This is a genomic window from Paenibacillus sp. FSL K6-2859, assembly GCF_038008265.1.
Taxonomy (GTDB): Bacteria; Bacillota; Bacilli; order Paenibacillales; family Paenibacillaceae; genus Paenibacillus_AQ; species Paenibacillus_AQ nitricinens.
Map to the genome: position 1 here is coordinate 288,357 of NZ_JBBOYU010000002.1, position 54,736 is coordinate 343,092.

The 54,736-nt window shown below is 40.1% G+C and carries 70 protein-coding genes, 11 pseudogenes and 2 riboswitches (1 of these 83 running past the window's edge); of the genes and pseudogenes, 64 read left to right on the top strand and 17 right to left on the bottom strand.

The genetic code is table 11. The features are described from left to right. Positions 1-101 precede the first annotated feature (101 nt). Positions 102-1,342: pseudogene (locus tag MHB64_RS34000) on the bottom strand (ISL3 family transposase). Between MHB64_RS34000 and MHB64_RS32090 the strand changes: the two are divergent. Beyond that, a complete protein-coding gene (locus MHB64_RS32090; RefSeq protein WP_143812090.1) occupies positions 1,336-1,749 on the top strand; it encodes a hypothetical protein in 414 nt (137 codons plus the stop codon). The pseudogene MHB64_RS34000 and the gene MHB64_RS32090 overlap by 7 nt on opposite strands. Positions 1,750-1,840: 91 nt before the next feature. Here MHB64_RS32090 and MHB64_RS32095 read toward each other — a convergent pair. Then, positions 1,841-3,032 (bottom strand): annotated as a pseudogene (locus tag MHB64_RS32095) (IS256 family transposase). 326 nt (positions 3,033-3,358) lie between these two features. Between MHB64_RS32095 and MHB64_RS32100 the strand changes: the two are divergent. The 10 genes and pseudogenes from MHB64_RS32100 to MHB64_RS32140 all read left to right on the top strand — a co-directional run bounded on the left by MHB64_RS32100 (position 3,359) and on the right by MHB64_RS32140 (position 10,224). Then, on the top strand, positions 3,359-3,946 hold the full coding sequence (locus MHB64_RS32100; protein WP_094868929.1) for a hypothetical protein: 588 nt from the start codon (positions 3,359-3,361) through the stop codon (positions 3,944-3,946). Positions 3,947-4,087: 141 nt separating this feature from the next. Next, positions 4,088-5,442, top strand: a protein-coding gene (locus MHB64_RS32105) for an IS1182 family transposase (RefSeq protein ID WP_256989708.1) whose coding sequence is annotated in 2 segments (ribosomal slippage) — positions 4,088-4,658 and positions 4,658-5,442 — 1,356 coding nt in all. Because the reading frame shifts where the segments join, the coding sequence is not laid out codon by codon here. Positions 5,443-5,637: 195 nt separating this feature from the next. After that, positions 5,638-6,336, top strand: coding sequence for a response regulator transcription factor (locus MHB64_RS32110; protein ID WP_373455871.1), 699 nt, complete (start codon positions 5,638-5,640; stop codon positions 6,334-6,336). A gap of 127 nt (positions 6,337-6,463) precedes the next feature. Then, on the top strand, positions 6,464-7,063 hold the full coding sequence (locus MHB64_RS32115; RefSeq protein WP_094868928.1) for a TVP38/TMEM64 family protein: 600 nt from the start codon (positions 6,464-6,466) through the stop codon (positions 7,061-7,063). Between the two features lie 132 nt (positions 7,064-7,195). Further along, positions 7,196-7,328, top strand: a riboswitch (cyclic di-AMP (ydaO/yuaA leader). Positions 7,329-7,332: 4 nt separating this feature from the next. Then, positions 7,333-7,803, top strand: a complete 471-nt coding sequence (locus MHB64_RS32120) for a C40 family peptidase (protein WP_094874472.1) — start codon at positions 7,333-7,335, stop codon at positions 7,801-7,803. Positions 7,804-8,152: 349 nt separating this feature from the next. Next, complete coding sequence (locus MHB64_RS32125; RefSeq protein WP_419884385.1) at positions 8,153-8,629, top strand: asparagine synthase-related protein; 477 nt, start codon at positions 8,153-8,155, stop codon at positions 8,627-8,629. A 309-nt stretch (positions 8,630-8,938) separates the two neighbouring features. Continuing rightward, positions 8,939-9,133, top strand: a complete 195-nt coding sequence (locus MHB64_RS32130) for a DUF2933 domain-containing protein (RefSeq protein ID WP_094874474.1) — start codon at positions 8,939-8,941, stop codon at positions 9,131-9,133. Positions 9,134-9,337: 204 nt separating this feature from the next. Continuing rightward, positions 9,338-9,421: pseudogene (locus tag MHB64_RS34005) on the top strand (four-helix bundle copper-binding protein); the annotation flags it as partial. A gap of 64 nt (positions 9,422-9,485) precedes the next feature. After that, entirely contained in the window at positions 9,486-9,701 is a 216-nt protein-coding gene (locus tag MHB64_RS34010; RefSeq protein ID WP_445671654.1) for a hypothetical protein, read from the top strand. Positions 9,702-10,050: 349 nt separating this feature from the next. Further along, positions 10,051-10,224 carry a hypothetical protein gene (locus tag MHB64_RS32140; protein WP_179281768.1) on the top strand — a complete coding sequence of 58 codons (174 nt, stop codon included), beginning with the start codon at positions 10,051-10,053 and terminating at the stop codon, positions 10,222-10,224. A 454-nt stretch (positions 10,225-10,678) separates the two neighbouring features. Here the strand turns inward: MHB64_RS32140 and MHB64_RS32145 are convergent, their stop codons facing one another. Continuing rightward, positions 10,679-11,050 carry a hypothetical protein gene (locus MHB64_RS32145; protein WP_094874476.1) on the bottom strand — a complete coding sequence of 124 codons (372 nt, stop codon included), beginning with the start codon at positions 11,048-11,050 and terminating at the stop codon, positions 10,679-10,681. A 241-nt stretch (positions 11,051-11,291) separates the two neighbouring features. Further along, positions 11,292-11,477, bottom strand: a complete 186-nt coding sequence (locus MHB64_RS32150) for a hypothetical protein (RefSeq protein ID WP_094874477.1) — start codon at positions 11,475-11,477, stop codon at positions 11,292-11,294. Between the two features lie 202 nt (positions 11,478-11,679). Between MHB64_RS32150 and MHB64_RS32155 the strand changes: the two genes are divergently transcribed. The 3 genes from MHB64_RS32155 (at position 11,680) to MHB64_RS32165 (ending at position 13,291) form a co-directional block, all read left to right on the top strand. Next, positions 11,680-11,868, top strand: coding sequence for a DUF2933 domain-containing protein (locus tag MHB64_RS32155; protein WP_094874478.1), 189 nt, complete (start codon positions 11,680-11,682; stop codon positions 11,866-11,868). Between the two features lie 299 nt (positions 11,869-12,167). Next, complete coding sequence (locus MHB64_RS32160) at positions 12,168-12,638, top strand: hypothetical protein (protein ID WP_179281769.1); 471 nt, start codon at positions 12,168-12,170, stop codon at positions 12,636-12,638. 398 nt (positions 12,639-13,036) lie between these two features. Then, on the top strand, positions 13,037-13,291 hold the full coding sequence (locus MHB64_RS32165) for a hypothetical protein (RefSeq protein ID WP_143812216.1): 255 nt from the start codon (positions 13,037-13,039) through the stop codon (positions 13,289-13,291). Here MHB64_RS32165 and MHB64_RS32170 read toward each other — a convergent pair. Then, positions 13,266-13,889, bottom strand: a complete 624-nt coding sequence (locus tag MHB64_RS32170; protein WP_094874480.1) for a hypothetical protein — start codon at positions 13,887-13,889, stop codon at positions 13,266-13,268. The genes MHB64_RS32165 and MHB64_RS32170 overlap by 26 nt on opposite strands. Positions 13,890-14,044: 155 nt before the next feature. On the opposite strand from MHB64_RS32170, the gene MHB64_RS32175 reads away from it, so the two are divergent. The 4 genes from MHB64_RS32175 to MHB64_RS32190 all read left to right on the top strand — a co-directional run bounded on the left by MHB64_RS32175 (position 14,045) and on the right by MHB64_RS32190 (position 18,416). Beyond that, a complete protein-coding gene (locus MHB64_RS32175) occupies positions 14,045-15,235 on the top strand; it encodes a cell wall-binding repeat-containing protein (RefSeq protein ID WP_094874481.1) in 1,191 nt (396 codons plus the stop codon). A gap of 229 nt (positions 15,236-15,464) precedes the next feature. Beyond that, positions 15,465-16,259, top strand: coding sequence for a prolipoprotein diacylglyceryl transferase (gene lgt, locus MHB64_RS32180; RefSeq protein WP_094874482.1), 795 nt, complete (start codon positions 15,465-15,467; stop codon positions 16,257-16,259). Positions 16,260-16,294: 35 nt separating this feature from the next. Beyond that, a complete protein-coding gene (locus tag MHB64_RS32185; protein WP_094874483.1) occupies positions 16,295-17,008 on the top strand; it encodes a response regulator transcription factor in 714 nt (237 codons plus the stop codon). Continuing rightward, positions 16,998-18,416 carry a sensor histidine kinase gene (locus tag MHB64_RS32190; RefSeq protein ID WP_094874484.1) on the top strand — a complete coding sequence of 473 codons (1,419 nt, stop codon included), beginning with the start codon at positions 16,998-17,000 and terminating at the stop codon, positions 18,414-18,416. Before MHB64_RS32185 ends, MHB64_RS32190 begins: the two co-directional genes overlap by 11 nt. A 248-nt stretch (positions 18,417-18,664) precedes the next feature. Here the strand turns inward: MHB64_RS32190 and MHB64_RS32195 are convergent. Then, positions 18,665-19,075: pseudogene (locus MHB64_RS32195) on the bottom strand (C40 family peptidase). 428 nt (positions 19,076-19,503) lie between these two features. Here MHB64_RS32195 and MHB64_RS32200 point away from each other — a divergent pair. The 6 genes from MHB64_RS32200 (at position 19,504) to MHB64_RS32225 (ending at position 22,995) form a co-directional block, all read left to right on the top strand. Next, positions 19,504-20,043, top strand: coding sequence for a hypothetical protein (locus MHB64_RS32200; protein WP_143812217.1), 540 nt, complete (start codon positions 19,504-19,506; stop codon positions 20,041-20,043). A gap of 50 nt (positions 20,044-20,093) precedes the next feature. After that, the gene (locus MHB64_RS32205) at positions 20,094-20,384 is read left to right on the top strand and encodes a hypothetical protein (protein WP_094874487.1); all 291 of its coding nucleotides are present in this window, start codon (positions 20,094-20,096) and stop codon (positions 20,382-20,384) included. Between the two features lie 206 nt (positions 20,385-20,590). Further along, complete coding sequence (locus MHB64_RS32210) at positions 20,591-20,803, top strand: DUF2933 domain-containing protein (RefSeq protein WP_094874488.1); 213 nt, start codon at positions 20,591-20,593, stop codon at positions 20,801-20,803. Between the two features lie 296 nt (positions 20,804-21,099). Next, a complete protein-coding gene (locus MHB64_RS32215) occupies positions 21,100-22,209 on the top strand; it encodes a YncE family protein (RefSeq protein ID WP_094874490.1) in 1,110 nt (369 codons plus the stop codon). A gap of 60 nt (positions 22,210-22,269) precedes the next feature. After that, entirely contained in the window at positions 22,270-22,671 is a 402-nt protein-coding gene (locus tag MHB64_RS32220) for a NusG domain II-containing protein (RefSeq protein WP_094874491.1), read from the top strand. A 93-nt stretch (positions 22,672-22,764) separates the two neighbouring features. Further along, positions 22,765-22,995, top strand: coding sequence for a hypothetical protein (locus MHB64_RS32225; RefSeq protein WP_094874492.1), 231 nt, complete (start codon positions 22,765-22,767; stop codon positions 22,993-22,995). Between the two features lie 285 nt (positions 22,996-23,280). Here MHB64_RS32225 and MHB64_RS32230 read toward each other — a convergent pair whose 3' ends face one another. The 3 genes from MHB64_RS32230 to MHB64_RS32240 all read right to left on the bottom strand — a co-directional run bounded on the left by MHB64_RS32230 (position 23,281) and on the right by MHB64_RS32240 (position 24,605). Then, the gene (locus MHB64_RS32230; RefSeq protein ID WP_094874493.1) at positions 23,281-23,850 is read right to left on the bottom strand and encodes a hypothetical protein; all 570 of its coding nucleotides are present in this window, start codon (positions 23,848-23,850) and stop codon (positions 23,281-23,283) included. Then, a complete protein-coding gene (locus MHB64_RS32235) occupies positions 23,828-24,358 on the bottom strand; it encodes a hypothetical protein (RefSeq protein ID WP_094874494.1) in 531 nt (176 codons plus the stop codon). The genes MHB64_RS32230 and MHB64_RS32235 overlap by 23 nt, the downstream gene beginning before the upstream one ends. A gap of 64 nt (positions 24,359-24,422) precedes the next feature. Beyond that, positions 24,423-24,605, bottom strand: coding sequence for a hypothetical protein (locus MHB64_RS32240; RefSeq protein WP_094874495.1), 183 nt, complete (start codon positions 24,603-24,605; stop codon positions 24,423-24,425). A 135-nt stretch (positions 24,606-24,740) separates the two neighbouring features. Here MHB64_RS32240 and MHB64_RS32245 point away from each other — a divergent pair. Next, positions 24,741-25,009 (top strand): annotated as a pseudogene (locus MHB64_RS32245) (heavy metal translocating P-type ATPase); the annotation flags it as partial. Positions 25,010-25,447: 438 nt separating this feature from the next. Next, a pseudogene (locus tag MHB64_RS32250) lies at positions 25,448-25,648 on the top strand (IS5/IS1182 family transposase); the annotation flags it as partial. A gap of 71 nt (positions 25,649-25,719) precedes the next feature. Here the strand turns inward: MHB64_RS32250 and MHB64_RS32255 are convergent. Further along, positions 25,720-25,935, bottom strand: a pseudogene (locus MHB64_RS32255) (YmaF family protein); the annotation flags it as partial. Here MHB64_RS32255 and MHB64_RS32260 point away from each other — a divergent pair. The 15 genes and pseudogenes from MHB64_RS32260 to MHB64_RS32330 form a co-directional block, all read left to right on the top strand. Continuing rightward, positions 25,935-26,330: pseudogene (locus tag MHB64_RS32260) on the top strand (cupin domain-containing protein); the annotation flags it as partial. The pseudogenes MHB64_RS32255 and MHB64_RS32260 overlap by 1 nt on opposite strands. A gap of 279 nt (positions 26,331-26,609) precedes the next feature. After that, positions 26,610-26,873, top strand: a complete 264-nt coding sequence (locus MHB64_RS32265; RefSeq protein WP_094874686.1) for an FAD/FMN-containing dehydrogenase — start codon at positions 26,610-26,612, stop codon at positions 26,871-26,873. A gap of 66 nt (positions 26,874-26,939) precedes the next feature. After that, the gene (locus MHB64_RS32270) at positions 26,940-27,647 is read left to right on the top strand and encodes a response regulator transcription factor (protein ID WP_094874685.1); all 708 of its coding nucleotides are present in this window, start codon (positions 26,940-26,942) and stop codon (positions 27,645-27,647) included. Positions 27,648-27,654: 7 nt separating this feature from the next. Continuing rightward, positions 27,655-28,989 carry a sensor histidine kinase gene (locus tag MHB64_RS32275; RefSeq protein ID WP_341136364.1) on the top strand — a complete coding sequence of 445 codons (1,335 nt, stop codon included), beginning with the start codon at positions 27,655-27,657 and terminating at the stop codon, positions 28,987-28,989. 14 nt (positions 28,990-29,003) lie between these two features. Further along, entirely contained in the window at positions 29,004-29,222 is a 219-nt protein-coding gene (locus MHB64_RS32280) for an SHOCT domain-containing protein (RefSeq protein ID WP_094874683.1), read from the top strand. Positions 29,223-29,508: 286 nt separating this feature from the next. Continuing rightward, entirely contained in the window at positions 29,509-29,691 is a 183-nt protein-coding gene (locus MHB64_RS32285) for a DUF2933 domain-containing protein (RefSeq protein WP_094874681.1), read from the top strand. Between the two features lie 59 nt (positions 29,692-29,750). After that, complete coding sequence (locus tag MHB64_RS32290; RefSeq protein ID WP_094874680.1) at positions 29,751-29,948, top strand: DUF2933 domain-containing protein; 198 nt, start codon at positions 29,751-29,753, stop codon at positions 29,946-29,948. Between the two features lie 164 nt (positions 29,949-30,112). Next, positions 30,113-30,724 carry a response regulator transcription factor gene (locus MHB64_RS32295; RefSeq protein WP_256990066.1) on the top strand — a complete coding sequence of 204 codons (612 nt, stop codon included), beginning with the start codon at positions 30,113-30,115 and terminating at the stop codon, positions 30,722-30,724. Between the two features lie 360 nt (positions 30,725-31,084). Next, entirely contained in the window at positions 31,085-31,393 is a 309-nt protein-coding gene (locus MHB64_RS32300; protein ID WP_143812463.1) for a hypothetical protein, read from the top strand. Between the two features lie 57 nt (positions 31,394-31,450). Beyond that, positions 31,451-32,152 carry a hypothetical protein gene (locus tag MHB64_RS32305; RefSeq protein ID WP_143812229.1) on the top strand — a complete coding sequence of 234 codons (702 nt, stop codon included), beginning with the start codon at positions 31,451-31,453 and terminating at the stop codon, positions 32,150-32,152. Positions 32,153-32,836: 684 nt separating this feature from the next. Further along, positions 32,837-33,163: a response regulator transcription factor gene (locus MHB64_RS32310; RefSeq protein ID WP_341136375.1), complete on the top strand. Its 327-nt coding sequence runs from the start codon at positions 32,837-32,839 to the stop codon at positions 33,161-33,163. Positions 33,164-33,168: 5 nt separating this feature from the next. After that, a complete protein-coding gene (locus MHB64_RS32315) occupies positions 33,169-33,492 on the top strand; it encodes a winged helix-turn-helix domain-containing protein (RefSeq protein ID WP_094874675.1) in 324 nt (107 codons plus the stop codon). Between the two features lie 155 nt (positions 33,493-33,647). Then, entirely contained in the window at positions 33,648-33,857 is a 210-nt protein-coding gene (locus MHB64_RS32320) for a hypothetical protein (RefSeq protein WP_094874674.1), read from the top strand. Positions 33,858-33,887: 30 nt separating this feature from the next. Further along, positions 33,888-34,013, top strand: a complete 126-nt coding sequence (locus MHB64_RS32325) for a hypothetical protein (RefSeq protein WP_341136365.1) — start codon at positions 33,888-33,890, stop codon at positions 34,011-34,013. A gap of 75 nt (positions 34,014-34,088) precedes the next feature. Continuing rightward, a pseudogene (locus MHB64_RS32330) lies at positions 34,089-34,283 on the top strand (hypothetical protein); the annotation flags it as partial. 119 nt (positions 34,284-34,402) lie between these two features. Here MHB64_RS32330 and MHB64_RS32335 read toward each other — a convergent pair. Continuing rightward, complete coding sequence (locus tag MHB64_RS32335; RefSeq protein ID WP_094874673.1) at positions 34,403-34,888, bottom strand: DUF6803 family protein; 486 nt, start codon at positions 34,886-34,888, stop codon at positions 34,403-34,405. Positions 34,889-35,059: 171 nt separating this feature from the next. Between MHB64_RS32335 and MHB64_RS32340 the strand changes: the two genes are divergently transcribed. Beyond that, positions 35,060-35,641: a TVP38/TMEM64 family protein gene (locus tag MHB64_RS32340; RefSeq protein ID WP_094874672.1), complete on the top strand. Its 582-nt coding sequence runs from the start codon at positions 35,060-35,062 to the stop codon at positions 35,639-35,641. 183 nt (positions 35,642-35,824) lie between these two features. Beyond that, positions 35,825-35,956: riboswitch (cyclic di-AMP (ydaO/yuaA leader) on the top strand. A gap of 4 nt (positions 35,957-35,960) precedes the next feature. Then, positions 35,961-36,428 carry a C40 family peptidase gene (locus tag MHB64_RS32345; RefSeq protein ID WP_094874733.1) on the top strand — a complete coding sequence of 156 codons (468 nt, stop codon included), beginning with the start codon at positions 35,961-35,963 and terminating at the stop codon, positions 36,426-36,428. 228 nt (positions 36,429-36,656) lie between these two features. Here MHB64_RS32345 and MHB64_RS32350 read toward each other — a convergent pair whose 3' ends face one another. Beyond that, positions 36,657-36,842, bottom strand: coding sequence for a hypothetical protein (locus tag MHB64_RS32350; protein WP_094874732.1), 186 nt, complete (start codon positions 36,840-36,842; stop codon positions 36,657-36,659). 225 nt (positions 36,843-37,067) lie between these two features. Here MHB64_RS32350 and MHB64_RS32355 point away from each other — a divergent pair, with 225 nt between their 5' ends. Continuing rightward, on the top strand, positions 37,068-37,445 hold the full coding sequence (locus MHB64_RS32355) for an Ig-like domain-containing protein (RefSeq protein ID WP_094874731.1): 378 nt from the start codon (positions 37,068-37,070) through the stop codon (positions 37,443-37,445). A gap of 144 nt (positions 37,446-37,589) precedes the next feature. Next, a complete protein-coding gene (locus MHB64_RS32360; RefSeq protein WP_094874730.1) occupies positions 37,590-38,144 on the top strand; it encodes a CueP family metal-binding protein in 555 nt (184 codons plus the stop codon). A gap of 252 nt (positions 38,145-38,396) precedes the next feature. On the opposite strand, the gene MHB64_RS32365 is transcribed toward MHB64_RS32360, so the two are convergent. Beyond that, positions 38,397-39,353, bottom strand: a complete 957-nt coding sequence (locus MHB64_RS32365) for a ketopantoate reductase family protein (RefSeq protein ID WP_094874729.1) — start codon at positions 39,351-39,353, stop codon at positions 38,397-38,399. Between the two features lie 52 nt (positions 39,354-39,405). Here MHB64_RS32365 and MHB64_RS32370 point away from each other — a divergent pair, with 52 nt between their 5' ends. Continuing rightward, on the top strand, positions 39,406-39,717 hold the full coding sequence (locus MHB64_RS32370) for a MarR family winged helix-turn-helix transcriptional regulator (protein ID WP_094874728.1): 312 nt from the start codon (positions 39,406-39,408) through the stop codon (positions 39,715-39,717). A 797-nt stretch (positions 39,718-40,514) separates the two neighbouring features. Here MHB64_RS32370 and MHB64_RS32375 read toward each other — a convergent pair. Further along, positions 40,515-40,679: a hypothetical protein gene (locus MHB64_RS32375; RefSeq protein ID WP_179281782.1), complete on the bottom strand. Its 165-nt coding sequence runs from the start codon at positions 40,677-40,679 to the stop codon at positions 40,515-40,517. A 155-nt stretch (positions 40,680-40,834) separates the two neighbouring features. On the opposite strand from MHB64_RS32375, the gene MHB64_RS32380 reads away from it, so the two are divergent. Together MHB64_RS32380 and MHB64_RS32385 are read left to right on the top strand one after the other, a co-directional pair. Then, positions 40,835-41,113, top strand: a complete 279-nt coding sequence (locus MHB64_RS32380) for a hypothetical protein (protein WP_143812462.1) — start codon at positions 40,835-40,837, stop codon at positions 41,111-41,113. Between the two features lie 22 nt (positions 41,114-41,135). Beyond that, positions 41,136-41,664: pseudogene (locus MHB64_RS32385) on the top strand (glycosyltransferase family 4 protein); the annotation flags it as partial. Here the strand turns inward: MHB64_RS32385 and MHB64_RS32390 are convergent. Next, positions 41,651-42,073 (bottom strand): annotated as a pseudogene (locus MHB64_RS32390) (IS110 family transposase); the annotation flags it as partial. The pseudogenes MHB64_RS32385 and MHB64_RS32390 sit on opposite strands and share 14 nt — an antisense overlap. Before the next feature lie 162 nt (positions 42,074-42,235). Between MHB64_RS32390 and MHB64_RS32395 the strand changes: the two are divergent. Further along, positions 42,236-42,583: a hypothetical protein gene (locus tag MHB64_RS32395; RefSeq protein WP_094874726.1), complete on the top strand. Its 348-nt coding sequence runs from the start codon at positions 42,236-42,238 to the stop codon at positions 42,581-42,583. A 395-nt stretch (positions 42,584-42,978) separates the two neighbouring features. Here the strand turns inward: MHB64_RS32395 and MHB64_RS32400 are convergent, their stop codons facing one another. Continuing rightward, positions 42,979-44,244: an IS110 family transposase gene (locus tag MHB64_RS32400; RefSeq protein ID WP_094874725.1), complete on the bottom strand. Its 1,266-nt coding sequence runs from the start codon at positions 44,242-44,244 to the stop codon at positions 42,979-42,981. A 295-nt stretch (positions 44,245-44,539) separates the two neighbouring features. On the opposite strand from MHB64_RS32400, the gene MHB64_RS32405 reads away from it, so the two are divergent. Genes MHB64_RS32405 through MHB64_RS32430 form a run of 6 tightly spaced genes read left to right on the top strand, consistent with a single transcriptional unit; the run spans position 44,540 to position 47,477 of the window. Next, positions 44,540-44,797 (top strand): hypothetical protein, encoded by a 258-nt coding sequence (locus tag MHB64_RS32405; protein ID WP_280788236.1) that lies wholly within the window; start codon positions 44,540-44,542, stop codon positions 44,795-44,797. A gap of 21 nt (positions 44,798-44,818) precedes the next feature. Further along, complete coding sequence (locus MHB64_RS32410; RefSeq protein ID WP_280788237.1) at positions 44,819-45,088, top strand: dihydrofolate reductase family protein; 270 nt, start codon at positions 44,819-44,821, stop codon at positions 45,086-45,088. Then, positions 45,085-45,447, top strand: a complete 363-nt coding sequence (locus MHB64_RS32415) for a hypothetical protein (protein WP_143812188.1) — start codon at positions 45,085-45,087, stop codon at positions 45,445-45,447. Before MHB64_RS32410 ends, MHB64_RS32415 begins: the two co-directional genes overlap by 4 nt. After that, positions 45,398-46,339: a tyrosine-type recombinase/integrase gene (locus MHB64_RS32420; protein ID WP_143812187.1), complete on the top strand. Its 942-nt coding sequence runs from the start codon at positions 45,398-45,400 to the stop codon at positions 46,337-46,339. Before MHB64_RS32415 ends, MHB64_RS32420 begins: the two co-directional genes overlap by 50 nt. Beyond that, positions 46,317-46,970 (top strand): TniQ family protein, encoded by a 654-nt coding sequence (locus tag MHB64_RS32425; RefSeq protein ID WP_094873144.1) that lies wholly within the window; start codon positions 46,317-46,319, stop codon positions 46,968-46,970. Before MHB64_RS32420 ends, MHB64_RS32425 begins: the two co-directional genes overlap by 23 nt. Continuing rightward, positions 46,971-47,477 carry a hypothetical protein gene (locus MHB64_RS32430; protein WP_143812186.1) on the top strand — a complete coding sequence of 169 codons (507 nt, stop codon included), beginning with the start codon at positions 46,971-46,973 and terminating at the stop codon, positions 47,475-47,477. Positions 47,478-48,073: 596 nt separating this feature from the next. Here the strand turns inward: MHB64_RS32430 and MHB64_RS32435 are convergent. Then, positions 48,074-48,568, bottom strand: coding sequence for an arsinothricin resistance N-acetyltransferase ArsN1 family A (locus MHB64_RS32435; RefSeq protein WP_042132212.1), 495 nt, complete (start codon positions 48,566-48,568; stop codon positions 48,074-48,076). Positions 48,569-49,067: 499 nt separating this feature from the next. On the opposite strand from MHB64_RS32435, the gene MHB64_RS32440 reads away from it, so the two are divergent. The 9 genes from MHB64_RS32440 to MHB64_RS32480 all read left to right on the top strand — a co-directional run. Continuing rightward, positions 49,068-49,493, top strand: a complete 426-nt coding sequence (locus tag MHB64_RS32440; RefSeq protein WP_042127998.1) for an arsenate reductase ArsC — start codon at positions 49,068-49,070, stop codon at positions 49,491-49,493. Positions 49,494-49,730: 237 nt separating this feature from the next. Next, positions 49,731-50,054, top strand: a complete 324-nt coding sequence (locus tag MHB64_RS32445) for an ArsR/SmtB family transcription factor (protein WP_094873140.1) — start codon at positions 49,731-49,733, stop codon at positions 50,052-50,054. A gap of 110 nt (positions 50,055-50,164) precedes the next feature. Beyond that, the gene (locus tag MHB64_RS32450) at positions 50,165-50,509 is read left to right on the top strand and encodes an ArsR/SmtB family transcription factor (protein ID WP_094873138.1); all 345 of its coding nucleotides are present in this window, start codon (positions 50,165-50,167) and stop codon (positions 50,507-50,509) included. Positions 50,510-50,562: 53 nt separating this feature from the next. Beyond that, entirely contained in the window at positions 50,563-51,621 is a 1,059-nt protein-coding gene (gene arsB / locus MHB64_RS32455) for an ACR3 family arsenite efflux transporter (protein ID WP_042128004.1), read from the top strand. Between the two features lie 56 nt (positions 51,622-51,677). Next, on the top strand, positions 51,678-52,097 hold the full coding sequence (gene arsC / locus MHB64_RS32460; RefSeq protein ID WP_094873137.1) for an arsenate reductase (thioredoxin): 420 nt from the start codon (positions 51,678-51,680) through the stop codon (positions 52,095-52,097). 57 nt (positions 52,098-52,154) lie between these two features. Next, positions 52,155-52,517 carry an arsenite efflux transporter metallochaperone ArsD gene (gene arsD / locus MHB64_RS32465; RefSeq protein ID WP_094873135.1) on the top strand — a complete coding sequence of 121 codons (363 nt, stop codon included), beginning with the start codon at positions 52,155-52,157 and terminating at the stop codon, positions 52,515-52,517. A gap of 17 nt (positions 52,518-52,534) precedes the next feature. Next, complete coding sequence (gene arsA / locus MHB64_RS32470; RefSeq protein ID WP_094873134.1) at positions 52,535-54,340, top strand: arsenical pump-driving ATPase; 1,806 nt, start codon at positions 52,535-52,537, stop codon at positions 54,338-54,340. Then, entirely contained in the window at positions 54,337-54,618 is a 282-nt protein-coding gene (locus tag MHB64_RS32475) for an iron-sulfur cluster biosynthesis family protein (protein ID WP_094878541.1), read from the top strand. Before arsA ends, MHB64_RS32475 begins: the two co-directional genes overlap by 4 nt. A gap of 20 nt (positions 54,619-54,638) precedes the next feature. Next, positions 54,639-54,736 carry the start of a protein-tyrosine phosphatase family protein gene (locus MHB64_RS32480; RefSeq protein WP_094873131.1) on the top strand. The gene runs 337 nt beyond the window's last position, so 98 of the gene's 435 nt are visible here — the first part of the coding sequence; the start codon lies at positions 54,639-54,641; the stop codon falls past the right edge of the window.

Sequence of the window (54,736 nt, forward strand, 5' to 3'; positions counted from 1 at the left end):
AAACACAATCGCAGCATATTGTAAATAAATTTCAATTAGGTGAAGCATGAAAGTTTTTGATTACTTAAGAGGCTCAACCTAAAAATTAGCGGTTGATATTTTCATCCTAATAAGCGTAGCCGATTGCATTCGATTAAAATACCAGCTTTGTAACATCGACGATTGCGCGTGAAATAATGTCGACGCTGATATGCTTTGATGCGATTATGTCTTCCTTCCAACGTCGCATTCGTCCAGCGGCAGCTATGGTAGTTCACAATTTCCTCTTCCCAATTTCGCATCGTTTTCAAGGCGCTTTGCATCGCTTCGTGCTCAAGGGCTTCCCCCTGCTGACACCAACGAGTAAACCCAAGCTGGGCCACATGGTGATTTGGCGAATAATCATACCAGTGAGAAACGCCTCTTTCCATTCCCATACCTCACGCAGCAGCGGCGAGAATGCCAGCAGTTGATCTAACTGAGTTCTGCTCTTTTCGGGTAAGGAATCTGCAGGCGGATTCAGCAGGCGATGATGACTTTTCAAGATGACTTTGGCCCGGGGGAAAAGGGTAGACTGAACTGATTTCCGGACCGCCTGGACACTTTCAATGACGCAACCGTGAACGTGGAACCGATCGGCAATTCGGAGCGCCCCCGGAAAACATTCGCTGAGCCAAGTGTGATACGTTTGAGCCAGATCCATAACAACTGCCTTGGGATTTAGGTTCAAAAAATCGGGATGTTGCTGGGCATACGCACGTAACGCATCCAGCTTTCGCCCAGCCAGCAGGTCTAGCATGGTTTCGCCTCGAAGATCGTGAATGCCAGTATTGTAGGTGTATCCTTTTTTGATCGCAAAGTCGTCGATGCCGAGCACCAGTTCTGGCGTGTCTTTGGCTTGACGCCAAGCCTGCTCAAGTAGACGCTCATTCTCTGCGGGCAAGGCCTCTTGATGCATGCGCTGAACCGTGCTGGCAGGTAGATCTTGCATTCTCGCCTATGCGCTGCCGTGGAGCCCAGTGCCTGGTTTACAGTCTGTGAGCGGAAAAAGACGGCTGTATTGTTCCTTGGGACCCACCCATGCATACGACCAAACAAACCCAATCTTGCACCGCGAGCAGGCTAAGCGCAGCGAGGGAATATGCAAAAAGCACTTTTTACCAAAGATGCTGACATGACGAATCTTGCGCGACTTATTGCGGCCATCTCGCTTCACCGCTTGTTCGGAGTGGCAGATTGGGCAGGGCTGTTTGTGTGCCACCGGTGAGGCTTCCAAATGCACTTCCGTTGCATTGTGGGAGAGAACGTTATGCAGTTGTAGCTCTGGTAATCCGAGCATTTCGTTAATATACTGGAGTGGCATCTGTCATTTCCTTTTCTTGTTGTTTGGTAGGACTTACAACAATACAGGATTTGCAGATGTTTTTCCATTTCTATCCTCGTTTTTTTTCCGCACTCAATTTTCAACCGCTAATTTTGGGTTTGAGCCTATATATGACTCAAATATGTAGCTATGTTACAACCGGAATATGTGAAAAGAGAAAATGTGAAGTGAATTTATTTTTAAATGATTTTATTAATAGAGTTTACAATACTGATTTACGAGATATTGGTTTCGAATGCTTAGATATTTCAGGAGCAGATGGAAAAAGGCCTGAAATTTCTTTCGTTTTTGGTGGACAAAAAACAGTAATAGAGGCTAAGACATTAGTTAATCCAGAAATAAATATAACAATATCCTTTACTGGTAGCGTCAAGAAGTTTGTGTAAAAGAGTAGAAGTAACTCTACGAGTGTGTTTTAGGTATGCAGGTGTTTCTGGGGCGGGGGAACCCCGCCCCCAGAAACAGGACGAGCGGAAGCTACTCTCCTTCCCGTGTTGGTATTGTTGGATAGCGGGCTTCGAACAGCTCATTCAGCTTCTTTTTCACCGCATCCACACCAAATCCTGGGACTACACGTTCTGCAAAGCGTTCATTGTAATCCGTCGCTTCCAAGTACACGATTTTCTCCGCCGCGTCCATATTGGTCAGACTATTCATTGGTTTGAGTCGCTTACGGATTTCCTTATTCATTCGCTCGATCGGATTCGACGTGTAGATGGCTTTGCGGATCTCCGCCGGGTACTTGTAGAACGTCAGTAAGGTTGACAACTGTTCTTCCCATGAGGCCATTTCTTTCGGGTACAGCTTGCCCCACCGGGCTTTGACCGTATCGAATGCGGCCCGGGCTAACTCTTCATCAGGTGCGGTATACACGGTCTTAAGGGCTTCAATGACATCGGTTTTGTGTTCCACCCGGATTTTAGGAAATGTCGCTCGCACTTTGTGAACCACACAGTGCTGCACATCGGCTTGAGGATACGTTTCTTTAAATGCAGCGTCGAGTCCCGGCAGGCCGTCAAACACCCCCAGCAGGACTTCCTGTGCACCACGGGTGTAGAGGTCTTTTAGGACTTCCCGCCAGCCCATTGGAGCTCTCTTGACCGCCGACGTAAAACCCGAGGATTTGACGATGTCCCTCTTCAATGCCCATGGCAAAATAGATGACTTCACCGTCGACGGTGCCTCGTTTGAGCTTCACATAGAGACCGTCCAGGTAAATCACGGAGTAGCGTTGGGCGAGCTGACGCGCCTGCCAGTTCTGAATGTCCTCCAGCACCGTTGCGGTAATGTTGCTCACGGTCGTTGCGGAATAATGGCTGCCGAACATACTTTCAATGAAACGGGCCACGTCTCGTGTGCCCATGCCGCTTTTGTACATTTGGATCACCGCCTCTTCCAGCCAGCCGTCTCTGCGTTGATACGGTTCAAACATTTGTGTCTGGTAGTATCCTTTACGGTCTCTAGGCACCTCTAGATCCTCCAAATGACCGTATTTGGTGTGCAGACTCCGTTTGTAATATCCATTGCGGCTGTTACGCTCACCCGCTTGCTCATTCTCCATGAAGTGCTGAATTTCCGTTCTCATGATAGATTCCAAGTTGTCTTTGACAAACGTAGTGACAAGATTTTCAAATAGATTATTCATGAGATTTTCGGGTACAATAGTCATCGAGTAGGGTTCCTTTCTTGGTGGTTTCGCAATCCCGAGAATACCCTACTTTTTTGTTGCCTGCTAGGCTCCAAATCTTGGTACACAACTTACTTTACGCCATCCCTTTACTGAAAAAATTGCTGAATTGATAGAGAACTTTAGGGGCAAAAATAAAGAGATACGCAAAAAGATTAACCGAAAAAATCCGAGATAATGGGTGTTAAACTGACTTTTGATGGAACAATATTAAGCTTATCAGCTATTTTAGGTAATAAATACAATGACTTAGAGAAGGAAGATCTAACCTCTAGAATATTTATGCAGTATACAATGAAGCTAAATATATGAGAAAAGGAAATGCAGAGTTCGGAAGTATAACTTTGGATGTTTCCAAATACATGAAGCTTAAGTTTAATAATCTGAATAAAGTGAAAAGAAATCTATATAAAAGACCTGAAATTAGTGATTTAGATGATATATATACTAATGGAGCTGAATTTTTAGAACATTCTATTAAAACTGAAGAGTATATTAAATCTGGTGAAAAGAAGTTAAATATTTCTCTTCAACTTACAGACTCAATTAGTGAAACCTTGGTTCCTTGTAGTGTACTAAGCTCTACGTTTTTATCCTCAACAAGCCACATTAAAGATACGATTAGATCAGCTGATAAAAAGCTGGGAACATACAATAACGAATATAAGAAAATTCTTATTTTTAACAACAATTTTTATAGACTGATGACGGGAATAAATGACGGATATGAAGAGTTAATTCGTGAGATACGCAATAATGTTAAAGAAAGTATTATAGATGAGGTATGGATTGAATACACAGAAGTGTTCACTGAACTTGATTATTCTGATTACATTGAAGCAGTTTCGGAAGACAGAAAAGGATATGAACGAATATTACGAAAAGTGAAAAATTAGTTCACTGAAAAAGCTTCTTTTAAGAAGCTCAGGCTGTCGAGAAAGTCTCGACAGCCTTCTTTATGCCCTAATTATTTAAGACGACACCGCGTTAATGTTGTATAATATAGGTAACTATTTATAGAACGGATGGTGTGTTGAATGTTACGTTCCAACCGAGAAAGACAACAATCCTACGAATTTGTTTCCATAGAAGATTTGGTCCCCGAAGACCACTTGCTTCGAAAGGTGGATAAATATATCGATTTTTCTTTTATTGATGAAATGGTTCGACCGCTATACTGCGCCGATAACGGACGCCCAGCTATAGATCCAGTTATTTTATTTAAGATGATTTTTCTTGGATACTTTTACGGTATTCGTTCCGAACGTCAATTGGAGCGAGAAATCCAAACCAACTTGGCCTATCGTTGGTTTTTGGGTCTAGGGCTTAGCGACAAGGTTCCTGACCATACAACGATTAGCTGGAACCGGCGGACCCGGTTTAAAGATACAACGATTTTTCAGGATATTTTCGATGAGATTGTTCTCCAAGGTATTTCGCACCGAATGATTGGCGGACGTGTTCTCGTGACCGATTCGACCCATGTGAAAGCCAATGCGAATAAACATCACTATACCAAACAACAAGTACTACAAAATACCAAAGATTACATTGACGAACTCAATACCGCCGTGGCTGATGACCGGAAAGAACATGGAAAAAAGCCCTAAAACCCAGAGAGGAAGTGAACGAAGAGAAAGAAATTAAAGTGAGCACAACTGATCCAGACAGTGGATATATGATTCGTGATGGCAAACCAGAAAGCTTCTTTTATTTGGACCACCGTACGGTCGATACCAAGTACAACCTCATTACCGATGTGCACGTAACGCCCGGAAATGTCCATGATTCCGTGCCCTATTTGTCGCGTTTAGGTCGCCAGCAAGATCGTTTTGGGTTTGCAGTTGAGGCTGTTGCACTCGATTCAGGATATTTGACTACACCGATTTGTCGGGGGCTACAAAGACGAAAGATTTTTGCCGTGATTGCTCACCGGAGGTTTCACCCCAAGCAAGGCTTGTTTCCAAAGTGGAAGTTTACCTTTGATCCCGAACGTAATCTATATGTTTGTCCAGCGAGTCACGAATTGAAATACAGAACCACAGACCGCAAAGGTTACCGACAGTATGCTTCCAATCCGGAGTATTGCAAGAGTTGCCCGTTGCTGGGTCAATGTACACAGTCCCGAAATCATCGAAAGGTGGTAACCCGGCACGTTTGGGAGGACAGTAAAGATTGGGTTCGGAACAACAGGCTCAGCAAGTCTGGCAAACAGCTGTACCGCAAACGAAAAGAAACGATTGAGCGAAGCTTCGCGGATGCTAAAGAGCTCCATGGGTTTCGCTATTGCCGTTTGCGCGGACTCCGGAACGTCAGGGAACAAGCACTGATGACGGCAGCCGTGCAGAACATGAAGAAGATGGCGATCCACCTGGATAGCCTGGAAAAGTAGGGGTAATCCCCCTACTTTCCCGATTTTACAGCCACCTAAACATGAAAAGAAACCCAAGATATTAAAATAACCTGGGTTTCTCGACACTCTGAGCTTCTTTTAAGAAGCTTTTTCTTTTCCTAAAAATTAACTTACATTTTTTCTACACAAAATTTATATATAATAAGGGAAATTGGAACGGAGCAGGTGAACATATTGTCTATACATCAAGTTTTAATTGCAGATAGTGAATGGAATATGAGAAAATCGCTTCGGTTTTATCTGGAGAAACAAGGGTTTTATGTAAAAGAAGCGACTACAGGAACAGAAGCACTGGAAATGTTAAAGAAGTACTCATTTGATATTATATTATTGGATATTATTTTGCCTGATATGGACGGATGGCAAGTCTGTAAGGTAGTCAAGGAAACCGTTTTTGTACCTATGCTGATATTAACGGAACAGGGAGATACTAAGGACAAGATTCGCGGGCTTAGGATTGGAGCTGACGATTACCTAACCAAGAATATTGAACCTGAAGAGTTATTAGCCCGCATATACTCCATTCTCCGGAGGGTAGCAATTACAAAATCCATGTTTGAAAAAGAAAGATCCCTTGAATTCCCTGGGTTAATAATATATCCAAAAAAGAGGGAGATTTATATTGATGGGATCTTGGAGGGGTTTTCTCAAAAGGATTTTGATTTGATTGTTACTCTTGCTCAAAGAAGAGAAAAAACTTTTACCAGAGAGGAATTGGTGGATAGTGTATGGGGATATGATTTCGAAGGAGAAAATCGTGTAGTTGATACCCATATAAAGAAAATTCGCCAAAAATTCCAAAACGCTGGGCTTAAATATAGTCCAATTCAGACGGTTCGGAGTATAGGGTATAGATTTTTTAAACAGGATTGAACAATTTATATAATTCAATATTACCTATAAGGACACCATGAGATTTTAGTGCTTGGTTATATGTTGATTGTTGTAGCTTTGACGTTAACTGGTAATCAGAATTAAATCATTTTAAGATGGTGAGCTGATGTTTTCTATTTATTCAAAACAAGTTGCAGAATTGTTAAGTGCGCTGGGGATATGGTCATTTCTGATAAGCATTGGAATTAGTATTTTTATAAGTATCATCGGAGTAATTCCTTCAGTTTTTATGACCACCGTAAATGTTTTGATTTTCGGATTCTACCCTGGTTTTTTGCTCTCGTGGATTGGTGAGGTCTTAGGTGCAGGGGTATCCTACAATTTATATCGATTAGGTGTTCAAAGAGTGAACAAGCTTAGAAGGGTAAATTATCTGTGGTTAAATAATCTTAACAATATGACTCCACTAAGGCAGTTTTTCATCTTGTTGTTGGCTAGGCTCATACCCTACGTACCATCCTCCATTGTAACATTGGTAGCCACCACATCCAGTATGACTTTCTTGAACTATATGTTGGCAACTGCTGTAGGCAAGCTTCCCTCCATTTGGTTAGAAACCTTACTTGCTTATGGATATGTAAAAGTAGAAAATAAATCAATGAAAATAATAATTACAATAATGTCACTACTTTCTCTATATATTATTATCCATACAAGTAAGATGAAAAATGGTAAGTTGAATGAAATTCACGAAAATGATCACTAATCCTAGAAATTTATGCATTGTACTATAAAATTGTGTGGTATTTGTGTTGTTTGAAAATAAAAATAGAAAATTTTATATCGGATTGACACAGTGAATATAAATACAATACTATAGCAATAGTTACAAAAAATTAATTAATTATTGCCGAATTTCGTATTGAAAACGGGGGAACCATTCTTGGGTGAATTATTCTTGAAAGCAAAGGAATATAGGGAACCTTTAACCGAACCCTCAGCTAACTCCGTAGGCATTGAAGGGAGAACCTGATTCTGAAAAAGTTTATTTTATCCGTAGTGGGGGCTGCAGTATTGTTCACTTCTGTTCCTGCAAGCACCTACGCAAGTGAAGTAAGTATTGAAAATGAAGTGAAAGAGGTATTGGGGACTCCTTATTTATGGGGGGGGACTACGGCGGCGGGTTTTGATTGTACGGGTTTCATATTGTATATATTAGATAAATTTAATGCAGGTGATTTACCGCGCACATCACAATCTCAAGCTAAAGTAGGCACACCCGTGTCTAAAGATGATCTTCGCGTAGGAGATCTGGTCTTTTTTAACACTTTTGGTACAGGAATTTCCCATGCAGGCATTTATGTAGGTGATGATCAGTTTGCTCATTCCTCAAGCAGTAAAGGCGTAAGAATTAGTAGACTCTCAGAGTCATATTATCGTGATCGTTATGTCACTGCTCGCCGTGTAGTGAGCGAAACTAGCTACCTCAAAATGATTAGTGAATGATGAGTTTGTAAGGTCAGCATCTGTTTTTTTACCTTTTTAATTTCTGGGTTTGTATGCATCCTCTTTAAGAAAAAGACTTCTCACAGGTTGTATTTTATTGTGAGAGGTCTTTTTGCGTCGAGGCTTAGTGTTTAGTGGAAGGTGTGAAAAAACGGTAATAATACAATTGACATACCCCCGAGGGGTACCCTTAGAAGATCGATTTTTCGGAAATGCCAACATTTTTTCTGAAGGTGAGAAAAGGTCTCTCGTTTCTTTCCATCCGGATCTATATAAATACTGGGAAACTACGACAGAAATCACGAAACCTATTTACGCGGGGCACAAAGGTTTAAAAGACGTAACCCGTATGCAGTTAATAGATCTTAACCTTTGGTTGCCTGGTGATATATTAATGAAAGCCGATAAGATGAGTATGGCTCACTCTTTAGAGGTTCGTGTTCCTTTCCTTGATAAAGAAGTGTTTGAGATTGCCCAGAAAATTCCTGCTTCATTATTGCTCGCAATAGGAACCACTAAATACATCTTACGTAAAGCCCTGGAGGGAATCGTACCTCATTCTGTGTTAGGTCGTCCAAAATTAGGCTTTCCTGTGCCTTTGAAAAAATGGTTATTAACCCCAATGGGTGATACCATCCTTCAACAAATTACAGAGAGTGGGGTGGACCAATGGATTCAACTAAATGTTGTTAAAGAGATGTTAAAACAACATCGAATGGGAACGGCCGATTATTCCCGCAAGATTTGGACGATTTATATATTTTCGTTGTGGCATTCCATGTATATTAAACAGTCTATATTCAGGCAAGCTCTAGTCAACTCATAACTCGATAATAGTAGTCAATTGTAGTCGCCTAATTTTGAGATAGCGTAAGCTACCGAGAGGAAAAATATTCAGATATGTGATCCTATCCATCTTAAATCGGGGACTAAATCAACAGTTGGTTGCGAATTATGGAATGACTGGAGAGGAAAAGGAAGGAACATGGTTGTTATTACCCGGATTGCTTTTTTCAATCACTTAAGCAAGGAACAATAACTTCATGAAATATGCAAACTTTCAACATCATATCCACATACAACTCTTCTACAATAAAAATATTAAAAGAAAGCAATTTACAGAGGAGGTACACAGATGGATTGGTCTTTGCTATTGCTGTTGATTTGTCCACTGATGATGGTATTGATGATGTTTGGGATGAGAGGAATGCATGGTAAAGACTCTCATTCAAACCAGTCACAATCCAACTGGACACTTCACGAAGACTATAATGAGTTAAAAGTAGAGAACGAACGAATGAAAAAGCAACTTCTAAGCTTGTCTAAATAACTCATATTAGAGAAAAGCATATAAAACTCCATTGAAATCGCCCATGGATAAATGGAAGACCTTATTAACCATTTTGACGGGGCGATTTCTTTGTACAAGCTATAAATCACGAACTCAGTCTGGCTAGATTTTGTATATAAATACACTTTTAGGATAATATAACTTAGGATGAACAAACATTAAAATTATGAAGGAGTAATAAAAATGACGACAATTTCACATTCTTCGGTTCAACATTTTCAAAGTTGTATTGATAGTTGTAACGACTGTATGCAAGCATGTGAAGAATGTTTAACCTCTTGTCTTAAAGAGACAGACGTGCAAGCAAGAATTCACTGTATCCACACTTTGCGTGATTGTGCGGATATCTGTGCAACAGCTGCCCAATGGATGGCTCGTGGAAGTATATACGCAAAAGAATTTTGCCAAGTCTGTGCAAAGATCTGTGACGATTGTGCTGCAGAATGTTCGAAATTTCAAGACGCACATTGTCAGAAATGTGTTGAGTATTGTCGTAAATGTGCAGATGAATGCCGTAAAATGGCTTCGTAAAGTTGAGGTTAGGTGATTGAGGGGAGCAATGAACGGAATTTTAGATAGTTGCACCCATGAGAAATAAAGAAACGACGAAAGCTAGTAAGAGCTTTCGTCGTTTTGCAATAGTTTATTATTTTTTAGTAACATTGACAGACTAATTCGCCCTTCGTCTAGTGTTGTCATCTAATTAGGATAGGCAATGTTAATTTGTGTTTAATTAGTAAGTCCATATGCTCCCTTATTTATCGATGTGTAACGGTGGGAATATGTTGATGTGTCATGGAGAATAATGGGATTAGATCTTGTCTAAGCCATCATACCAGCCGTATAACCATCCATAATGTTCGTTCGTTAATATTGTAATAATCTGAGGAGTTAAGATGGACAACAACCTAAATAATTCATTTCTGTCCCTATTCAAACCGGAAACAGCAAGCGGAAAAGCTGGAAAATGCTTCAGTCATACAGTCCGTGGTATATCTCTATGGCCTGCCGTGAAGCTCAAATGTGGCATCATCGATGGAGAGGCTGCCACTTTGCCATGGGATCGATGAAGAAGGAGTGCTCTAGAGGGATTTGAATGGGGAGGCCAGGAGGACCAAAAAAAAGGCCGGTAATGGGTTCAAAAAGACTTCTGTGACCATGATGCTCTTTGGGTGGAGGTTCCCCCCCATCAAAGGAAAATCACCCACCCAGCGACATACATATACTGACTTCCACTAACTTCTGTGTGAAGAAGGAAAAAATACTCAGTCCGCTAATCCGGTCTGCTTGTAAAACAGAAAGAGCTTTACTTTCCAAGCTCCATTGATAACTCTGCTTTGTTTGTTCAACCATAGCACCACGCAGAAAAAATAGTTAGGGTCAACACTGACAGAATAATAGCGATTAAGATGCTACATAATAAAGCAGCGCCTCCCCACTGCAAAAATGTTTCTAGCCCTTCGATAAACCTATAACCAAACCATAAAACATACTTACACTCCTCTAAACGGTTTATCTATTGATTTATTTGTGATGCTCTGAATGCTCCTCTTGTTGATTGTTTTGTTGTACGGGCTTATCCAGAAAATCCGAAATGGATTGAGGTACCGCTGTAATAACCAGGATGATGGATATGATCGATGAAATGAAATATACCCATGCCGCAGGACGATCTTTTTTCCACCTTCGTTTCGCTACAACGATAAACCATATGGACAAGAGAAGAGAGATGACTAAAAAAATGAGTTTAAGAGATGGAGCCATGGAGAAGAGCCCAGCACCTAAGGATGTTAATCCTAAGGCAATCAACAGGGTATGAAGCCAATGATGTGCAGATGCAAAGAGCGCGAAAAGGACAGAACTGATCGATTTGAGTAAGGTTCTTTCTTTTTTCAAGGGGGTTCACCTCCTTTATAAATTCTTTACACTTATTATAAGGATGAAATATGGAGTTGAGATGAAGTTATAACGAAGCGATGCCTGTTAGCAGAAACAACAAAGGAGCCATACCAATGTAATTTTAGCGGGGGATTTTGATGATCAGTCCATTGTAAAGGTAAGCGTCAAACGGCCCTCATCCTGATCTCAAGGTTTGGGCTGTTTGACGCTTACGATTTATTTGGTATGTAAGTAGCTCCTAGACCTTAATATCAACAGTTTGCCCTCGATACTGATCCGGTATTTTTGCCGTATGGTTCTGATGAGTGGCCTCAGTGTGTTGGTAATTGGTCGTTTGCTTAATTGCAGCCCCTCCATGCATACCTTCCATTCCACAATTTTTTGGCATATTACCTGCACTTGATACCTGGCTCAAACCTGTCATAAATAATTCCTCCTTGTTGTTTCATTTATTTAATTCCATTTAAAAATACCATTAATATGTGTCGGTTCAATGTAGACATTAAGGAGTTAAGCCAAGAATCAATAACTTCATGGAATGCCCAATGTTTCAACATCAAATCCACAAATCACTCTTCTATAATAAAAATATCAAAAGAAAGACAATTTACAGAGGAGGCACACAGATGGAATGGTCATTGTTACTATTGTTGTTATGTCCACTGATGATGATATTTATGATGTTTGGGATGAAAGGAATGCCTGGTCATGGATCTCATTCGAACCAATCACAAGTAGATTGGACACTTCACGAAGACTTTAATGAATTAAAAGTGGAAAACGAACGATTGAAAAAACAATTAAATATTGACTAGAAAATTTTATAACTAACAATCGAACAATCGTCCTAAGCTAAACGAAGGTGTCACACAACCTACCGTTTAGATAGGGCGATTTTTTTGTTCATTCACATATCAGGGCTATGCATCCCGATTATTTATATTTTTCCTTATTGTTTCTCCATACTTTCCCAAAATTCCGTTGGTATTCTTTTCTTACGGCAATAAAAAAAGTAGATAAATGTAGAGCTGCTAAAAGGAGGCGGGAATTTTGCTTTGCGCAATATTATTGGAATCGCACTTATCGTGATTATCATAATCAAGTAGCAGAATTAATGTCTTCTAGTTCTATCAATCCACTACTGATTGGGCGTTACCAAAGAGGTCTATATTTCCTGTCTGAGGGAGCATATCTTTTGGATCAACTTAATCAGAATATAAATAAAATGGTTAGATTGACGGAAGCGACGAACCTGGACTATCAAGTGTATGTCAATCGTTACAATGTATTGTTCCAAAACAAGGCAGTATTAAGTAATGTACCTCAAAAACTTACGATGCCAAGGAATTGTTTTTTATCTAATTTATCAGAGAATGCTGTAGCAGAGTCTACCGTAGTCGGAGATGTGCAACAGGCAAACAAGGCTATATATCAAATGGCTCAAGCGATAATGGAATTTGATAGCACAATTCAATGGGTAGATAACCAAACCAAGCAAACGATGTTGCAGGCACAACAGGCTTCCGAAGCAATGAATATGGAGAACGCAGCTACAACAAGTCAGACAAGTGGTTTAATACTGTAAAAAGTACTGTTATCATAGTGACAAGAGACGGTATTTGAACACTTCCAATCGAAAGAGCTGCTCATAGTCTGATTGCAACCAAACCGCAATAGGTTGAAAATGATCAGACGGTTTAATTTTTAGGAGGGATAAAAATAATTAGGTTTGATTTACCCTGAAATTGTATTGAATCTATGGAGAAAGATAGGAGTATAAAAATAATAAGGCTCGGCCAACCTATTTGTAAATTAATAGAAGGGGTGTTGAATTTGGGGGCATTGGGTACTCTTTTTCTTATAGCGGGTACAACTACAGTATGTTCTGGAAAGACTCAGCAGGTCTTTCCCATAGCACATGTGATTAATGATATATATTTACTGTCCCAGCTTTCGGATGAAGTCATACATATCTAAGGGAATATGAAGACGAGGAATTCATTCCATAAGTTACTGGCTCCAATCGAAGTATACGTTTGTGCGGATGAAGTAGGTTCCAACCATAATGAAGAACAGTTTAATACGAAGTATTACTCAGGATTGTTTCATGGATCAAAAACAATACGGGATGAATGTTCTAACCTCCAAATTATTGCAAAGTCGGTGTTGCCTGATGAGCAGTGGAGAATGGCTATAGGTACACCAGCTATTCTTAATGAGACATTCGGTGTCCACTAGACTTACTTTTATCGAATGGTTGTTGAATATGCTCAGGCTTCGGGGCAGACCTAGAGTCGATGAGTGAAGCTTCCTTACGTTCGAAGGTGATGTGAATTGAAAGAAGTATAACGGTTACAATGAGCATAAGCGCGGGACTGCGATATATCCATGGGGACTGGCTAAGGATTTTTTCTTCAATCTGCCCTTGAAGCATTAACAGGTGGACAAACTGAAAAATACCACTGATAACCATAAATGCTAAGATACTTTGGCTCCACTGTGAAGTGGGAAGCATATTAATGAGCATCGCGCCCGTCATCCCTGCCATCATGCCAGATAATGCCCCGTTCAGAAAGGCACCAATACTGATTATCGCCCCTATACTGCCACCTGCAATCATCCCGATAAGAACACAAATGAAAAGGGATAGCAGCAAGTTATGACTGAGTAACAAACCCGCAATCGTTCCTCCCCCAAAGCCGATGATCATGCCGCTTACCATTGGGGATATCATCGTGATCGTACTTGTAAGATTACAACGGTAGCGGTAAATGAAACCGAATGACCAACATGCCATGAAAACATAAAAGATTGTAGCAACCATCCAGCTTGTCATTTGTACAACCCCCTGTTTGTTGATAATGTATCGTATGGCCAAAGAGAGGGATTCATTCCACCCTAAAATATAGGGTAGAACTTCATAGTTTCCACACAATTTTTATGTAAAGTATAGTTAATAAAATTAAGATATTACAAATTGGAGGAAATGGAATGAAAAAGGTTTTAATCATTGGATCGTTAACGTTGTTATTAAGTGCCATTTTATCTGGATGTCAAGTAGGCAATAAAGACTCTGAAGCAGCAACCAATGAACCAAAGAGTACTACGATCTCAGAACCTTGGGTGGGGACTAAAAATACGACACGCATTAATACGTCTGATCCGACTCAGGCAGCAGTTCTGGTCTCCCGCACACTTTGGACGGCGGAGACAGAAAATAATAGACCCTCAAGTGTGGTTTTGACCGATGTGAGTAACTGGCAAATCGCTGCGGCTAGCACCGATTTGATTCATCACCCCAGCAATGGGCCGGTTCTCTTTTTTGGCAAAGAGAGTGTTCCTTCTGTAACAATAGAAGAGCTTAAGCGGCTGAAGCCGATGGGTGCTAAAGGGAATGAGAACATACAGATTGTTATTGTAGGGCCAGTATCGTCAAGCGTTGAAGAGCAATTGAACACCTTGGATATGAAGATCGATAAGATTGAAGGGGACGAGCCAGCAGCTGTTGCACAGGCCATTGATGCCTATTATGCAAAAGCAGCGGGTGAGCTTCCACAGGCCGTCATTGTTGGGTCCATGGATAGTCCTGAGTATACATTACCAGCTGTAAATTGGATCGCCCACATGCCAGAACCATTACTCTATGTGAAGAAAGACGAAATTCCTGCAGCTACAGTGGAAGCTCTGAATAAGCGCGGAGGAAAGGCGACCATCTATGTCCTTGGTCCAGACTCGGTTATATCCAGCAAAGTTGAAGAAGAATTAAAGTCTTATGGATCGGTAACCCGAATTGCAGGCGAAAATCCCTACGAAAATGCGATCGCTTTTGCCCAGTATAAAGATACTAACAATAATTTTGGATGGGGAATCACTACGCCCGGACATAACTTTTCGTTCTTGACGACAGATTCGACGATGCTGGCAATCGCTGCTGCTCCATTTAGTCATTTGGGCAAACACGCTCCGTTGATTTTTACAGAAAAGGATGGACTGCCGAATTCTGTGATGGAATATTTGATGAATGTTCAACCCAAATTTCAGAAATCACCTTCAGAAGGTCCCTACAATCATGCCTGGGTAACCGGTGAGAGCTCAACAATTTCTGCCACTACCCAAAGTGAGATTGATGATATGCTTGAGATTTCCCCTGCATCTGGCGGAAACCCGCATTCCGGCCATTAATTGTCATTCATAAACTGATATCAAATTCTTGATATCACTGAACAGGCTGGCACCGGTCAATTCTCGGTTGTCAGCCTGTTTTGGTACACATGATCCGTTGAAAGTCATGATAACCCAATCTTTACCCAATGTTTCAACATATTTTCTACATATTCAGTCCGTACAATAAAGATAGCTAATCAGATCATCAGGTAAGAAATGATAAAGTCGTATACCGAAGGGGAATCATATGAGAGTAGAATTATTTGAAATAGGCGGCTTTACAATTCGATCCTATGGAGTTGTCGTCACACTGGCGGTTTTGGCGGCGGTGGGAGTGGCATTATACATAGCAAGAGATACTTCTTTTCGTGAGCATATACCCAATTTGATGATTTACGTTATAGGTGGGGCAATTCTTGGAGCCAGAATCTGGCACGTGTTCTTTTTTCAATGGGACTATTTTTCGATGCATCCTTCAGAAATTATTGCAATCTGGAACGGTGGGATCTCTATACAGGGAGCATTGATTGGGGGGAGCGTTACCGCAGCAGCCTATGCCCGAATCCATCGGATCTCCTTCTGGGAATTAGCAGATATGCTTGCGCCAGCAATCATATTGGGACAAGCGATTGGTCGCATAGCCTGTTTTCTAAACGGAGATGCTTTTGGTTCACCTACTAATGCGGGTTTTGGAGTCGTTTATCCAGAAGGAACGTTAGCCTATGAGCAGTATGGAGCTGTTCCATTATGGCCGGCAGAAGTCTGGGAGGGACAGTGGGACTTTGTTGTCTTTGCTATTCTTCTTTCCTTAAAAAACAAGAAACTGCCTAGAGGTGTTCTTTTTCTATCCTACAATATTCTCTATGCAGCTGGCCGATTCTTACTGGAATATCTCCGTGGAGATTCTCCGCGGTATGCGCTCGACTGGACAGCTGGCCAATGGACTAGTGTTTCGGTAATGAGTGTGGCTCTGGTTCTTATGGTGTACTTTATAAGAAAACAAAGACTGGATACACCGATAACTAGCGGTACAGCGGGTTGAAGTAGATAAAATAAAGAATGGAGAGTGTGGGTATAATGTCAAAACTACAGGTATTGATCGTAGATGATGAGTGGAATATGCGGAACTTACTTCGTATTTATCTAATGAAAGAAGGATTTCGAATTCAAGAAGCTGCAACGGGTCAAGAAGCCCTGTCTATGATAAAAAAAAACACCTTTGATATCATATTGCTGGATGTAATGATGCCTGATATGGATGGCTGGCAAGTATGCAGGGCTGTCAGAGAAACAGATACCGTACCTATTCTGATGCTCACGGCACGTACGGAAACCAAAGACAAAATCCATGGACTTGGGGTAGGGGCAGATGATTATTTAACGAAGCCCTTTGAACCTGAAGAGTTATTGGCTAGAATGTATTCGTTAATCCGGAGGTCTACGATTACTCAAGTCTTGCAACCCCCACAATGGGTGCTGGATTTTCCAGAGTTAAATATTTTCCCGGATGCTCGAGAGATTCGTATTCATGAGGTTCCTGTAGATTTTACTCAAAAGGAATTTGATCTTCTTATGATGTTAGCCCAGAGCAAACAGCGTGCCTTTACCCGGGAGGAACTGGTTGAACGGGTTTGGGGACATGATTATGAGGGTGAAATTCGAGTGGTGGATACTCATATTAAGAATATTCGTGAGAAGCTGCATAGAGCTGGAATGAGTTATAATCCGATCCAAACGTTGTGGGGAGTAGGCTATAAATTTCAAGCGGCAGAGAATCAAGATGCGAAATAACCGTATAGGGTTAAAACTAGGACTTGTGATCATTACTGTACTCTTGATTGTTTTGTTATTCCTGGGCTTTGCCATCGACAAAATGTTCACAAATTTTTATACCGCCGAAATGCGAAAAGAAACCGAGGAGATTGCCTCCCACTTTTCGGTTATGGCTAATGCTGCCGATACGACATCCGAGCAGACCATGATGACTTTTGCGGAGTTTTCGAATGTTAGTATCTTTAATATTTTAGAAAATGGAAAAGTAAATCTTCACTCCGGTGTCCATGATTCAGCCGACCGAGCGTTTATTCGGAATTCTGACCTCGAAAAGATTTTTACCGGCAAAAAGGTTAGCTTGCTGTATGAAGATCCTGACGGACATCGTTATTTTGTTTCCGGTCAACCGATCTCTAGCGAAGGTGTCATTACCTCAGCCCTTTATGTAATGTCTTCTACGGAACAAATGGAGCAATCCCTATCTGGAGTAAGGAATTTGCTGATCCTCTCCGGGATGGGGGCATTTTTGCTAGCTTTGGGAATTACGTGGATTATCGCCCAAGTCTTGTCTCGTCCGCTTTTACAAATGCAAAAAGCTACTCGTAAAATTGCTATAGGTGAACTGGAAACCCGGATCGAGATCAAAAGTAGAGATGAAATCGGAAGTTTGGCGGAGGCCATCAATGATTTAGCGGCCGATCTTCAGCGTTACCGGGATACCCGTCAAGAGTTGTTCTCTAACATTTCACATGACCTGCGGACACCCATTACCTATTTGGAAGGGTACTCTAAAGTGGTTAGAGATCACCTCTATGAGACCGAAGAGGAGAAAGAACGTTACCTGGATATCATTTATCAAGAGGCGGTCCGGCTGCAGCATTTAGTCGATGATGTTTTCGATTTGGCAAAAATGGAAGAAGGGAAAATACCCCTTTTACTAGAACGGATCAACATGACGGACCTGGTGGAACAGGCTGTCCAAAAAGTTGAATTGAAGAGAAAAGAAAAAAGCTTAAGCCTGTCGTTCCATCCGTATGGCACCAGTTCTTTGGTTCTTGCAGATGGTAAACGGATGGAGCAAATCGTCTTGAATCTGCTGGAGAATGCCGTTCGCTATACAGAGAAGGGTAGCATTAATGTAGATTTGCAGTATACCACTACATCGGTAATCTTAATTGTTGAGGATACAGGGATAGGAATTCCTGAAGAAGACCTGCCTTATATTTTTGAACGGTTTTATAGAGTGGAAAAATCTCGTTCCCGTCAATTCGGGGGGACGGGATTAGGTTTATCCATCGTTAAAAAGCTAATTGAGTTACAGGGCGGGGAAATAACGGTTACCAGTAAGTTAGGCGAAGGTACCCGGTTTGAAGTTCACTTTATGCTGCAACCGAGCCATGGGGGGGAATCATGTGAAGAAAATTGAATGGCTTATATCCTTTCTCTTTATGGGAATAGGGGTCATGTGTATGACCCTGTCAGCCGTTTCTTTTCGGAGTGAGACGCTTCTTCAATTTGGCAGTTTCGTAAAAACATTTTTGATATGTGCAGTACTCATCGCGATAAGTTTGTTCCTGCTGCTGAGAGTATTGAATCTAAACAGAAGGTCAAAAAAATAAACCTTGCCAGTGTGGATAAAAGGGAGCAGTAGTTAATGCTGCTCCCTTTTTATTTCTATTTAAGAACGCTACCACCAAATAGAAAACGTTTTTCCCATTTGGTACCTTCAATGTTATCAATCCGAACTCCACCTGATTTTATGGAATAAGTTTGTATAATTTTACTGTTTCCGATATAAATGCCGTTATGCATAATTCGGGCCTTATTTTTGTTAATCCCCTTATAATCGGTTTCTTTGCTGCCACGGTAAGACATAAAGAACATAATGTCGCCCTGGTTTCAGGATTCTCCAGTTGGTTATGTCCATTCCGTTTTTTTGATATAAGCCCCTTGAGTCCTCGAATCTGCGGGTAGTATGATTCCCGTCCCTTCTAGATAAGCTTGTCTTACAAAATCAGAGCAATCGAAAGTTTTAGTGTTACTACGGATTGAACCAAACTCGTAAGGAGTGCCTAGATAATTCATTCCCTGTCTTATTACGTTCTCTCTCAGAGTACTCGCTGTTGCTGTCGACTGTAAAGGGAGCTCGCTAGCCGCATAGGTAGAAAGAATCCCAGATGGACTCGTGAATAATGTTATGGAGACGAAAAGATAGCTATTGTTTTTTTCATGTTGTGTTCCTCCTTATGTTGTCATGTGAATCTGCTCACATCCTAACATAGGGTTTTATAGATTTGTAAGGCGTAATATTTGGCACCATCATTTTCTATAAACTCCATTGAAACCACATAAAGTCCACATGATTCCCACAAGAACTTTAGCTACAATATGATTTTTTACAAGAACATTCTTTCTCCATACTTTTCCCAAAGTACATTGGTACGCTTGAAATACAGCAAGAGCATCAGAGTATTGTTAGACAAACTGTTCATTAAGAGGAGGAAATGATGCAGATGGACGAGTCGAGTATGCCGTCAGGGTTTAGAGTTTCTGGAAGTGCAGAAGGCATGATGGGCGCGGGGAACTATAATTCAGGTGGTGTGATGAGTGGCCTTTTATCTGGCTTGACTCAGTTGTTAGTTGTGGTGTTAATTCTTAGCCTGGCTATCGGACTAGGAGTATGGGTGAAGAACAAGTATTTTAAAGAATCATTTAACAGAGGGAAAGAATTCATTAGCAATGATCCTATGCTGAAGACGATAGTCGTTCTGGCATCCACCTTACTGGGTGTACTTGTGGTCTTGTATCTCTTGGGTATTCTGATGAATGGAGGATTTTATCCAAATCAAATTGGACTGATTTCCAGCTTAAGTGTTTCGGCAAAAATAACGTTTTTTATTATACTGTTGACCATCCTTATGATCATGGCATTGATTGCTTTCTTATTCAGCTATGTGAAACAATATATCACTATGGCTTCTTCAAATGGAGCTTTCCTTACCTCAGGAAAAAAAGAGAAGCCCACTCAAAAGGATAAAACAGCGAACGATTGAATCTAACATGGAATTGAAGAAATAACGATACGAAATTGGAGGGATTCAAAATGAAAAGCAATAATGGGTGGCTGAAACTAGCCATAATCTCGTTTGTTGGGTTAATTATCATGGTGGTAGGAGGAACCATGCAAGGGACTAGGAATGGTGTATCGATGGATCAGATGGAAAATATGATGCAACAGATGAACAAATTACAGCAGGAAATGATGCAAATGCAGCAAGGCTATATGGGACAACAGGGTTCTACTATGGGAAGCTCAGGCGGTATGATGGATGATGACATGAATATGAACAACGGCAATTCAAGCAGCAGTGGCGGCGGAATGGGAATGATGTAATCGTTCGAATAGTCAAATCCAATGGATTCAGGAAAAAGAACAAGCTGACTTCGGAAAAACCGGGTTACAGCTTGTTCTTTTCTTGTTAATAAATATTTGTGAATTTTTTCTATCTTTATGATTAACCCAATGTTTCTACATATTTTCTACATAGTCATTCCCTACAATGAGACTATAACAAATCATATTTTTATGGAGGTAACGATATGGATTGGTCTTGGCTAATCGCTCTGGTTTGTCCGTTAATGATGATATTTATGATGTTTGGTATGCGAGGTGGACACAGCCATGGTCCTCATAAGAAACAACTTTCCGCTGGTGAGGTACAGCAAGAATTATTGAATTTAAAAGCACAAAATGATTTATTGCAAAAAGAAGTGCAAGGGTTAAAAGATAAAGCAGTCGTAAGGGGGAATTAGGAATGAGTTGTTGTGGAAATCACAATCATGGAAAACAAGCCCACGAGGATAACGGTCATGATCACGGTGAAATAAAAAAACATGGTTGGTTTATGAAATTATGCTGCATCCTACCTATTGTTCTTATAGGGATTATGCTTGTAGCGAATTCTTCCAAAGGGGCATCTAGCAATATCTTAACATACAGCCTGTTACTTATTTGCCCGCTCTCACATTTAATATTGATGCCGCTAATGATGCGAAAGAGAAACATAAAATGATCCTTAATTACTTTAGTTGGAGGGCATAACTATACTATGAACAAAAAAATGATAATCGGTCTGTCTATCCTTATTCTTGCAGTAGGACTCACAGCATGTGGTAATGGTTCAAGTACGAAACTGAACTCTGCACTACCAGCTGCTAATAGTCAAACTGTAGAGTCGAATAAACCCTCCCCAGGAGAAGGAGCCTTGGAAGAAAGGGGAGTCTATTATACAGCGAATGAAGGAGGCAGCATCTCGAAGATAGATGCAGCCACCAATAAAGTACTAGATACCATTCAAATGGATGGAGCCGTTCACAATGTTCAGATTTCACCCGATGGAAAAACCGTTGGAGTAACGGTAGTCCCCGAAATGCCGGAGATGAGTGAGAGTGATGATAATCATAATTCCGATCATGACATGAACGGATCTGCGGTATTTTATGATACAGCAACAAACAATAAGATTCACCAGGTAGAGGTGGGATTACACCCTGCACATATCGTATTTACAGAAGACAATAAGTATATCCTGATCTCCAATAATGAAGATGATAATGTGACGGTTCTTGATGCCAAGACATATGGACAGGTAACAACAATTCCTACGGGAAAGGGACCGCATGGATTTAGAGTTTCTGCAGATAGTAAATTCGCTTATGTTGCTAATATGAAGGAAGATACCGTCAGCGTGTTAAACCTCCAAACGATGAAAGAAGAACAGAAGATTACGGCAGGACAGACTCCTGTTACAACAGGTATAACAAGTGATGGTCAAACCTTGGTTGTTACGCTTAACGCTGAAAATGCAGTTACCATAATGGATTTGGAAAAAGGTAGTAGTGTGAAAGTACCTGTTGGTGCAGGCCCTGCACAAGTCTTTATCCAGTCAGATGATCAATATGCCTTTGTTGCCAATCAAGGTACAGAGGAAAACCCTTCAAACAGCATTTCCAAAATCGATTTGAGTACACAGCAAGTGGTTGCAACCATAGAAACCGGCAAGGGTGCTCATGGTGTCGTAACAAGTACGGATAATATCCGCATATATGTAACGAACATGTTTGACAATACCGTCAGCGTCATAGATAACCAAGAAAACAAGGTGATCTCCCAGGTTAATGTAGGTGCAACTCCGAATGGTATTAGTTACACACCCTAAGCTGATATAGAGTTCATATTGATTTTCAATGAATGAGTACAAAGCGAGAGGGTAAGGACGTTGCAGAACATAAAACGTGGAGACGTTGTGATTATTGGTATCGTACTTTTCATTGTAGGTTTGATATACGGAGTGAAATGGTTTGATTCACGGAATGATACGTATGTTCAAGGCCAGTTAGTTGCCCAAATCACGGTGGATGGCAGAACATATAAGACCGTCAATTTAACAAAGGAAGAGCAAATTATCGATATCCAAACTAAATACGGACATGATACCTTGAAGGTATTTGATTACGGTATCCAGATGATATTTTCTGATTGTCCCAAAAAAATCGCCTTACAAATGGGCTTTATTTCGAAGCCTCATCAGCAGATCATTTGTATTCCTAACCGGGTGATGGTTGAAGTACTTAACCCAGGCGGTAATAAAAATGCGGATGAACTTGACGCTGTCATTTAACTTTTGGGATTTCCTTGAACAAAAATATTTATTTCTGAACTTCATTCATCCCCGTTTATTCAGAGAAGAAGAAAATATAGGAGGAGATACTAAATGAGAAAGAAGTTTTGGATTGGTCTTAGCACAGTTATATTAGCGATGGGTATTGGAACAGCAGTATATGCAGCGGGAGATGAAACATCCCACCTGAAGGACATGCTTCCCTTCATGAAGGAGATGCACCCTAATATGTCCGAAGATCAGTTATTAGACATGCATCAATCCGGAGACATGAGCAAAATGATGCAAGGTGCCGATATGAGCAAAATGATGCAATCGATCTAAGAGGGCTTTCAAATAACAAGCTGACTTCCCGTTTTGAACCGGTTGTCAGCTTTTTTCATTTTTAAGAATATGTATTCATACTTGTAGGAAGCACGAAGTCCTATAGAGTTTGTTGCATTTCCGACATCCATCACCTGCGAAATAAAAATCAGAAATTAAACTGGATCTTGATCGGTTAAACTGAGCTTAGGAGGGGGCATTATTCTCCTTTAAATTGCCCTAAAGGACTCCTCAGGCACATCGTAGAAGAGCAGTGTATGGATGTTGGGACTCACTGATTAAGATTTATGAGCCAAGAAGTAAATTCTCAATGTACTTTTCCAATAAATTCAGTCCCACTTGTCCAATACTTGATCCTGCTTTCACTGTGAATTCCTTGATTTTTTGCATAGCGGTAACCTTGTTAGTTTCAGGAGTTGTTTCATCTTTCAATTCATCAAGTGCAGTTTTTAAATTTAAATACTCTATCTTTGACGACGTTTTATCTTTGAATATTCTTAATAATTGTTCATCAAAATCATTATAATTTAAACCTCCATTTATTTCTTTTGCTATAATTCCCCTTACATTGGAGAGGATTTGTGGGTTGTGAATGTTTACTGTATCTACGTTACTAATGAATCCATTAAGATAGTCAGGACTTGTAATATCTAAGAAAGAGTCTGGTCTTGTCGTTGTAACCATGCTGTTGATTGGATCTGGTGAACCCAGGTCAATCATTTCAGAATGCAATCTATGTTTAATAGCTAACAACTTTGATTCTTGTTCATATTTAATATCTATTGCTAATCTTTTTGCTTCTCTAGCATATTTACTTATAATTTTACTCATCTCATTTACTTGATAAATTTGCATCCAATAGCATACTACTTGCTTGATTAACATCATTTGCACAAACTTCTAAAAAGTCAGTGAATTCAGTGAATGATCTTTCAAAGTTCTCTGAATCCAACGTTTGATCATCACAATAAAAAGAGTATATTACACCATTCTGAGTATTCATTTGATCTAGGTTTACGTTGAATCCCTTCGTTTTCTTAAGATAGTCTGAAAAAAGGGAGAGGAGCTTATCAATTTCATTTGACCATAACTGTTCATTGTTTACATATAACCTAAAAAGTAATCCTTTTGTGGTTTCTTTTAAAAAGGCTCTAGTTGATACTGAAATTTCTAATCTCCGATTATAAGGAACAATTTCAACCCCGCAGTTGATAAGATAATCTATAACTAATTTCTGTTGTGTTTTGCCTGCTTCCCGTTCTTTCTTATACTCTTCATCATCAAGTTCAAGCTCGACGTCAGAATTGAATATGTATTTCAAGTTATCTTCATACACATAGACTTTGTGAAAATATGGTTTCATTGCGGTACATATTCTCCTTAGGCCTTCGAAGTATTCGTCGTCGCAACATCTAAGAATAGCACTTTCAGTCAACTTCATAAAAACATGTGAAATATTCTCTTGTTTTCTGTTTAGCATCTCTCCAATTATCAGGAGAAGAACTTAATAGTTTATTTATATATACCTTATCTAATATCTTTAATTCATTGACAATTGATTCTGTTGTTAATTCACCGATTAACAATACCTTTTCCTGTAGGTTATTCATACGAAATCGCTCCTTATTTTCTTTTATTACTTTCATTTGGCTAATCTTAAGCACTATTAAACATGCTCTAATTTATGAACGTTGTAAGTAAGGTATTATCTTGATTGTATATTCGTGAAAGTTTTAAACTATCCTGCCATGAATACTGGAACGGACGTTGCGATGGAGGCAGTAGATGTAACTCTGATTCGAGGTGACTTGACGAGTATTCCTGATGCCATATATATGAGCCACAAGACAATGACTAAGACCCGCCAGAATCTGTTCTGGGCTCTTGGTTAAAATACTCTGGGTTATTCTTTGCTGCTGGACTCTTGGCGCCTTGGGTTGTAGGAGTGGCTATGGCACTTAGCTCTGTATCCGTAGTTCTAAATGCTCTTCGATTACAACGTGTAAAGCTATAAACATGAAGCGGGTCTGGTATCCCTTTGGTTATCAGAAGTTACGTGTCTCCTACTTTCGATGATTTCAAAAAAGACTTCGAAGAATATCGAGGCCACTGAAAAAGTCCCAATACTAATTTCTCTAAAGACTATACATCCAAGGTGTCAGTTGTAACTACGGGGAATATTTGGACTTCCGGCCGCTGTTGTCGTAAGAATTTCTTGAATTGTACCGCTGTTCGCGGATGAAATTCGGAGACAAAGGCGGTCGCTTTCGCTCCTACAGTTCCAAATTCCCCCTTCGCTACGCTCCTCTAATGTTTTTTAAATTCAAATTATACGGGCGTCTTTTAGAGGGCTATGAAAACTCCATTTCAGGACACCCTTCCTCGATCTTTTCGAGGAAGGGTGTCCTGTTTTGCTGTATATTTATTGTATTAATTCTAGGTGGTGACCCGGATGATTTCAAACCAACAATCCCTTAACCTCAGTCCATTTATGGCGTTTTACGATATCGTCGTACCTAAAGATAATATGCTACGACAAATAAATGACCTCGTAGATTTTTCTTTTGTCCATGAAGAATTACAGAATAAATATTGCCTAGATAATGGTCGAAATGCTGTGCCTCCCATTCGAATGTTCAAGTACTTACTTCTAATTCTCAAGGAATACATGCCTGAGTATCATGTTTAAGTTCTGATGTATGTTTTTCATAAGTTCGTTTGATATCAGTGCCCTTCCTCATCGCCAGTTTTCTCTCTATACCTATGGGAGTGTGGGATCCTGCCGTTTACTGTTGTATACCCTTCAAAGTGATGGTAATGACTGCCTCCTACCAAAGGAATTGCGGGCCCTGTTGTACCTCTAATTAGGTGAACATGCTGATCATTAAATGAGGTTTCTACATTATAATTATGAACATGCGGGACTCCACTAGGAGCTGGATTACGGAAAGAAACCGTTCGTCATCAACATTGAGCAAGTAACGAAACTGAATAATACCTTTCGAACTGCATTATGGTCGGGAGAATATTTTCAAGTTACAGTTATGAGCATTCCGGTTGGAGATGACATTGGTTTAGAAGTACACCCTCATACAGACCAATTTATCCGAATTGAAGAGGACCAGGGTCTCGTTCAAATGGGTGACTCGAAAAATAAGCTGGATTTTGAGACAATGGTCTACGATAACTATGCCATATTGATCCCTGCAGGCAAATGGCATAACTTAACGAACACTGGAAATATACCGTTAAAAGTTTATGTTATTTACGCGCCACCAGAGCATCCGACCGGAACCATACATGTTACAAAGGCGGAGGCAATGGTATCACATTGATAGACGACGCTTTAAATTTAGTATTTATAACTTCAGTTTCATTCAGCAGACAATTATCGAATAGAACAACTGATTTGAAGAAACATAATGTCAAACATGTACGCAATGCGCCAACATTAGTCCCCTCCTTAGTTAAATGAGCCTTTCACCGGATAAAGTTGAGTGAAAGGCTTCTTTCTCGTGTTCATATCCTTTTGCTATCTTCATAACTTCTTCATAAGCTGCAAATTTGTTCTTCATAACTCTCTTATATAGTGTAACTATAAGGAGGAGATACAAATGAAGAAACTTTGGATTGGATTATCAGCATTGGTACTTGTTATGGGGATTGGAACCGCTGGCGCTTACGCTGCAACAGCAAACAATGATACTAACGGCAGCAGTTTTTTCGAAAAAATGCTACCCTTTTCCAAACAAATGCACCCAAACCTGTCAGAGGACCAAATCAAGCAAATGCATGACAATTGCAGCACTTCAAACGGTACGGGAAGTTCAGGAATGATGCAGAATTCTCAATATAGCAGGGGTATGATGAACTTCTAATCCGATCATGATAAGATAAGACCTCATAGAAATGAGGTCTGTCTCATTTTAACAACAAAGCAGGTGATGAAGTTCGTGAAAATTTTAGTGGTGGATGATGAAGAAAATATCCTGCAGGTCATTAAGGCTTATTTGGAAAAGAATAATTATATTGTGTACAAAGCCGATACAGGAAGAGGCGCGATTCATCTTTTTGAAAACTTACAGCCCGATCTGATCGTGCTGGATTTGATGCTTCCGGATATGACCGGAGAGGAAGTATGCAGAATGGTACGTAAATCATCGAACGTTCCGATACTCATGCTGACTGCAAAGAGCAGTGAGGACGATATGGTGAATGGGCTCATGATTGGAGCCGATGATTATATTACCAAACCATTCAGCCCAAGAGAGCTGCTCGCCCGGGTGATTAGTCTTTTAAGAAGAACCAATCAGCGGGAACAAGGGAATATGTCACTGCTGTCATATGCGCAAGGCTGTTTAACAATGGATTTGGAACGTTATGAGGTGAGAATTCACGAGGAGCCCGTATCCCTTACCCATATGGAGTTTAAGCTGCTGGAAATTTTAGCGAAGCATCCGAAGAGAGTGTTCTCACGCCTTGAACTGGTTAACCTTACCCAGGGTGATACCTTTGAAGGATTCGAGCGAACCATCGATGTTCATATCAAGAATATTAGACAAAAAATTGGCGATGACCCTAAACACCCTGTTTTTATCGGTACAGTATTTGGAGTGGGATATAAATTCTTGGTGAGTCCGGATGAGAAATAGAGGCGGATTGAGCAGAAAGCTTCTTATATCCCATGCCGGTGTGGCTCTTGCTGCGCTTCTGTCTATTGTCCTGCTTGTCAACATAGTAATGAATGTTTCGTTCAACCAATATCAGAAAAACCAGGAGCGGGCGGAAATACAAACGTTACTGGAAGTTCTAAAAGAAGCTTATAATGAGTCAACCAGCCAATGGAATACAAATGTATGGATGATGATTTCGCACCAGGCGATGGTTAGTGAATATATCGTTCGTGTATATGACAAAGACCACCAATTGATTTGGGACACTAGCCAAATGGGGATGCAAAGAGAAGTGAATTCCCAGCCTAAGCAAGACACCATTACAAAAGCAATCGTAAAAGACAATCAGCAGGTCGGGACATTGGAATTTCAACCAGTGAACGAAACATCGCAAAGCCAAAATCAGCAGTTTCTGCGAATGTTTAATACATTGTTATGGGCCGCAATGATTCTCGTTATTGCCGGGACGTATCTGTTTAGCCGCTATATGGCCAAAAGCATTAGCAAGCCTCTTTTAGAGATTAAAGATATCGCTTCGCGAATGAGAGAGGGAGATCTCACTTCCCGGGTTGAAGTTATAAATCAAAATACAGAGATTGATGACGTGGGGCGTGCGCTCAATCATTTGGCTGAAGGGTTGGAAAAGCAAGATCAGTTAAGGAAATCACTGACTGCTGATGTGGCGCATGAGCTGCGAACGCCCTTAACTACTATACAAAGCCATTTGGAAGCTTTTCAGGATGGCATATGGGAACCGACGCCGAATAAGCTTCAAGTGTGTCATGATCAAGTCCTGCGACTGGTTCGACTCATCAGTGATTTGGAAAATCTGGCTGCAGTAGAGAATCCAATGGTTCAGCTGAAGACGGAGATCGTATCTCTTAACGATATTGTTGAGATGTCGTTAAATACAGTATCCAGCCAGTTTAGGCATAAAGGACTTACAGCTGACCTGATAAGTACAAATGACGTTTGGATCACAGGGGACCGTTCGCGGCTCGTTCAGGTATTCGTAAATCTGATAAGCAATGCATTCAAATATACGAGTTCTGGAAGTATTCATATTGAAGTGTTAAAAGAGAAAGCAGAGGGCGTAGTCATCGTATCCGATACCGGAATGGGAATACCTGAAGGTGAACTTTCCTATATCTTTGAACGTTTCTACCGCGGGGAGAAATCAAGGAATCGAAAGACTGGCGGAGCCGGAATAGGACTAGCGGTTGTTAAAGCCATAGTGGATGCTCATGCCGGATCTATTCATGTTGAAAGTGAGAATAAAAAGGGAACTACTGTTTGTGTTCGTCTTCCATTAATTCGATGAAAGGATGAGAGGAAATGATGATGGGTTATGGCTCTGGGTTCGGAACATTTGGATTAGTCATCAATTTTTTACTGATCGTAGGTGTAATCTATTTGGTGATAAAATGGGTTGGGGGCAATGGGAATTCACGATTTATTGACAATACTCCAGAGAGAATCTTGGATGAACGCTTTGCAAGAGGTGAAATCACGGAGGAAGATTATTACCGGATGAAGAGCATTTTGCGGGATTGATAACATTAATGGAGATATGGCAAAAGAACAAGGAGCCCACCTCATTTGATTTATCTCCCTCCTGGTTTGTTTATAATTCTAAAAAGATCATCTTTTGGGGAAACGAGAAATATTTGCTCAGAAAGAAACTTATCCATCAAGCAATTCTAAACCGGATGTCTTTAAATGTTCACTTGATCAGCGGTGAAACGTATTGTGGTGTATGTAAGGAGCATGAATTATAACCACACATAACTCATCTACAATAAAAACATCAACATAAGCAACATACAGAGGAGGTATACAGATGGAGTGGTCTTTATTACTGTTGTTGATTTGTTCGCTAATGATGATGTTTGGGATGAAAATGTTGCATGGTCAAGGATCTTTTTCAAACGGAACAAAATCAGAGTGGAGTCTTGAGAAAGAATACAATGAGCTAAGAGTGCAGAATGAACAATTGAAAAAAATCCGCCATTTGTCTAAATAAATCATATTCTTAGAAATAAATAAACGACATGAGAAGATAATACTGAGGAGGAATTTAAGATGGATTGGTCAATACTGCTGTTGTTAATTTGTTCGTTAATGATGATATTTATGATGTTTGGGATGCGGAGGACGCATGGTCAAGTTGGAGGCTCTAATCAGTCACAATCAGATTGGAGTCTTCATCAAGACTATAATGAGATAAAAGTGCAAAACGAACAATTGAAAAAAGAAATCGGAAAGTTATCCATTAACTAAGTGTACTATCCTAGTGTCTAAATTATATCTTCAATACAAAGGCATAAAAATGTACAGGAACTAGAATGTATGGTAGGTGAGAATAGTGTTTAAACATCGAGTGTTAATTGTAGATAATACAGGGCTACGAGAAATTCGATCCGCTTTTACTTATTGGGTCAATAATAGAAGCAACTACGGGTCAGGAAGCGCTGGCGATGATAAAAAATCATCCCTTTGATATTATCCTATTGGATGCCAGAATACCGGATATGGATGGATGCCAAGTATGCCAAATACTTAGAGAAACAGACACTATACCGATTCTTATGCTCTCATCGTGTACAGAACTCAAGAATAAAGTTCGTTGTTTTCGGATCGGTGCGGATGATTTCTTAACCAAATCTTTTGATTTGGAAGAATTGTTAGCCCGAATGAATGCTTTATTACGCCGGGTAGCGATGACACAAACTTCCTTTTCAATGGCAAATACGTTGAATTTCTCGAGGATAAAGCTACACTTTAATCTTAGAGAGATTCAAATAGATGAGACTGTTGTATCACTAACTGAAAAGGAGATGGAGTTACTCGCTACCCTTGCTAAGAACAGTCAATTCGTATCTACCAGAGATGAACTGATAGATAGTATATTCGGATACGATGGGGGGACACGTGTTATAGATTCTCATATTAAAAATATATGTAAGAAACTGAAAAGTGCGGGTTTAGAATATAACCCTATACAAACAATAAGAGGAGTTGGATACAAGTTCTTAGTTTTCACTGAGAACGAGTAGTGAAAAAATCACATTAAGCCGGGCTGAATAATGAGTTATCTTAATTAAAAAGGTCTAAGAAAAGAGGGGCATGCTTCGGCAGCTCCTCTTTTTGCTATATCAATTGGAAATGTTAGTAACTCAACTTGAGTAAAAATACATAAAACAGGGCATCCCTAATGAAAAATGAAATGAAGTAGGTGAGAGCATATTGGTATAAAAAAATAGTTATTACGATTGCCCTCTTTATTATGGTATTTCATCCGTCTGATACAGTTCACGGACAATAGAGGTACCGGCGAAAGTCGCTTTTATTCGGAACGGCAACGTAGGGTGTATGTAAATGGTACGGAGAGCCAGGTATCTAGTTCGGGGAAGGCTTTGAGCCTAGATTGGTCCGCTGATGGAGTGTTACTTTCCTATGTTGAAGAAGATGGAGAAAATCCGCCTCAGCAGAGCGTTAAGATCTATGATGTTAGCACCAAAAAAACAATAAAAATCTATAAAGGGTATTTGTCGAGGTGGACTCCCCACGGTAGTATTCTTGCCTATAAATACAGTACTGTGCTCAATGTTTCAGACTTGAAGAAGTTTAATAACGCTGCAATTGGAGTAGATGAATATGTCTGGATTCCTGACGGCAGCGGATTTATTCTATCAAAAAATGGCGACCTCACACCGGAAGGTTGAATGGGAGCGACGCTTTATAAGAAGATACTGCCGAAGAATTGGGCGGGGGCGAGCTCTTTGGAGAACGTCGAAAAATTTTATAGGCTATCGAATGAGATATCAAATAACGGTTCAAAAATCATTGCGGTCAATCCCAGTGATTTTTCTTTCTCGCGGAGCGGCAGCTGGCTTTCATTTGTTGTATCACCAACAGCATCCTGGTCTATGGACAGCAATATGGTTTGCGCGATCTCATCCGATGGTCGTCATTTTGAAGTATTGGATGAAATCATTTTAGAAGTCGGACGTCCGAAATGGGCACCTTCGAAAGACAGCTTAGCGTATATTGCAGGTGGGGGAAGACTTGTGTTTGGGTTTAAGGAGAAAGATTTAATGACGAAGGAATTCCCTACATTTACAACTTATACACCGGAGAATTACGCCGACTTGGATTTTGCTTGGAAGGACGACGATACGATTTACGTCTCTCGGGTTAAAGAAGCGGAATGGTCAAATGATTTTTCTAAACTCCCTTTGCCAGCTTTATATATTGTGGATACCGTATCAGGCGAACAAACCACCAAGGTTACAATTCCACCAGAAGGATATGGCGATTACGGTCCCGACTACATTCATTCCGTCGATAAATTGATTTGGATACGAAAATACCATTATACAGACACGAATATCTGGATTTCCAATCCTGGCGGAAGTGACGCATACCTATGGCTGAAAAGTGCCGCCTCGCCGGTAATTTATCATCGTCGAAAGGATTCCTAACAGTAATTTCATTCAACTAACGGAAAGATTAGATGAATAAACTAGCGGCAGTTTAAGAGTTTTTCTCGTGCTGTTTTTTTACTGGTGTCCATCTAATTTCAGGAAGAGTTTCCGCTTGTGTACCTAGTGGTTCTTCCGGATTCGGACCGGGTCTCTGGCCGCCGGACGTCCAACTGTATGCCAAAAACAGTTCATGCTCAGGCTACTTTTATTTTCTCTTAATAGTGTCGGTCGCATTACGGATACCTTCCTCTAGGTTATCAGTCTATAACTTATTTATCAAAGGCTGACGATTTCTTAGCTCCAAAACCTTGTAGAATCAACGATTCCAGTCTAAACTATATTTTCTTCATATATCTGAGTGGAAAATAGGGTTAGTGATGAGAGATAAGATGACAGAACAAAATGAATTTTTATTTGCTGTAGGCAAATTTTGTCAGTAAGTTGAGCGACGAAATGTACTAGAAATAAGTCCATAAAAATCACATTCTTTCAACATTGAGTCCACACATAATCCTTCTACAATGGAAATGATAAAAGAGAGCTTTTTATAAAGGAAGTAAACCAATGGTTTTATTTTGGTTACCGTTATTGATTCTCTAAATTTGTTGATATGAGTTAGTTCTTACAATTTTATTCGTTGCTTTCTTTTCATTCCGAACATCATAACTACCATTGAGTATGATGACTAATCATCGAGTATTAATTATTCATAGTGACCGAAATATCAGAAATTTGCTTCGGATTTTTTTATTGGAAAAAGGATTTTCGATAAAGGTAGCAGCAACGTGTAGTTATGCGTTAACTATGGTGAAAAAGCATTCTTTTAATATCATCCTATTGGATGACTTATTGCCGGATATAGAAGAATCCCATGTTCTCGAAATCGTTAAAGATACTAAATGGATACCACTCCTTGAGCTTTCTGCGGGCAAAGCAACATTGGATAAAGTGGGTTGTTTTGGGGTGGACAGTTACTTGGTCAATCCTTTTCATTTACAGGAAAGTTAAGCCGAATGAATTCTTTATTGAGCAGATCAACCCTAATACAAGCTTCACAAGTTCCTCTAACAGAATTACATGTTATGGATTCGTCGGATATGAAAATACGATTAGATGATAACGAGCTTTATATGCAGGGAACATCCATTCCTTTAACTAAAAAAGAGACTGTATTACTTGTTACACTTGCAAAGAGTAAACAACGTGTATTTACCCGTAAAGAATTGGTAGAGGAAATGTTTGGAATTGATTATAGGGGAGGATACCGAATTGTTTATACCCATATAAAAAACATACGAAAAAAACTTAACAGTGCAGGTTTGGAATATAGTCCTTAACAAACCATACGGGGAGTGGGATATAAGTTCCTTGTTTCTAGAGAGGACGAATAATGAACTCATGGGTCTAAAGGATTTGTAATGTTCTTTATAACTGTTTGATAATCCATTCTTTCTAAAGCTTTCAGGGAAGAAATATTAAAAGGCGGGTTGATATGAAATTATCGCGAAAGCTAATGCTCTTTATTTCCACCGTTACTTTGCTACTGACGATTTCACAAGGTACATACGCTATTCTTGGAATGGAATCTCAAATAGAACATATTGCTTCGCAAAAAATGATATCCAACAGTTCAATGGCGATGGCATTGATTAATGAGAAATTCCCAGGTGAATGGATATTAAAAGAAGGAAAGTTGTATTAAGGGGACCTTATCATTGATGGTAGCGATGTAGTGACGGATTCCATAGGGAGCTTAACAGGAGACGAAATTATTATATTCAAAGGAAATAAGAGTGTAGCTATATCAGGCGAGATGGAACAGGGTGAAGCAATGCTACCTGAAATCCAACTGCTATGAACGAATTTGTCAATTCCCCTGTATTCCCCTTTTAACCAAGGTGTTTTCAATCCTTTGGGCATAGAGACAAAACCTGATGCCATCTATATGAGCCGCAAGACAATGACGAACATCCGCCAGAATCTGTTCTGGGCTCTTGGTTACAATACACTGGGGATTCCTATTGCTGCTATCGGTCTCTTGGCTCCTTGGGTCGCAGGAGCAGCTATGGCACTAAGTTCTGTATCCGTAGTTCTAAATGCCCTTCGCTTACAACGAGTAAAACTATAATGATTTAGCGATACAGAAATCCTTTACAAAAACAAAAGTTTGTGACACCTACATTCGATGTTTTCTATAAAAAAAGACTTCGAAGTATATCTTCGAAGTCTTTTTGCAATCTTTCTTTATTACTGATTCATACCAGCCATTCCGCTTACAATCTCAGGATTAACCATCCCAAAGATCATGGCGATGTGTGCAACAACGAGAAACCCGCTGACGAGAATAAAGTGAAGCTTGAGCTTTCCTTCTTCCGAACGTTTACGGCCGATAAGCCCAAGCTCCAAAAGAGCCAGAGGCAGCAGGAAGAATACGCCACTGAGGTAAAATCCAACCGCGACTACGTCTACCCAGGAATGCCACTCTCCATTTACGGTCAGAGGGACAAAAGCTGTCGGGAAGAGATACAAGAAAACTCCTGTAAAGTAGAGACCGGCCAAAATACTGCAGATTCGGTTAAACGCCTTTAATCCACCCTGGACGTTTTTGTTGAAAAGGATAAAGAACTCGGTTACTGTAATAGTCTCAGCAAAAATGACGGGGATTGCCATAAAGATGATCAGATTCCACGGCTGGCTGTCCATAAGAAGGGACATGTAATGAGTCATGTTCATTGATTAATTCCCTCCATTTATATAATTACTGCAAGAGTTATCATATGTGGAAAGTTTGTAGAAGAGATTGGAGAAGGAGTATCAATAGATGGAAAATAGAGTTGAAGATATAGAGTATAGAATTCGTTTAGAAGATAGGTATACTACGTGGATTGAAAGTGAAGGGGAAGTATGGAATACCTAGGAGTGGATTCAGAATTACTCATGCGGTGGCTGATGGTATGGGGAGCCTGGGCAGTCCTCATAAGTTTATTGATAAATGTGGTCATAAGTGTTGTAGGAATCATTCCATCAGTGGCACTAACGACTGTGAATATGTTAGTCTTTGGTGTGGTTCCCGGGTTTCTTCTCTCTTGGATCGGAGAAGTTTTAGGGGCAGCCGTCTCTTATCTTCTTTATCGCAAAGGTACCTTAACTTATAAGGAGAAATATCGTCCGAATAAAACCATCAAATGGCAGTCCCAGATTCAATCATTAAGTCCGAAGCGTCAGTTTTTTAGCATAATAATTGTCCGATCAGCGCCGTTAATTCCTTCATCATTAGTCACTCTAATCTGCGTTATTTCCAAAGTAGGCTTTTCAAGTTTTATAGTTGCTTCTGCGATAGGTAAAATACCATCGTTGCTACTTGAGACACTCATTGGCTATGGATATGTTAATCTAATGGACACTAAATTCAAGTTAATGATTACAATTTTGTTTCTTTTATTGAGCACCATTATTTTTTATCTTGATAGAAAGAAAAAGGGATAATGCATGGACAATAGAAAAATAGTTACTTATATAAATAGGGTTTTTGCGTAATTAAAGCTCGAAAATCTGCATTATACACTAAAAAAGTGTAGAAACTATGTAGTTTAAAAATAAAAGTATAAAATTTGTGAAAGCATTGACAGGCGATTTCTTGATATATTAAAGTGTAATTAGTTACAAAATATTAACCAACTGCCGAATTTCGTATTGAAAACGGGGGAACCATTCCGGGTGAATTATTCTTGTGAGCAAGAGAATATAGGGAACCTTTAACCGAACCCTCAGCTAACTCCGTAGGCATTGAAGGGAGAACAAGGTTCTGAAGAAAGTCATTTTATCTTTACTAGGAGCTGCAGTTATTTTCACAACAGCTGTACCAAGTACTTTTGCAAGTGAGGTAAAACTGGAGAGTGAAGTGAATCAGGTACTCGGGACACCTTATTTATGGGGTGGAACCACTAAGGCAGGATTCGATTGTTCCGGATTCATCCTGTATGTACTAAAAAAGTTTAATGTGGATGATCTTCCACGCACTTCCCAGTCACAAGCTAAAGTAGGGACACCCGTTGCAAAAGAGAACTTACGATCAGGAGATTTGGTGTTTTTTAATACCTTTGGTAATGGTATCTCCCATGCCGGAATTTACTTAGGCGACGATCAATTCGCCCACTCCTCAAGCAGCAAGGGAGTAAGCATAAGCAAGTTGTCCGAAAGATACTACAAAGATCGTTATGTTACGGCTCGGCGTGTAGTAGATAAAGAGAGTTATCTTAGTATGGTTAATTAAGTAATAGGTGAGGGGGTATCCAGCAGCCATATATGGCTGCAGGATACCCCTAGTTTTTTAGAAGATCCCAGAACGGTCTGTTTTCTCATTTCCCTAATCCCACAGATTCCTCCTCAACATACAAAGGAGTCCCCTATATATCATGGGGACTCCTTTGTATGTTGGTCACTAATATCTTTTCAAATGGATATAATCATATGTTTGCTCTAGGGTATGTATGTGATGTTCTTATAACCTAATATCAATAGTTTGCCCACGATATTCGTCCAGTATATTTGCCTTTGGGTTTTGAATGGGTTCTTTAGCATGCTCGTGATTGGTGATTTTTTTGTCTCCTGTTCCCGTATGCATTCCATCCATTCCACAGTTCTTTGGCATATTAGCTGAACCTGATAATCCACTTAACCCATTCATATAATATTCCTCCTAGTAGTATAATTCAACTCTTTAATACCCTCTCATGGTAACACTTAAATGTACATTTTATATGTGGTAGGTGAGTAGAAGCCCAATTTCTTTTGGTTGGACAACTTGGAAGAAGTCTACACTCTCACTCGGATTCGTTAATTATTTTTAAAAAGAACATCATATCTTCATACTTTCTCCAAAATGTATTGCTATACTGTGAGGAGATTAAGAATGAAGGTATTGAAAAAAGGTGTATTAACAGCTACATTATCTGTAGCTTTTTTAACATTAACAATCACCAGTCCAGCTGCTTTAACGCCAGCGACACAAGCGGCACAAGCGGTAAAAGTAACTTCAATTGCAGTCAAAGGCCCTTCTAATCCTTTAAGGCCATCTGAAACCTTTCAGCTGAAGCCCACCGCGGTGACCTCACCCAAAGGCGGGAAAATAAAGATAACCTATTCTTCAAGTAATTCTAAAGTAGCAACGGTAAATGCAAGTGGATTAGTGACAGCGGTTGCTTCAGGAAAGGCTACCATTAATGTAAATTCAGGCGGCAAAAAAACATCTGTAGTAATAAATGTGGTAACTTCTGATCACAAACACTGATGCTTAACAAGAGAATTATGAGCATGATGCCAGTAAAATTATAAACTGAATCCCAGCAGTTCCTGATCCCTGGAAATAGATTGGCCAGAGCAAAAGATGTAATATTAAACGGCACTAAATGTAAAAAGGAAGGTAGTAAATTTCATGAATAAAAAAGTATTTATGTCCACGGCTATAGCGATAACTTTGATTGGTGTAGCTTTGGGCACCTATACAATCGCTGACAGGGGAAAAACTGAGCCGATTGGTGAAAAGCTAGCCCAAACAAACGATATTAAAAAATTGGTGAATGACTACAGCATGGGTAATGCCAAAGCCAAATCGGCTTCGATTACATCAAATCAGCTGACAGTGACAACGGATAATGATCAAAAATTGACCTACGGCCTGCCGAGGGATGAGTTTTTCGTTTCAATTGCGCCTTACGTTAGCCAAACACATCCCTGTGCCATACATAACCTGGCTGGGTGTCAGGGAGAAATGGCGAATACATCATTTAATGTCACCGTAACCGACCACAATAACAAAGTGGTAATAAAGGATGTTATTAAATCCCATGACAATGGTTTTATTGATCTCTGGCTACCGCGAGACCAAACGTTTCACGTAACGATTGATTACGATGATAAGAACAGCACCTCTTCCTTCACAACATCGGAAGGGGACAATACTTGTATCACTACGATGCAGTTATCGTAAAATCTACAAGTGGATAGGACTCCGGAACTCTAAAAATAGGGCGCTCCAGTAGCCACTTGGCTTGGGAGCACCCCTTTGGACTTTTGGGAACCGATAATATTTCATTCGCACCGTCTGCAACACTATCTGATTATATTGGAGATCACCAGACGCTGATCAATTTCCTGAATTAATTAAAAAAATCAATTCTTACATAAGCGTGAATAAAAAGGACAATCCTGATTAAGGGGGGATGCTTAGGAGGTGCAGTTTTCATGTCCCCTTACACAATTCTTTTAAAAGATTTTTTCGTAACTTATCAATAGAAGGGGTAGCCACATTACTCTTTTTGATTAGCATATCAAATTCTTCCTGAAGGCAGATCATCTCGGGTTTTGCTGCGGCTGTATGCTTTGCCATGGCTGTTTCAGCAAACTTTGTGCCCATGATAATTTTAAAAATTGGGGCAATCATAAAAACGGGAAGTTTTAAATAGTGAAGTTTTGAAGGTGTGATTTTAATGCCTAATTTAGTCAACACAGCAAAGCCTTCTTTTATCCCCAGAACCATTAATTTAATATCTGCATATGATTTTGCCAAAGCAAAATTATTACTATTATATTTATAAAGAGCGTTACCGATACTTGTAACCATTGCCACATGCGTTTTCTGCCACATATCCATGTTACTAGTTACAACTGATGAAATACCGGCATTGTTAAAAATATCTACTATTTTTTGTAGCCTTTCGGTTTTTTGGCGACTGTATTCTGAAAATGTAGTGGTCTGAAAAGCCCGCATGAATCCCTTGCCGATAAAGTAATGTACCCGGCCGTCTACACGTTCTCCTCCTGCGGACGGAAATCCTAGCATCAGGCGGTCACTACCCACTGCATGAACCCATTCGTCATAACCAGATGCTGTATTGACTACAAAGACAATATTTTTTGATTTATTTTGAGAAAGTATCGGCAATACACTGACTATCTGTGTTTTTTGCATTACTACGATTATGTAATCGAAAATATTGTCTGGCAACAGATGTTCAATCAAATTTACCTTTGCAATTTCTTCTCGGTTGTTGCCTGAATTCACGAGAATCATCCCGTTTTTTTTCAGGTCAACAAGTCTTGTCCTCCTTGCAAGGACAGTGATATCATATCCTGACAACGCAAGTCTCCCAGCGAAAATACTCCCGATTGTGCCTGCACCATAAATAAGAATTTTCAAGTGATCTCTCCTCTAAAAGTAATTAGTAATACCAAAGAAATAATATCAGCATATAGGACTCGCTGGTAAAGTATCACTGATCGAATTGGCCAATGTGCTTAACCTGGATAAAAGTACAATGAGCAGGACTGTAAATAATCTTGTAACCGATGATTGGGTTGAACGGATTACGGACCCAGAAAATCGACGTTATGTCCAACTAAGGCTAACAAAAAAAGGGTGGATACTCCATGAGAATATAAATTCCGTACTTCATTCGTATTTCGGGAGTGTAATGAATGATATTCCGGAGAACAAACGAACACAGGTTGTAGAGAGTCTGGAACTATTAATTAATGCGATAAATAAGAATAACTGCTGTTAGCCATTCGATGGGAACTTATATTTATTATTGGAGGTTCACCTACAATCTGCATAAAAAGTTGATCTATTTCATTGTTAAAGATCAACTTTTTATTGCACTGTGATAAAGTGAGAAGAGACACATTGTAGGGAGATTAATGACATTAATGTGGGCACTTTAATGTCATTTTTGTCGGATGACAAGAGTATGTTCCGCATAGAACCCGCATAAATTGCGGTTTATTTTTTTTTACGGTACTGATTGCCGAAATAGGCCAAGAATGTGTTCCGTTAGCCGATATAATTATGTTAGAGGACAGGACATGTAATCTAAGAACCGTATGTGCTTATCAACTTTAACTTAAGTTTTATTATAATCCATTCATCTGAGAAGCGAAGCTCTTTTCCTTAAATAATTGGTGTATCATCGGCTAAAAAAGCCAAACCTTCTATCCAAAAGCCGCCACAATTTAAGGTTTGCCAACCTGCTTGTTCGGATCGGTACAATAACACATGCATATAGACGTATAAACGCCTCTACCCTGCCGACATGCCAGTTCTGATCCACTTCTGAGGTTTATAGTTATTGCGTGTTAGCGATATGCATCCTACAATGAGGATCCTGAATTCTTAAGGACAGAGATAAGAATGGATCTCAGTTAGCGGTGGATTCAATTTATGGACAATGCCATTCCAGAGGCTCAGAAAAGTTTAGAAAACCGACCTTTTCCGGCGTTCTTGAATGTCAATTGGTGCCCACTCAAGATTTGTTTTATTGCATAGTTTATTGTATCCTTGGTCTTTTACCCTGAGGAACAGCTAAATCACAAGTTCGGATGACGAGTTTGGATACTTCAGAGTAACCCAAGCGATATATAGGCCAATTACAGCAGCCATTAGCAGGAGTATCGCAGAAATTAAGGCTAGCTTATCTAACTCTCTGGGGGAGACTGGAGGTTTGGAATTCCTTTTTTTATTTTGCATCGCACACTCCTCCTTTAAAAGAAAGTAACTCATACTGTATGTTATGAAAAAGGGGATATTCTGTTCGAAAATTAGGTTGAACACCAAGTTAATCCTTGAAGGAGAAATGATCTATGCGTAATTCTGTGGCTTCACCCCGTAAAAGGAGTCGGGAAATGTGCAAAAAAAAGGCGGAAACACTGGTGAAATCTATACAAATTAGTCCCCTTAATTTAACCAAAAAGGATTTTGCGGAATTGGATGCATTTCTCAGCCGTTTCTTCCTGCTAAACCCTAAAATGTTCACGGATTTATCTGAAGAAAACCTTAAGAAATTGCAGTTTCTTCTTGAAAGAATTAACTCGAGCATTCAGAAGCTTGATATTCAAAATACTCACATCTCCAGGTTCGTGTCCGACTGTCAGAGTCTATTAACCCAATATGCTAAAAAGTAAAAGCTGGGGGGATCTCGTTTGTATGAAAAAATCGATTAAATTTCCGAAAAGTGAAAAATTAACAATCGCACAAGTGATTTCGAACTATCCAAATGCACAGCCATTACCTTCCATCAAAGGAGGGACTGGAAAAATTGTTTATGAGCTGACGGAAGAACTGGTTAGACGAGGGCATAAGGTCTATTTATTTGCAGCTCTAGGGAGCAGGAGCAAGGCAAAGCTTATCCCCTATCCTAAGGGGCTCTGAGCGAGTTGACATTATCCATGACCATACTTTTCGTTCCGCTCTCGGCGTAACTAATCCTAAAATCCCAACGGTATGCACTGTGCATATCCCGGTCAAACGGCGGATTAAATACCCTGTATACGTAAGTAAACGTGCCCGCCATCTGATGGGGAACAACAAAGGCTTCTGCGTATATAATGGGATTAATACGCGTGAATATGAATTTAGCACAGAGAAACATTTATATCTGTTGTATATAGGTAGGATTATTCGGAATAAGGGTGTTTTGCAAGCTATACAAGTTGCCGAAAAGACTGGTAGCCGTTTTTGACCATATCTGCGATGACGAGTGCGTCTTTGCGGTCGCTTTTTGATGGGGTATTGTCGCGATTTTCTTTGTTCTTTTTAACGAGGTGTGGATTCACGAGAACAGCTTCAATTCCTTGGTCTGAGAGCCAGCGAGCCAGGCTCAGCCAGTAATGTCCGGTGGGTTCCATACCCACAATGATTTTGCTCAGCTTGTAAGACTTGAGCAGATCTTGAATCCAGCGTCGGAACAGGCGAAAGCCCTCGTCATGGCTGCCGAACTCAAGCGGCGATCCCAAAGCAATTCCCCGATAGCTCACTGCGCGAGCGACATGCGTCTGCTGGGCAATATCTACACCGACAACCAGATGCAAAGAGGAAATGTTTTCAATGAGTTGATTTTGCTTGTCCTGAGTTTTAAACTTCATAGTAGAGCGACCTCCTAAATGGTGAGATTAAAAGGGCTGTAGACCCGTATCCAACTCTCATGTTACAGAGGCGCTCTTTTTTGTTCAAACTCCAAATTATTCAGTTTACAGGAATTCTAACGGGAAACGATAGCTCAATAACGACACAAAGGCAGCCAGTCAATGGATCGGCTGCTCGACGAATGTCAGTACAGTTGGTATGCCGAAGACATTGCAATCCAGCTCTATTACTTGCTGTATGTATTCGGGGAAGATTCGAAGTCCGAACGGAAGGTGCAGTACGAACTTTTCATTAAACATTTCGAGCAAGGTTATACAGAGGATGGCCGTCATATGCCTGAAGGCTGGAAGGATCAGCTTGGGCTCTTCCTTAGACTACGCGAAATTATCGTTTTCGTCGGTATGCACCAAAGCTGGGATTTGAGTCAACCAGACGACTGGACACGCGATTTTTTGCGAGATAGTAGAATGCGAATTACAAAAGGAGTTTCGTTGATCGACGAATTTTGAACAACTAAAATGGAAGATATTATTCAACTCCCTCGAAATGATTTAATTATCTCACTCAGGCTCATGAATTCGCAGGATTTCTCCTTAATCAATGTGCGAAAGATGAAAGATTAGAAGAAGCAGGTGGCCGAGAAGACATAGAAGGGCATACGGAAACAGAGGTATTAATTTAATACCCATATCATTCCATATATGCACGTCTCCATTTCGCCTTAGTGATTCTCACTCCCATGTCTCAACGGGTCACAAGCCCTTTCATTCCTTCGTCACATCTAACTAAGGGGTGGAGGTCGGTCTTTCTAACGGAACGGGTCCGAGCCCTTTTGTTGAACGTCTCCCGATACTCCGTGCTATTTTATCCTGCGAATACATGAACCGGTGAGGATCAATTGGCTTTATGCTGCGTGTAGGAAAACTCTAGTCGAGTCATAAGTTTTGCCGCTTTTAGCAAGACAGACAAGCATACGTGCAACTTTCCCAATCAATTTCATAATCGATTTCATCTTCTTTACCTTCTTTTCCTTAACATTGTAGTGGTGCAAAGCCCGAACTTCCGAGTTGGTCATAACCATACACATTGTCATGAGATAGAGGAAATGACGTAGACGGGGGCGTCCGCGTTTGCTAAGCACCATTTTTCCTCGCCACTTCCCAGAACTTGCTTCAGCTAGGTTTAGACCGGCATGGCGTAGTAGAGCATTTCCGTGCGCATAACCACTTAGATCGCCAGCCTCGCCCAGAACGCCTGCTAAGCTGGTAGCATTCAGACCTGGTATTTCAAGCAGTTTTTGTGCATAAGGAATACGCTCGAGTATAATGTGGACTTCGTGCTCGATCTGTTCAAGTTGTCGCTGAGCTAAGTCATACTCTTCTAAGAGTTGCTTTAAATGAAGTTTGTAGGCTTGAAGTGCGTGCGTGGCACCCACACTGCATTTCGCAAGTGCAATAAGTTGCTCTGCTCGTTTGACGCCAGCATGACGTTTCACATATTTCTTCCAGCCAGTAAGAACTTGTTCAGTGGATAAAGGGCTGATTTCCTTCGGCAATGGGAAGAGCCTGAGTGTAGCGATGGCACTGGTGCAAGTAAGAATCTTAAATACCTGACGCAGTTCAGGAAAGACAATATCTACCCAGCGATGAATTTGGTTTACAGCACTGTTGAGACGTTTGGTCACCGTTTCTCGATTCGCCATAAGAATACGGAGTTCTTCGTAAGATTCTGCAAGAAATCGAACTGGAGAATAATATCCATTTTTAATCATATCTGCGATGACCAACGCGTCTTTATGATCGCTTTTAGATGGCGTATTGTCGCGGTTTTCTTTGTTCTTTTTAACAAGATGGGGATTAACAAGCACAGCTTCAATGCCTTGCGAAGACAGCCAGCGAGCCAAGCTTAACCAGTAATGACCTGTGGGCTCCATACCGACAATGACTTTATGAAGCTTGTTCGATTGTAATAAATCTTGGATCCAGCATTTGAGTAGATTGAAGCCTTCTAAATGGTTGCTGAATTTCAGGGATGTACCGAGTGCAATCCCTCGAAAGCTTACAGCTCTGGCAACATGGACTTCCTGAGCAATATCTACACCGACGACAAGGTGATGAACGGTAATGTTTTCAATAAGTTGATTTTGTTTTTCTTGTGTTTTAAACTTCATAGTAGAGCGACCTCCTGATGGGATTTTTGAGGCAATGACCTCGTGCGTAACCCCATCTTACTGAGGCGCTCTTTTTTATTCAAACTCCAAATTTTTCGTTTTACAGGAATTCTAACGGGAAACGTTAGCTCAATAAAAACAAGAAGACAGCAGATCTCAACGTGATCGGCTGCTTTTGTTAATCAAACGGGCAGGTTAGTTTAAAAGTTTCGCGAATACCCTACATATGAAATTATTCATAGAGTAAGATATTTTATCCTTCACGAATTTTATGCTGAGTGACGAGTGCCAAACCATGTGGACGCTGGGTGTGCAGCGGATTCCGGCTCAGGAAGAGGTGCTGAACCGTCTAGCTGCCTCTGCTGCGCCTAACAAAAAGATGATTTTGTCGCTTTTGGATCAAACACAACCTATGCCAACGCACCCCTTCATGATCTATGTATGGGAGGCCCTGAACGCAGGTCTGACCGAGCTGAGCTTGAGCAATCCTGAACAAGCATTGAAAAAAATAGAACAGACCCTTCAAGCATCTTGGGGCGCATTTAAAAGCTAATAAGAGACGGGGAGAAGCCAAATGAAAACAACGATATTCAGCCAAATTTCGATCGACGGAAAGCTCACTATGGGAGCAGGTAATTCGAGTAAGGAGCTTTTTTCTTTGTTTTCCAATGAGGATATGGAATTCATCCATCTATTTCGGGGGAATGTGCAGGGCATTATGGTTGGCAAAAATACAATTTTAACGGACAATCCCTTTCTTACTAATCGGTATGAGGAGAATAAAAATCCAATCCGTATCATTCCAACAACGACCTTCCAAATCACTATACTCTACAGGAAATGACACGCCAAGACTTTATAGAGTATGTAGATTTTCTTAAAAGGAATCCAATGGGAGGGAAAAGCCCATCACAATACCATAATCAACCCCCTAGCGATTATGGTATTTGGTCGATGATTGCAAATATTGAAAATTTCATAACCTATCTGCAACGATATGGATGGGAAGAAGCACCTCTGAAACCCTCAAGGTCGTTGATTTATCAAGAAGATAGACCAAAATTAGAGAAAAAAAAGATCACCGAATATAACTATTTAAATGATAATATTTGGGAACAAATAACCAACAAAATTCATTTATTAGATCCTCAATATGTGGCCTATCGTTATTTTATTGGAGGCGACTGGATTTCATTTAGTTGATCTTCTTACACTTAAACTAGACTGCTTGCAAAAAAGAGACGATGGGTATTGGATTGTTTCAGAGCGAGATAAAATCAAATCAGTTCCAATAAGTGAAGATATTTATAGCATGGTGAAAGCACAAAAGATATTTATTCATGAAAAATTTTCAGAAGAAGAAAACCCCGAACACTTCTTGTTTCTGAGATATAAGGGAAAAATGAAAGATCGTGGCAGAACATATTTGCAACCTTCTCTTATACGTCAACTGAATATTTTTGCTGAGCAGCAACAAATTATAGACCTGAACGGTAAAATATTTCGGTTTGGAGCGTCACCATTTCGCCACCGTTTTGGTATAAAAAAAATCAGTAATGGGGCCAGTATCCTAGATGTACAAAAACTATTGTCAAATGTAACTCCAGAAATGGCTGTTATTTATGCCAAGATCCACGATCATAATTTACAAGTTATTTGGGAACATTCTCATGAGTATGGGGCTGTACGCCTAGACCCGATAACCGGTGAGGTCATCCAGACTAAAATCCTTGATCAGGCCTATGAAAATAATGTAGATATCGATTGGTTAAAGAGAAATCTAACTGAAATCAGACTTGAACAAGGTTATTGTATTAAATCCCCTCGTACCCATTGTCAATTTTTGAGTCAAACTCATGAACAGCCCTGTATAATGTTTAAGTGCTCAAGCTTTTACATCGATTCTTCTTTTCTTCCTTATTACGATCAACAGATTTCCATGATTAATCAACAAATTGAAGAGGGAAGTATGCACGGGAGATCTCGTTTAGTCGAAATATTGAAGGGAAAGTTAGAAAAATTCGTTGAAATAAGAGAAAAAATTAACACTCAAAGTAAGGTGGAGCAGTCTGATGAGTATGAATCAAGTGGATAGTCCCTTGAAGGGATTCGAATCGTCTTGGTCTATCATTGAAAAGATCAAGAAAGCAAATGTTGTAAACTCACGGCAACTGTTGCAGAGATATGGACCAGAGCTTCCAATAACAGGCGGTTCTATTATTAGTAAAAAATATTTAAGTTTATGGACTTTTGAAGGATTCGATCACCAAAAACTTACTCAAGCACTAGGGTATTCATTAAGTGACCATACCGAGGGCATAAAAAAAAGATTAACTCAGATGTTTCCAACCTACATCAAGTCAGAATCCCTGTTTAGAGACACTCTTCATTTTTGCAAAGAATGCATGAAACTGAATTATCATAGCTTGTTGCATCAATTCAAATTTATAGAAACTTGTCCGTTTCATCTGTGTGCCTTAGACAGCGAATGTCCATCTTGTAAGAAATCCATCCCCTATTTATTACCCCGACATGAGTACGAATCGGGGTTTATTTGCAATTGTGAAGAATGCATAAATAATCAAGATGTCCAACAGCATTTAGTAGCTAGTCGTACCTTAAAAGATCCTAATGTTATCGCATGGTTAAGCCTAACAGAAGAAAATATAGAATGTCTTCAAAAAACAGTGATCTTCAGACCTTTTTTAGTGTCGAATTTAAACTAGATGGAAGAAATGATAAACCTTGTACAAGTAAATACTGACGAAGTTCACTACTCATCAATTTTTGATTTGAATATTGATGTACCCAATAGAGATACTGTGGAAATGAACTATAAAGATATTTATTTATCGCTTGCAAAAACACTAGAAGCATTTGAAAAACACCTTTTGTGTACTACCCTAAAAAAACATCAACATTGTATAAAGAGATTTGTTGGTATGTACAAGAGAAGAGATGAAAAGTTCCCACCTATTTGTCCCTACGCCTATGCTTACGTGTTTTGGAAAGAGAGTGTTTACCATATCAACCCTTTTATAAATGAGGGGAAGAGATATACTCATAAAAATATAAAACCTTTTGATCTTCCATTTCATTTTTTTGAAGAAGGCTTTAAGGAGCTATTGATGGTCTTTAATCGCAGTGATTATCGGATGATGAAGTGGATATTAAATCACTTATTATGGGAAGTAGCTAGTAAACATTTCAATAAAATGGCTAACAATCGCTAATCAGTATGCCAAATTACAGATTAGACCTTTAATTGATACCTCATACAAAGAAACTGACACAATGATCTTGTTTAATCTAAAGAAGAAAAAAATGCTGAAATATACTAATGATGAAACGCTTATGATCACAACATATTGTCCCTTCGAAAGTAAACCTACATTTGATCCTGAAGAGATTTCCTTTCTCCCAATGCGGTTGGCAATGTCAAAAGGAATGAGTGAAGAGAAGAAAGCAGCAGAAAAATACTTACAGGGATTGAGAATTCTCACTACGATTAGATAATCAATTTGAAGGTATCATCGTAAAACTCATTTCTGAAATCCCAATAATACAGTTTGTTTCAAAAGAAATATAAAGTTAACAAAGGCTTTTCTACATATTACTACGGATCAGACTACGTATTTACCTTTTGTAATTCGTCCAAGTGCGGTTCACTTATTATTTAGACCCTGGGCAAGAACTTAATCCCTTTTCCAAAAAAAGACGAGAATACATGCCATAAATTCATTTTTTAAGATGTTAAATTGAGAGAATAGTTAGGAAATGGTTACACTAAGAGATACTCGGCAAATTGTAAGTACATCAAACCTTTTTTTTACAACAGTTTCTCCATAATCATCACGTCTATAAATTCCCCATCCATAACACCTTGCTTCTCAAAAATGCCAACCTGTCGATAATCCATCTTTAGATATAATCTTTGGCCCCCTTGATTGAATGGGAAGGTGAAGAGAACGATTTTATGAAATTCATTTTCTTTTGCTATCTGCTCTAAGGACTTCAATAGAGAGCTGCCGATACCTTGCCCACGAAACCTGCGATCAATATAAATAGAAAGATCAGCTACGCCCCTATAGGCGCATCGTTGTGAATAGGGGTTAAGAGAGGCCCAACCAAGCACTTCTCCTTCTCTTTCCGCTACAACAACGCTAAAACGTCCCTGGTGATCTTGGAACCATGCTTCCATATAAGACGAATCTTTGGACTCGGTTTCCAATGTAGCAATCCGATCCTCAATACCCTGATTATAAATGCGAAGGATACTTTCTGTATCCGCTGATGTTGCCTTACGAACAATTAACGCAGTCATCATCTGTACCTTCCCCCTATATAAAATATATTTATTTATCACAATAATCACATAAATACGATGTTCTGTTCGAACCTAGAAATCAAATATTCATCGCAGGATTAATAATTTAATGCAGAAATAAATAAGGGGAATCACCCTGTTGCTGGTGTGCCACATCTGCAGTGAGATAAAGTACGTACACTTTGATCATTAGGATTTTGCGTTCTTCTGGGAAGGATCGCGTGCTACGCAGTTATTCAGTAAGCCTAAGCGCCGAGTCATTATTTGAAATAACTCTCGTGCGTTTTCCATTATTTTCACCTCATACATAAGTTATAATCGTAAAACTTGCAAAATGCAACTAAAAATCGAAATGGGTAAATCATGATTTTGGAAGGTCGATATTATAAAATTAGTGTGGCTTTATTAAGTTTTTACATTGCGATAACATAAAGCGCGATTATTATATAATGATTTAATTATATAATGATATACAAATAGAAAGGGGTTGAGAAGAATGCAACAACCAATTCATCTTTATTTTCTTTGTATCCAGAATCGTTGCCGAAGTCAAATAGCCGAGGCTTTTGCCAGACATTATGGTGGTGATCATGTGGTCGCTGAAAGTGCCGGACTTGAATCCGGAGATATCCATCCATATACCATTGAAGTCATGAAGGAAATAGGAATTGATATTTCAAACAAAAGCTCAAAAACAATTGACATGAAAACGTTTATGCAATCGAAAGTCATTATAAAGTTATGTGAACAAGTCAATGAAAAATGTCCAATCGTTCCCTTTGCCATCAAAAATGTTCAATGGAATGTTATTGATCCGTTAACACATGATGGTCTTCTGGGAGACGTAAGAGCTGCAAGGGACGAAATCCAACAGAAAGTTATTGCGCTATTGAAGGAAATGAAAATACCAGTTAATGAGTAAAAATCTTTGTATCGATTTCGGGTGTAGTATCATCGAGTATTCAGTTGTGGTCATGTGGATGAGCATTGTCCGCATTGCCTTCAAGAGTGGAAAAGGTACAATGAGGTTCGAAGATCTGGCAAAATTTTAAATAAACCTAATGTATCTACAGAAATAGCCTTTCTTGATTTTGAAGGAATCAAACAATAATATATGATTATATATTATTTTGTTCGTATTCTTGAGAGGACTGTGTATATGTTCGATATGGAAATGGCTGGAAAACTGAAATTATTAGGTGACAAAACCAGACTCACAATAATGGGACTACTGAAAGATAAAGAATGGTGTGTGTGTGATCTAGTGGGGATTTTAGATATGACTCAGCCCAATGTCAGTCAACATTTAAGGAAATTAAAGGCGCTGGGAATGGTTAAGGAAAGAAGAGGTGGACAATGGGTATACTATTCACTTGATGTGGATGATAAGCCTTTTATTCAAACCGTTCTAGATACTCTACCCGATACTCAGACGTTGCTGTCTTTGTTAAAAGAGAACTATACTGAGGCTGATTGTGATTAATCGAATGATTTAAGTCTCATGAAGGAACATTTAGATCCCGATTTTTATATAACCATATGCTTATATAAGCATATGGTTATATAATGATGAAGGAAAAGGAGGAACGGAATATGAGTTTTTCTCTAGATGATTTGGATGAAATATCATTGGTATTAAAGCTATTGGGGGATAAAACGAGGCTTACCATGATGAAACTGTTGGAGAAGCAAGAATGCTGTGTATGCGAACTTGTCGAAGTTTTCAAAACGAGTCAACCGTCTGTCAGTCAGCATTTACGCAAACTAAAGGATGCAGGTCTGGTAAAGGAAAATCGGAAGGGTCAATGGATTTTTTATTCGATCAATTCTAATAGTATTCATAATGAGTTAATTCAGAAATTGCTGAACTTTGTTCCTTCACAAGATCATGAATTGGAAGAGCTCGATAAGAAAGGTCTTAGAATTTCTTGTAATTAATACGTGCAAGGATCTAAGTGATAAGGAAAACTTATCAAAGGAGATTGAACAATATGAGTCAAAGAGAAAAGAAGTTGTCTTTCTTGGATCGTTATTTAACCTTATGGATCTTTGCGGCAATGGGAATTGGGATTTTGATCGGCTTTTTGATACCTAGCTTTTCGGAAGGTTTATCGAAGATGCAGGTCGGATCGACTTCAATTCCTATAGCCGTGGGATTGATTCTGATGATGTATCCACCGCTGGCTAAAGTGAAGTTTGAGAAACTGGGAAGAGTATTTAAGGATTGGAAAGTCCTACTGCTCTCCTTGGTGCAGAACTGGATTATCGGTCCAGTATTAATGTTTCTGTTAGCCATCTTATTTCTGAGCGATATGCCGGAATACATGATTGGTTTGATCATGATAGGTTTGGCTCGATGTATTGCTATGGTTCTCGTATGGAGTGATCTGGCAAAAGGCGACCCGGAATATACAGCAGGTTTAGTAGCTTTTAACTCCATATTCCAAATTATTTTTTATTCCGTTTTTGCATATCTGTTCATCACAGTAATGCCCGGATGGTTTGGCGTACAGGGAGCAGTTGTAGACATTACGATGGGGCAAATTGCGGAAAGCGTAATGATTTACTTGGGTATTCCATTTGCAGCTGGAATATTGACGCGAGTGATTGCGCTGAAGACAAAGGGTGAGGCTTGGTTCGAGAAGGTTTTCTTGCCAAAGATTGGTCCTCTTACTTTGATTGCCCTTTTATTTACAATCGTGTTGATGTTTTCACTTAAAGCAGATTTAATGATTCAGCTACCTATGGATGTCGTTAGAATCGCTATACCGTTATTAATATACTTTGTCATTATGTTTTTCTTGTCCTTCTGGATGTCCAAAAAAGCGGGAACTTCTTATCCGGTAGCAGCCTCACTTTCTTTTACTGCAGCCAGCAACAATTTTGAACTGGGTATTGCAGTGGCCATCGGTGTGTTCGGATTAAATTCAGGGGCGGCATTTGCCGCTGTTATCGGACCGCTTGTTGAGGTGCCTGTTCTTATCGGGCTTGTAAACGTCTCATTATGGTTCGGAAAGAAGTACTTTAATAAACCGTCACCTGCTGCCTAAACAAAGCATCAAAAATATAGTTACTATTACCTTCAATATAAAGGAGATTATCTATCATGGAAAAGAAAACAATTTACTTTTTGTGTACTGGAAACTCTTGTAGGAGCCAGATGGCTGAAGGCTGGGCAAAGAAATACCTCAGTGATGAGTGGAATATTTACAGTGCAGGTATCGAAGCACATGGTCTTAACCCTAAAGCAGCGAAAGCTATGAATGAAGTAGGTATTGATATCACGTCTCAGACATCCGATATTATTGATTCAGAGCTATTAAATAACGCTGATCTGGTGGTTACCTTGTGTGGAGACGCTGCTGATAAGTGCCCGATTACACCTCCAAAGGTGAAACGGGAACACTGGGGATTTGATGATCCTGCGAAAGCGCTAGGAACTGACGAAGAGAAATGGGCTGTATTCCAGCAGGTCCGTGATCAGGTCGGAGCACGAATTAAACAATTTGCTGAAACCGGCGAATAAGGAATAGTCCAGCCGGGAGAAATCCCGGTTTTTTTCTACAGAAAGGAGATTAAATATATGAACTCTATTGAAATCTATGATCCAGCGATGTGTTGTTCCACAGGAGTATGTGGTCCGAGTGTTGATCCGGAATTAATTCGGATCTCTGCAGTGGTGCATAACCTGAAGAAAAGGGACGTCAATGTTTCCCGTTATAACTTGTCCAGTGAGCCGGCTGCTTTTGTTGCGAATGAAGTTGTTAAACAATTACTGACTGATGAAGGCCCAAATGTATTACCTGTAATTATGGTAGATGGTCAGGTCGTTAAGAAACAAGGTTATCCTACTAATGAAGAGTTAGAGAACTGGACAGGGATTCCGGCTTTTGAACTTACGATGAAGCCTAGAGTGCGTTTAGATCTAAAAGTGAAGTCACAATAAACGAAAGAAGGGTCAACATGTCTATTCGGTTCGATCCACATACCATCCTGAAAACGCCATATTTTTTCTTTACAGGTAAAGGTGGCGTTGGGAAGACTTCAACTGCTTGTGCAGTAGCAGTTGCCTTAGCGGACGCCGGTAAACGGGTTCTGCTCGTGAGTACCGATCCGGCCTCTAATTTGCAAGATGTCTTCGGCCGGGAGTTGTCCAATCAACCCGTCGCAATTGAAGGTGTGCCCAATCTTTTTGTCGCAAATTTAGATCCGGAGTCCGCTGCGGAAGAGTATAAAATGAAAGTTGTTGCCCCGTATCGTGGAGTCCTACCTGATTCAGTTATCAGCACCATGGAAGAACAGCTATCCGGTGCATGTACCGTTGAAATTGCAGCTTTTGATGAATTTACGACGCTGCTTACTAATGAACAATTAAAGTCTCAATTTGATCATATTCTGTTTGATACCGCACCTACAGGTCATACACTGCGTTTATTACAATTGCCATCGGCGTGGAGTGGATTTCTGGATGAAAGTACGCATGGTGCATCTTGTCTGGGGCCTCTGGCTGGTTTAAAATCCAAAAAAACACTATATAACGAAGCCGTCCGCACCTTATCAGATGGTGAAATGACGACGCTAATTCTGGTTACCCGTCCGGAACAATCTCCGCTAATGGAAGCAGCACGTGCATCGTCAGAACTTCGGGGAACAGGTATCAAGAACCAAATGCTGGTCATTAATGGTTTGCTGTTATCTCACAGCGAAGAGGACCCTGTATCTAAAGGGTTTTATAACAGGCAGCGGCGGGCTTTGGAACAATTGCCTGCTGAACTCCAGGAACTGCCGAATTATGTTATTCCATTAGCTCCATTTAACGTGACTGGACTTGAAAGCTTACGTAATCTTTTCCAATCGGATCCGTTGGCATCTACCGAAAAAGTAAATGCTGTGGAGATTGACCGTTCCATTCCGGATCTTGGTGGTTTGATTAATGATCTGGAGGAAAGTGGTATTCGAGTGATCTTTACAATTGGTAAAGGAGGCGTAGGAAAATCCACGGTAGCTTCTGCGATTGCTGTAGGGCTTGCAGAACGTGGACACCGGGTCCATCTCAGTACGACTGATCCTGCCGCCCATCTAGAGTATGTGTTTGGAGAGAATTCAGATCGCATCACACTCAGTCGAGTCGATCCCAAAATCGAACTGGAGAGATACCAGGCAGCAGTCATTCAACAAAATTCGGAATCGCTTGATGAAGAGGGACTCGCTTTTCTAGAAGAGGATTTAAGATCGCCGTGCACAGAGGAAATCGCAGTGTTTAGGGCTTTTGCTGATTTGGTTGAACATTCAGAAGAGGAAATCGTAGTGATTGATACGGCGCCGACCGGACACACCCTATTATTGCTTGATGCAACTCAGGAGTATCATAAAGAAATTGCCCGTTCCTCTGGATGGATTCCAGATTCCGTTCAACATTTGCTCCCTCGTCTTCGTAATCCGAAGGAAACCAGTGTCGTAATCGTCACGTTAGCGGAGGCAACACCTTTTTATGAAGCCTCTCGTTTAGAGTGTGATCTGGAGCGTGCCGGCATTCCAACAAAATGGTGGGCCATCAACCAAAGCTTTGCTGCTGCAGGAACAAATGACAAAGTTCTGAATGGGCGTGCTCATGCCGAGCTACAATGGATTAGTAAGGTTAAAGAAATCTCTAATGGTCATGTGGCAATCATTCCTTGGAAACCGGACGAAATTACAGGGTATGAACAATTGAAAGCTTTGACGGGAAAGTATCTCAAGATAGGAAAGAGAGTGAATGAGGAAAAATGACGATTACGGATGAAGCGAAGCAGTTTATTGAGAACATGATGAAGGAGGCAGGGGTCTCTACTTTGCGGTTTGCATATTCCGGAGCAGGATGCTGTGGACCCAGTTATCAATTGTCGCTTGAGAAACCGCAAGAAAATGATGCGGTGAGCGTAGTAAATCATATTCAAATTGCGGCAGATTCCCGGGTGGCTGACCAAATCGGCGGACTTGTCCTTGATTTTGTGCAGGACGAGCAAGACGCAGGACTAACTATGAGTGGCGGCAGCAACTGCTGTTAAGCCGACAGGAGAGAGCTATTATGGCAAATTACCACGCACTTATCGAGAATAAAGTATATATTGGTGGAGAGAATGCTTTGCTTGAAGCCCTTAAAGAGAATGAGATTACAGATGTGTT

Bases quoted from the DNA above. Each gene is read 5' to 3' on its own strand.
- MHB64_RS32100 (WP_094868929.1), top strand. From the start codon at position 3,359: ATGAGAAAAGGAAATGCAGAGTTCGGAAGTATAACTTTGGATGTTTCC.
- MHB64_RS32115 (WP_094868928.1), top strand. From the start codon at position 6,464: ATGTTTTCTATTTATTCAAAACAAGTTGCAGAATTGTTAAGTGCGCTG.
- MHB64_RS32125 (WP_419884385.1), top strand. From the start codon at position 8,153: ATGCAGTTAATAGATCTTAACCTTTGGTTGCCTGGTGATATATTAATG.
- MHB64_RS32130 (WP_094874474.1), top strand. From the start codon at position 8,939: ATGGATTGGTCTTTGCTATTGCTGTTGATTTGTCCACTGATGATGGTA.
- MHB64_RS32140 (WP_179281768.1), top strand. From the start codon at position 10,051: ATGGACAACAACCTAAATAATTCATTTCTGTCCCTATTCAAACCGGAA.
- MHB64_RS32150 (WP_094874477.1), bottom strand. From the start codon at position 11,477: ATGACAGGTTTGAGCCAGGTATCAAGTGCAGGTAATATGCCAAAAAAT.
- MHB64_RS32155 (WP_094874478.1), top strand. From the start codon at position 11,680: ATGGAATGGTCATTGTTACTATTGTTGTTATGTCCACTGATGATGATA.
- MHB64_RS32160 (WP_179281769.1), top strand. From the start codon at position 12,168: ATGTCTTCTAGTTCTATCAATCCACTACTGATTGGGCGTTACCAAAGA.
- MHB64_RS32165 (WP_143812216.1), top strand. From the start codon at position 13,037: ATGAAGACGAGGAATTCATTCCATAAGTTACTGGCTCCAATCGAAGTA.
- MHB64_RS32170 (WP_094874480.1), bottom strand. From the start codon at position 13,889: ATGACAAGCTGGATGGTTGCTACAATCTTTTATGTTTTCATGGCATGT.
- MHB64_RS32175 (WP_094874481.1), top strand. From the start codon at position 14,045: ATGAAAAAGGTTTTAATCATTGGATCGTTAACGTTGTTATTAAGTGCC.
- lgt (WP_094874482.1), top strand. From the start codon at position 15,465: ATGAGAGTAGAATTATTTGAAATAGGCGGCTTTACAATTCGATCCTAT.
- MHB64_RS32185 (WP_094874483.1), top strand. From the start codon at position 16,295: ATGTCAAAACTACAGGTATTGATCGTAGATGATGAGTGGAATATGCGG.
- MHB64_RS32190 (WP_094874484.1), top strand. From the start codon at position 16,998: ATGCGAAATAACCGTATAGGGTTAAAACTAGGACTTGTGATCATTACT.
- MHB64_RS32200 (WP_143812217.1), top strand. From the start codon at position 19,504: ATGGACGAGTCGAGTATGCCGTCAGGGTTTAGAGTTTCTGGAAGTGCA.
- MHB64_RS32205 (WP_094874487.1), top strand. From the start codon at position 20,094: ATGAAAAGCAATAATGGGTGGCTGAAACTAGCCATAATCTCGTTTGTT.
- MHB64_RS32210 (WP_094874488.1), top strand. From the start codon at position 20,591: ATGGATTGGTCTTGGCTAATCGCTCTGGTTTGTCCGTTAATGATGATA.
- MHB64_RS32215 (WP_094874490.1), top strand. From the start codon at position 21,100: ATGAACAAAAAAATGATAATCGGTCTGTCTATCCTTATTCTTGCAGTA.
- MHB64_RS32225 (WP_094874492.1), top strand. From the start codon at position 22,765: ATGAGAAAGAAGTTTTGGATTGGTCTTAGCACAGTTATATTAGCGATG.
- MHB64_RS32230 (WP_094874493.1), bottom strand. From the start codon at position 23,850: ATGCAAATTTATCAAGTAAATGAGATGAGTAAAATTATAAGTAAATAT.
- MHB64_RS32235 (WP_094874494.1), bottom strand. From the start codon at position 24,358: ATGAAACCATATTTTCACAAAGTCTATGTGTATGAAGATAACTTGAAA.
- MHB64_RS32240 (WP_094874495.1), bottom strand. From the start codon at position 24,605: ATGAATAACCTACAGGAAAAGGTATTGTTAATCGGTGAATTAACAACA.
- MHB64_RS32265 (WP_094874686.1), top strand. From the start codon at position 26,610: ATGAAGAAACTTTGGATTGGATTATCAGCATTGGTACTTGTTATGGGG.
- MHB64_RS32270 (WP_094874685.1), top strand. From the start codon at position 26,940: ATGAAGTTCGTGAAAATTTTAGTGGTGGATGATGAAGAAAATATCCTG.
- MHB64_RS32280 (WP_094874683.1), top strand. From the start codon at position 29,004: ATGATGATGGGTTATGGCTCTGGGTTCGGAACATTTGGATTAGTCATC.
- MHB64_RS32285 (WP_094874681.1), top strand. From the start codon at position 29,509: ATGGAGTGGTCTTTATTACTGTTGTTGATTTGTTCGCTAATGATGATG.
- MHB64_RS32290 (WP_094874680.1), top strand. From the start codon at position 29,751: ATGGATTGGTCAATACTGCTGTTGTTAATTTGTTCGTTAATGATGATA.
- MHB64_RS32310 (WP_341136375.1), top strand. From the start codon at position 32,837: ATGACTAATCATCGAGTATTAATTATTCATAGTGACCGAAATATCAGA.
- MHB64_RS32315 (WP_094874675.1), top strand. From the start codon at position 33,169: ATGAATTCTTTATTGAGCAGATCAACCCTAATACAAGCTTCACAAGTT.
- MHB64_RS32320 (WP_094874674.1), top strand. From the start codon at position 33,648: ATGAAATTATCGCGAAAGCTAATGCTCTTTATTTCCACCGTTACTTTG.
- MHB64_RS32335 (WP_094874673.1), bottom strand. From the start codon at position 34,888: ATGAACATGACTCATTACATGTCCCTTCTTATGGACAGCCAGCCGTGG.
- MHB64_RS32340 (WP_094874672.1), top strand. From the start codon at position 35,060: ATGGAATACCTAGGAGTGGATTCAGAATTACTCATGCGGTGGCTGATG.
- MHB64_RS32350 (WP_094874732.1), bottom strand. From the start codon at position 36,842: ATGAATGGGTTAAGTGGATTATCAGGTTCAGCTAATATGCCAAAGAAC.
- MHB64_RS32355 (WP_094874731.1), top strand. From the start codon at position 37,068: ATGAAGGTATTGAAAAAAGGTGTATTAACAGCTACATTATCTGTAGCT.
- MHB64_RS32360 (WP_094874730.1), top strand. From the start codon at position 37,590: ATGAATAAAAAAGTATTTATGTCCACGGCTATAGCGATAACTTTGATT.
- MHB64_RS32375 (WP_179281782.1), bottom strand. From the start codon at position 40,679: ATGCAAAATAAAAAAAGGAATTCCAAACCTCCAGTCTCCCCCAGAGAG.
- MHB64_RS32380 (WP_143812462.1), top strand. From the start codon at position 40,835: ATGTGCAAAAAAAAGGCGGAAACACTGGTGAAATCTATACAAATTAGT.
- MHB64_RS32395 (WP_094874726.1), top strand. From the start codon at position 42,236: ATGGATCGGCTGCTCGACGAATGTCAGTACAGTTGGTATGCCGAAGAC.
- MHB64_RS32400 (WP_094874725.1), bottom strand. From the start codon at position 44,244: ATGAAGTTTAAAACACAAGAAAAACAAAATCAACTTATTGAAAACATT.
- MHB64_RS32405 (WP_280788236.1), top strand. From the start codon at position 44,540: ATGTGGACGCTGGGTGTGCAGCGGATTCCGGCTCAGGAAGAGGTGCTG.
- MHB64_RS32410 (WP_280788237.1), top strand. From the start codon at position 44,819: ATGAAAACAACGATATTCAGCCAAATTTCGATCGACGGAAAGCTCACT.
- MHB64_RS32415 (WP_143812188.1), top strand. From the start codon at position 45,085: ATGACACGCCAAGACTTTATAGAGTATGTAGATTTTCTTAAAAGGAAT.
- MHB64_RS32420 (WP_143812187.1), top strand. From the start codon at position 45,398: ATGTGGCCTATCGTTATTTTATTGGAGGCGACTGGATTTCATTTAGTT.
- MHB64_RS32425 (WP_094873144.1), top strand. From the start codon at position 46,317: ATGAGTATGAATCAAGTGGATAGTCCCTTGAAGGGATTCGAATCGTCT.
- MHB64_RS32430 (WP_143812186.1), top strand. From the start codon at position 46,971: ATGGAAGAAATGATAAACCTTGTACAAGTAAATACTGACGAAGTTCAC.
- MHB64_RS32435 (WP_042132212.1), bottom strand. From the start codon at position 48,568: ATGACTGCGTTAATTGTTCGTAAGGCAACATCAGCGGATACAGAAAGT.
- MHB64_RS32440 (WP_042127998.1), top strand. From the start codon at position 49,068: ATGCAACAACCAATTCATCTTTATTTTCTTTGTATCCAGAATCGTTGC.
- MHB64_RS32445 (WP_094873140.1), top strand. From the start codon at position 49,731: ATGTTCGATATGGAAATGGCTGGAAAACTGAAATTATTAGGTGACAAA.
- MHB64_RS32450 (WP_094873138.1), top strand. From the start codon at position 50,165: ATGAGTTTTTCTCTAGATGATTTGGATGAAATATCATTGGTATTAAAG.
- arsB (WP_042128004.1), top strand. From the start codon at position 50,563: ATGAGTCAAAGAGAAAAGAAGTTGTCTTTCTTGGATCGTTATTTAACC.
- arsC (WP_094873137.1), top strand. From the start codon at position 51,678: ATGGAAAAGAAAACAATTTACTTTTTGTGTACTGGAAACTCTTGTAGG.
- arsD (WP_094873135.1), top strand. From the start codon at position 52,155: ATGAACTCTATTGAAATCTATGATCCAGCGATGTGTTGTTCCACAGGA.
- arsA (WP_094873134.1), top strand. From the start codon at position 52,535: ATGTCTATTCGGTTCGATCCACATACCATCCTGAAAACGCCATATTTT.
- MHB64_RS32475 (WP_094878541.1), top strand. From the start codon at position 54,337: ATGACGATTACGGATGAAGCGAAGCAGTTTATTGAGAACATGATGAAG.